The sequence below is a fragment of the Bacillus sp. SJZ110 genome (assembly GCF_006715455.1).
Lineage (GTDB): Bacteria > Bacillota > Bacilli > Bacillales > Bacillaceae > Bacillus > Bacillus subtilis.
The window spans coordinates 572,947-630,617 of sequence record NZ_VFNF01000002.1 but is presented as its reverse complement, the minus strand read 5'-3'; the positions used below and the strand labels follow the sequence as shown (position 1 = coordinate 630,617).

Sequence of the window (57,671 nt, the reverse complement as noted above, 5' to 3'; positions counted from 1 at the left end):
ATACTGTCCTCCGCAACATACACACCTTTTAAATCAAGCGCTTTGATTTCTTTCGCCTTCTCATTTGAAATTTTTCTCCCTTCAGGAGTGATCTTTTCGATTGACGCTTTTTTTGTCACATGTTTATATACTTTTTCTTCTGACATATTGAGCACCGCCGCAAGCTGCTTGCTCGTTTTCATCGGATTCTGAACTTGGCGCGGCACGACGAATACGGTCGGCGCACTTTTGTTTGTTGCGAGCTTCACACCATTCCGATCCAGTATCTCGCCTCTCTCCGGCTCAAACGGCAAGTTCCGGCTCCAGGAATCTTTCGCCAGCGAAGTCAGTTTTTCGCCCATCACAAACTGAACATACCCCAGCCTTGTATCAATGATCAGAAACACGATCACGCCAAAAAGCAAAACAAATAATAAACGTTTTCTAACCGTTACATTCGAGACGCGCAAGAGACCGTTCACTCCTTATTTAGGCTTGTTTCATTTTATGCCTGAAATTGGACAGGTAGAACGATGCTCCTCTGAAGGCATAAAAAAAGAAAGCCTGCATAACGCAAGCTTTCTTTTTAATCAGGATTTTTAAACTTAACCTTGATTACGGTTTTGTCTTTGATTTCTTTGTCTTTCTTAACACTTTGGCTGACAGCGTAGCCTTGCCCGTTTACTTCAATATGAATTCCCGCGAGCTCACCGTACTGAAGAACCTCTCTTCTCGACCAGCCAGTCATATCAGGCATTTTGATTTTGCCGCCCGTTTTCAGGAAGACCTTTTGATTGGTGAGAACTTCCTCATCCGCTTTCGGATACTGTTCTTTTACAGCGACATCACTGCCAATGACAATTGGTGTGAGATTCTCCTCTTTTGCTTTCTTTTGAGCAGCAGCTACCGTTTGATCTGTTAAATCAGGCATTGTCTGCGCTTTTGTTTCTTCCTTATCTGAGTCAGATTTTTCAGTTGGTTCAATATTCAGGTAGTGCAGGCTGTTTTTCATTGTTGGGTTGAAGATTTCAGATACTGGTTCTGAACTGCTCTGACCTGCTTTTAGCTGCGGCTGCTGTACAGCAACATAAATTAATAGCTCAGGATTATCTTTTGGAGCCATACCCATAAACGAAAAAATATAGTTATCTGTGCCGTCTAAATATCCGCCTTTACCGGCTATTTGCGCAGTACCTGTTTTCCCGGCAACATCAAAACCTTCGATTTTATAAGCTTGCCCTGTTCCGATCTTCGATGTAACGACTTCTCCCAATATATCCCGCACCTTTTTCGCTGTGCTTGCAGAAATTGGGGTTCCGGCTGATTCCGGCTTATTTTGATAAATAGTTTTATCTTTATCTGGGTCAACGATATGGTCAATGACATAAGGTTTCATCATTTTGCCGTCATTCGCAATTGCCGTCGCGGCCTGAAGCTGCTGAATTGGTGTGACCGCAGACGCTTGGCCGTATGCAGTTGACGCCTTATCAAATTCATATTTAAAGTTGATTTTACTGGAGACTTCTCCTGGCAAATCAATACCTGTTTTCTGGTAAAAATTGAATTTGTGCAAATATTGATTGAGGCGGTCATATCCCAGCTTTTCTTTCGCCAGTTTCGCAAAAGCGACATTCGACGATCTTAGGACGCCGTCATGATATGTTGTCGGACCCCAGCCTACACCGTTATTGTGATCCTTAACAGGTGCTCCGCCAACTTCAAATGTCCCTGACTTATATTGTTCGTTCGCATTAAACACGTTTTCCTGCATCGCAGCAGCGAGTGTAAAGATCTTCATCGTTGATCCGGGCTCATACGCATATGAAATCAAATCATTATAGTAGTTTGTCACATCGCGCTTGTTCGGATCAAAGCTTGGGCGCTGTCCCATAGCAAGGACTTTGCCCGTTTTCGGGTCGACAACTGCGGCCATGATTTTTTTCGGATTATACTTTTGCGCTACTTTTGTCATGCTGTCTTCTAAAAAGGTTTGAATTTTCTGGTCAATGGTTAAATATACATTGTCACCATTTTTTGGCGCTGTAATTTTATTTTTGCTGTTCGGGAGCTCCCAGCCGGATTTGTCGCTTTCATATGTCACATATCCGTCGCGCTCCTTCAAATACTTATCCAGCACTTTTTCTAACCCCATCGCGCCGGAAATTTCATTTGTGTCTTGATCAACCTCGGCATAGCCGATTAAATTGGATGCGAAAATACCATTTGGATAGTAGCGTTTTGTATCCCGCAAAAATGAAATGCCCGGGAGTTTCATTTTTTCAATTTTTTGCTTTTGTGAATACGTAATATCCCGGCCAGCTGAGCCAAACTCGACTTGTTTTGCATCTTTATTTAAGATATCAAGGATGTCGGCCTTGTCCAAGTTTATCACTTTAGACAATGCTTCCGCCGTTTTTTCTTTGTTTACAACATGCTGAGGATGCTTGACATCAGTGGTCATTTTTTTATCGAGAATCGCAATCAATTTATACGTCGCTGTGTCCTCTGCTATGACTTTTCCTTTTCGGTCTAAAATCGAGCCGCGGCTCGCTTCGATGGTCCGTTTCTTTTCATGCTGCTCTGTCGCTTTTGTCGCAAGCACTTCGCCGTTCGCTTTTCCGGTTATTTGAATATATGCCATTCTCCCCAGGATGACAAAGAAAAAGAGAGCGAAACAAATACTTAGAATCGCTGCTCCTCTATTCATAAATTTATTCTTTTTTGGCATTTGAATCATTCCTGTATGTTTTTCACTTTTTTATCTTTTAAATTCAAGCCGTTCTTTTTCGCAATGTCCATAATGCGCTGCGGTTTGCTTAAATCAGCAACGCTTTTTTCGAGGTCACCAATTTGCTTATTTTCGGATGAAATTTGCTCCTCAAGCTTTTGCACCTCAATATTGGTTTGATATGCCGCATACGCCTTCGATACGATCAAAAGCGATACGCTGAGCACCGCCGCAGCAAAGAGGACAAGAAGCACTTTTTCTCCGAGAGTAATGGAAGCCCTTTTCTTGACAATCACTTTTTTCTCAGGACTGATCGCATGCCGCTGCTGTTTCTCTGGTTGGTAAGCTAAATTGCTCATAGGCTGATGACCTCCTTTTAATTTTGCGTTCGCGTTTCGTTATTTTCTTTTTTCAGCAATCCGAAGCTTGGCAGAACGAGCCCGGTTGTTCTCTTCAAGCTCTTCTTGAGATGCCGTAATCGGTTTTCGTGTGATGAGCTTCAGCTCCGGTTCAAACTCTTCCGGTATAACAGGAAGCCCCGGAGGAAGTTCCGGAAGCGACGACTTTTCTTTAAAAGTGGTTTTGCAAATTCTGTCTTCTAGCGAGTGGAAGGTAATGACCGATACCCTGCCCCCTGGCTTCAGAACCTCAATTGCCTGCTCCAAAGCTTCTTCAAACACCCTAAGTTCATCGTTTACGGCAATTCTGATTGCCTGAAACACGCGTTTAGCGGGATGTCCGCCGCTCCTTCTCGCTGGAGCGGGAATCGCGTCTTTTATTAGATCGACCAGTTGGCCCGTAGTTTGAATAGGAGACTTCATTCTTGCCTCCTCAATTTTTCTGGCGATCTGTTTACTGAACTTCTCTTCTCCGTATTTAAAGAAAATACGGACGAGATCCTCATAGCGCCACTCATTAACGACTTCTTTCGCCGAAAGCGTAGCCGACTGGTCCATCCTCATGTCCAACGGTGCGTCATGATGGTAACTGAATCCGCGCTCCGGTGTATCCAGCTGCGGAGAGGACACCCCTAAATCAAATAAAATGCCGTCTACTTCTGTAATGCCTTGTTCATTCAAACATTCTTTTAAATACCTGAAATTGCTTTTAATCAGAATGAGCTGTCCTTTATAATCGGACAACACTTCTTTAGCATGCTGTAATGCCGTATCATCTTGGTCAAAAGCGATTAAACGCCCCTTCTCGGATAACTGCTGCAATAAGTATGTACTATGCCCAGCTCCGCCGAGTGTGCAGTCTACATATGTACCGTCTGGTTTAATATTAAGTCCGTCTACGGTTTCACGAAGAAGTACTGTCTTGTGTTGAAACATATTGTGTTGGTCCCACCTTTTATCAGGATGAATTGAAATTGTTTTTAGAGTGTTATACACGAAGAATCATTATATATCAAACCCAATCATGTTTTCAGCAATTTCAGCAAATGAATCTTCTTGCTCTTCTGTGTATTGTTCCCAAATTACTTTACTCCACAATTCAATTCGATTAGAAACCCCGATAACAACACATTCTTTTTCCAGTTTGGCGTAATTCAATAGAGATGATGCGATATTTACCCTGCCTTGCTTGTCCAGTTCGCATTCAGTCGCCCCTGAAAAGAAGAAACGGGTAAACGCGCGGGCATCTTTCTTTGTGAGAGGAAGAGCTTTTAGTTTTTCTTCAATTTGTTTCCATTCGTGCATAGGGTAGCCGAAGAGACATTGGTCAAGTCCTCTAGTCAGCACAAATTGCTCACCTAGGCCTTCTCTGAATTTAGCGGGTACGATCATGCGGCCTTTCGCATCGATGGTATGCTGATATTCACCCATAAACATGATCTCTTGCCCCACTTTCTCTCCTTAACTCACCACTATTCACCACTTCGCTCCACAACTTCATTTTACACTGTTTACCCATAAAAAAAAACCCTGAACTATTCAGGGTTCTTTAAAACTTTATTTCAAAGTTTGACAACTTGATGTTGATTTTGAAAAGAAAATGGCAGATTCTTGAATGTCGTGAAGAATTTTGGACCGTACCTGTTCAAATAATACATGATATTCCAAATCCGTTCTTGCGGCGCAAGAAGCGGCTTAATGCTATTTTGAATTCTTTCATAATCCTTCAAGACGTAGCCTTCTTTTTCTTCAATTCGCTTCGTCACCGTGCGCTCTAAGAATTGAAGCTGATCCTGAATAAAAGCGGCATTTTTCAGGAGTAAAGGTTCCAAGCTTTGATCAACCTTTAACGCCTCCTGCCGAACCGTTTTGTGAATCGCTTCAATTTGGCTTTTCGCCTGATCCATCACCGCCGTAAACTCTTCCGGAATCTGGCGCTCGAAGTATGTCTCTCTTTGATTCTCCGTTCCACGCTCAATCGCGTCTTGTAATGAGATATTCCGTTCAACCAGTTTTTTCTCAATATGCCGCTCAAGTATCGTAATGTTCAGCCTTGGCATGACAGGAGGCATTTTAAAGCCCATCACCGCAAAAGCCTGTTTGAGCTCGCCCCAATAATTGATTTCTCCAGGCCCTGCAATAAATGCTAAAGTCGGAATGAGAAATTCCTGCATTAACGGTCTCGTTACAACATTGTTGCTGAAACGCTCTGGATGTTCTTCCATATGTGTATGAAGTTCATCCATCGTCCATCCTAGATCAAGCTCTTTGATGACAAATCGGCCGTTATCTTTTTCAATTAAAAAACGCTCATCTTCGTATTCATAAAACAGATTCGCCTGCTCTTTTCCGGACTCGATAATCGGTTTGTAGCCTGCTTGACGCATGAAGGCCTGCTGATCTGATACAGCCCGGGCGAGTTCATCATTTTCTCGAAGAATCTTTTGGAACATGGCCGTTTCCAGCTTTTTAATCCCCGGATCTCCAGAATTTAATAAAACTAAGCCCTCTTCTTGGAACAAATCCGCGATCAGCAGTTCAAAGAAGTCAGTAAACGTAACAGATTCCCTTAAACATCGTTTCACATTGTCGAGAAGTGTATTCGTATGGTCTGTTTCTTCAAAAGCGGCAAAAACATCATCTATCCACGCGGCACACTTTTCCTGATCAAGCGATGTACTCGCTGCTGATGATTTCTTCCAATAAGACTGAGGCAACTTTTTTTTCACAGGCCCATTCTCTTCAGATGTGTGAACAAAATTAATCTCATCCAAATCGTGGTCTTCTCCAGCCACCCAGAAGATTGGTATGACAGGCACTTGCAGTTCCTTTTCTTGTTGCTTTGCTAAAACAATGATTGAAATGATTTTATGTATGGTGTAAAGCGGTCCTGTTAAAAGTCCTGCCTGCTGTCCGCCGACTACAGCGGCACTTGACGGGTCCTTCAGCTTCTCAATAGCAGACTGCATCGCACTTGAACCGAATTTATTATGGTAAGAGGTTAAGTACGCCGCCAATTCCTCTCTTGCGAAAAACCGGGAAGATAAGTCTTCCAGTCTTTCGCGCCACATGTCCTTATGATGAATACTGTAATCAAAAAAAGAAGACATTTCTTCTTTGCCATCTATATAGTGCTGTACAAACACATTCTGATTTTTGATGGAAAGTTCAGTTAGCTGCATCTTCTAGAACTTCCTTTCTCCAATAAATAGTTAGTGATCCGAAATGAGTATAGCATGTTACCGAAAAAGCTCAAAAGACTTTGTTTGTATTTCGCTCCAATGCTTTGATGCTGCCATATAAAAACTCTAGGTGGACGGCATCAAGACCTTGAAGACCTGCTTCCTTCAATAAGTATCCAATAATGGCGTCAGCTTCCGTCTGCCGGCCTCCAATGACGTCAACCAGCATTGATGAACGATTCTCTTTCGTTTGTCCACAAACAGCCTGAACCTGCTCCCAAGCCTTTTCTTCATTTTCAAGTTTTAAAATGCGGCATGCCTCCTGAAATACCAGCTTCATAAAAGCCAGATAAGCTGGCGTTGTCAGCAGTTCTCCATTTTTCACCTGCAATAACGCAGTTAAAGGATTAATACACGCATTTACAATCAGCTTGCCCGTCAGCAGACGGTACCAATCCGTCTCATAATAAATCGGAAAATCCGAATGGTTATGCTGAAACATGATGTTCAGCCGGTCTGGTTCAGCATCGTCGAACGCGCTCCATTTTATCGCACCTAGGCCTGTATGATCAACAGCTGTATCCGATTTTCTTACAGCTCCGTGCTCAACGATTCCAACATAAATGGAATGGCCAACGTGCCAGTCTTTTAGGTCGTGGATATGCCCCATGCCGTTTTGCAAAAATAATATATTCGTCTTCCCGATTCGTTCAAGCGACGAAAAAACAGATTGAAGCTGATGCTGCTTCACTGTCACGACAAGCAGGTCAAAGTCCGAATTGATACTCGTGTCCGCACTGCAATCAGCCCTGAATTCCTCCCCGCCTTTATAAAGCCGGATTCCTTCAGACTGAATGGCCGCAGCCTGTTCTTGCCGCCTCGTCACAACAGTCACGTCGTGATAAAGTGACAAATAATAGGCGCATAAAAGACCGACGGAGCCTCCGCCGATAATTCCAATTTTCATGATGTCACACCCAATTTAGCATTTACGTATTATCATAGCAGAAGTAAGAAGAAATTACTTCTCAAAGATCCCATGTGCTTAAAATTAAAGTTTAAATATTTGGATTTTTTAAATAAAGCGTTTACAATATATGTAGAAACAACAAAGGGGGAGATTTGTTTGACAAAGGTAGAACGTCTGCTTATCAACTATAAAACGCTGGAAGAATTCAAGAAATTCAAAGAATACGGCATTCAGGAGCTTTCAATGCTTGAAGAACTTCAGGATAATATTATTGAAAATGACAGCACCTCGCCTTTTTACGGGATTTATTTTGGCGATAAACTTGTAGCACGAATGAGTCTGTATCAAGTTAACGGCAAATCGAATCCCTATTTTGACAACCGCCAGGATTATTTGGAGCTGTGGAAGCTTGAGGTTCTTCCGGGCTACCAGAACAGGGGATACGGGAGAGCCTTGGTTGAATTTGCAAAATCATTCAAAATGCCGATCCGGACAAATCCGAGAATGAAATCAGCGGAATTTTGGAACAAAATGAACTTTAAAACTGTTAAGTATGATATGGCGCGGGACAAAGGGGAAAACCCGCACATCTGGCATCCTGATATGGATCATGAAATGACACCGGGAGAGTCTGCATAGAAATAAAAACAACCGGCCTATTCTTACTATAGGGCCGGTTCATTTCAGGCGTTTCTTTACGTTTCTTGAGCCGCTTTTTTCATTCTTCCGTCTTCCTTCGAAACAACCATTTTTCTGGCCCGATCCATGATATCGATCAGTGCCTTGTAATCCTCTTCTGTCATCTCTAGCTGATTCCGCAATGTCTGATTTTCACTCCGCAAATCCTCAAGCTCTTTTTGCAGCGATTGGATTTGCTCCTTCAATTTTTCCCTTTCAAGCTGAAATTCTTGTGCAGACGGTGCTTCTTTGAATTGTTCGAGAAATTGAATGACATCCTGAATGGACAAATCTCGTTTTCCTTCTGACGATGCCGAGGCAGTCTGCTTCATGGAATTCGGCATATTGACCGAATGAACGCCGATTTGCTTCCTCAGTTCTTTCCTTTGCTTTTTTGCAAGCTCTATACCTGACTGGTATTGTTTTCTCACATACGAGTTCCACCTGAAACCACAGGCTGCCGCGGTTCTGGTCAGCGCCCTTCCAACCTCCTCAAAGGCTGAAAGCTGTGTTCCTCCCTCTCGAATATGACGAAGCACCACTTCTGCCAGCAGCAAATCCTCATCCTGAGTCCAAGCATCTTGTCTTGTAATGGTCAAATTCAATCTCCCTCCATGTCAGCTTATTTATCTCATACATATGCCGGTAATAGATTAGATAGACTATTTGCACTCACAAATTTTCCGCAAGCTGACAGGAAGAGAAAAAGAAAAAGCGCAGGGCTTTCACCCCGCGCTTTTCTTATTAGTTACTTTTTACATTTATGTCTTTGCCGTTGTATGATCCGCATGCTTTGCATACACGGTGAGACAACTTCATCTCTCCGCATGACGGACATTCTGTCATACCAGGTACATTAAGTTTGAAATGTGTACGGCGCAATCTTTTCTTCATTTTAGAAGTTCTTCTAAAAGGTACAGCCATTATTCCCACCTCCTTAAAGAGTTAAGATTCATCATCTTGTTTTAAGAGCTTTTCAAGGGCTGCAAGTCTCGGATCAACTTGATTCTTCTTGTCTTCTTCCGAAATGACTTGCCAATCCTTTCCTTCTTGAGGAGCAGCTCCTTTTTCTTGTTCAGATTCACAAAAGATTTGCATAGGGATTTCTAAAAGAATTTCTTCTTTCACGATCGGAGTTAAGTCGATAGTATCGTCCTCAACAATATGAACGTCATCATCTTCTATATCATCCGTGTGATGAAATATAAACAGTTCTTTTGTTGAAATTTCAAATGGATACGGGACATCAACGAGTGTTCTTGAGCATGGCAAAATCATTTCGCCTGAAATTGTAAAATCAAACGAAACCTGTTTGGATTTGATATCCGCTCTGCCCTTCACCCGGACGGGAGAAATGCGGCGAATGTCAGAATTCAGCTTTGTCAGCTCATTTAACTCAACTGTTTCATCAAACTCAAAACTTTGTTTTGGCATTTGATGCAGCTGATAAATCGTCCATTTCATTTGTATCACCTCAGGAAAGCAACAAACATGATTATAGCTTTTAAGATTGTTTTTGTCAATATTTTTTCTTTACAGCATAATGCTGCCATTGAAGTATCGTTGACAGCGGAATATGCTATGCATACACTTAAAACAAAAATAAGGCGTAAGAGTTTTCATTTGCAAATGTACCATACGTTTTTAAACATAGCAAGAAAGGCGGAAAAAATATGAAAGCTGTCGGATTGGTGGTTGAATATAATCCCTTTCATAACGGTCACCTTTATCATGCCCAAACAGCAAAGCGGCAAACCGGATGTGACACGGCTGTGGCGGTGATGAGCGGGCATTTTTTACAGCGCGGGGAACCCGCTGTTGTATCAAAATGGGCCCGAACAAAAATGGCGCTGCAAAGCGGAGTTGATCTTGTCATTGAGCTGCCTTATCTTTATGCCGTGCAAAAAGCAGACATTTTTGCACGCGGCAGTGTTTCAATCCTGAACGAACTTGAATGTGAGGCGCTGTTTTTCGGGAGTGAAAATGGAGATATCAAGCCTTTTTTAGAAACAGCACAGCTTATTGATGAGCATAAACATATATTGAATGACCGAATTAAAGAAGAACTTAAAAAGGGGGCCAGTTACCCAGCAGCGGCGGCTAGCGCCTTCAGCTCCATTTTGCATACTGAAAGTGCACTTGACTTGTCAAAACCAAATAACATTTTGGGATATCAGTATGTGACCTCGATTCTAACCGGGGGATATCCTATGAAACCTTATACTACGGCACGCATCTCTTCGGACTATCATGATGCCGATCTCCCTGAAGGCGAAAACCATATCGCAAGCGCCACAAGCATCAGAAAAGCAATGACTGGCCAGAATCTCGAAGCCTGCTTTCGTTTTCTCCCTGCTGCATCTGCACGTGAATTAGCAGCTTACCGCAAATCTTTCGGATTGTGGCATACACCTGAGAGCTACTTTTCTTACTTAAAATACAGCCTTTCAACTGTAACAGCACAGGAATTACAACAAGTATACGAGGTGGAGGAAGGTTTAGAGCACAGAATTCTTCGTTCGATCAGAAAATCCAGCTCCTATCAAGAATTTATGGAGCTGCTGAAAACAAAACGCTATACGTGGACAAGGCTCCAGCGGATGAATACACACATTTTAACCAGAACAAAAAAACAGGATATGCAAAAGCTGCTTGACAACGATAAGGTGCCGTATATCAGGCTTCTCGGCATGACGAAAAAAGGACAGGCTTATTTATCCGAAAAGAAAAGAGCACTGTCTGTTCCGCTTGTCAGCAAACTGTCCTCTTTCTCCCATCCAGCTCTCGATCTGGACGTAAAAGCAAGCAGGATTTACAGCCTGCCGATAGAAGAGCCGCTGAGAACTGAGTTTGACCTGCAGGAATACGGACATGCACCGATTCGATATGATGAAGATGAACAACACTTTTTAAATGTATAGAAAAAGCACCTGAGAATCAGGTGCTTTTCGCTTTCAGCTTATTCAAATAATCAATCGCATCCTGCATGGTATCAACAGGCACAATCTTCATATTCGAATCAATATCTTTTGCTGTTTTTACTGCGTTCTTATAATCGGAATTGCTGGCGCCGTTTTGATTTGGTGCGAAGAAAATGTCTTTTCCGGCTTTGTCTGCGGCGACGACTTTTTGATCAATGCCGCCGATCGGGCCTACTTTCCCATCAACATCAATGGTACCTGTTCCCGCAATATCGTAGCCTTTTGTTTCGTCTGGTTTTGTCAGCTGATTATAGATTTCAAGGGACATCATTAACCCTGCTGACGGGCCGCCAATATTTTCAATTTCAAAATCAATATCAGGCTCTACCTTCACGTTTCTGTCTGTATAAAGCGAAACTCCGATTCCTGCCCGATCCGGCTCATCAGGAAATTGTTTTAACGTAAGGGTGACACGCTTTTCTTTTTCTTCTCTTTCGATCTTTAACGTGACTTTATCTCCCGCTTTTTTGCTACTGATATAATCAATCAGCTTTTCAGCAGACTGATAGTTTTTGCCGTCTGCGCTGATGATTTTATCACCGACTTCTATTTTCCCTTTTGCCGGCATGTTTTCTACAACAGAGCTTGCGTATATGCCGTTAAAGGAATAGCTGACTTTTTTTCCTGCCTTTTGATAGGCGGCTATAACCGCATTTTCTTGCGAGCTTTTCATCATTTGGAGCTGTCTTTTCATATACTCCTTATCTGACTCGCCTTCCTCCTTAATGCTCTCATCAGGAACAATTTCATAATAAGGGTGCATCTTTGCCCACACATATGTAAACGGATTAGCCGGTCCCACTTTAACAGTCATTAAGGACAGGCTTCCTTTTTCCGGGTAGCCTCCCTCCACTTTTATCAATGAAGCAAGCTCTGTCGCTTCTCCCGGTTTTGTAATATAGTATGGAAGTTTTATAAATGATAAAACGGCGATCAGTATGAGGATGACGAGCATCCAGCTAAAATGTTTTTTACGTAGCAAATTATGAGCCCTCCCAATTCTCTATTTCTTTTCTTATCTTGCTGATCATTCGGTTTGTCGCCTCTTCGCCTGCCGATATCATTTCTTCAATATTGGCAAACGAGCTTGAGCTGTATGTTTCAAGGGAAGGGCGAATCATGATATCTGCGGCAATTGTTTGATGCCGCACTAATTCATTTTGCAGTATATCCATACTTTGCATAATCACATCAAAAATATGCACTGCTGTTTCAGTTTTTCGAACCCTGGAAACATCCGAAGCGATGATAATATCAGCTCCCATGTCTTTCACAACAGAAACCGGAATTCGATCGACGACCGCGCCGTCTACAAGAAGGCGTCCGTCCAGCCGCTGCGGAATAAAGATACCCGGGATGCTGATGCTGGCCCTCACTGCATCTGACACTGATCCTTTTCGGAACACAACCTTTTCTCCCGTCTGTAAATCACACGCAACAATGCCCAGCGGGATTTGGAGCTCTTCAATCGGTTTTCCGAATGTATAAGCATGCACAAGCTGTCTGACGCGGTCACCTTTTAAAAAACCGAGTTTCGGAACCGTATAATCAGCATAAAGCCTTCGTTTAAAGGCTTTGGCTACTTTTTTCATCGTTGCCACGTCATGTCCGGCGGCATAAAAACTGCCCACCAAAGCGCCCATGCTGCTTCCTGCAATCATATCCACTTCAATTTGGTGCTTATGTAAACTGGAAAGCACACCGAGATGAGCGAGCCCTCTGGCCCCTCCCGATCCTAACGCTAACCCGATTTTAGGTTTGGCCAAAGCGTTAACCTCCTGCCTGAATTCCCTGTATACCGAATTCTATGGTCTAAACTGAACCCCTATGCTCGTATATTAGTACAAAGAATCAAGAGGACAGGTACTGCTTGGCCGTTTTACATCATACATTATTTTATCATGATATACATGTCATTGGGCATTTTTAGCATCGGGGAGGTAAGAATGAACTTGTCGAAGATTAATACACTTTTGATTGCCTCGTTTTTTCTTTTTTTAACAGCGACTGTCATCTCACATCCACAGGCCTCATTCGAAGCCTCTAAAACCGGGCTGTCTATGTGGTGGGAGGTTGTGTTTCCGTCATTGCTGCCATTTTTTATTCTGTCCGAACTCTTAATCGGCTTTGGCATTGTGCGGTTTGTCGGTGTTTTGCTTGAGCCTTTTATGCGGCCGATCTTTCGCGTGCCGGGTGTCGGCGGCTTCGTTCTTGCTATGGGAATGGCATCAGGAAACCCAGCGGGAGCAAAACTCACTGCCCGTCTGCGGCAGGAAAATCAGATTTCAAGAGTAGAGGCAGAACGGCTCGCGTCGTTTACCAATTCTTCAAACCCGCTCTTTATTTTCGGCGCTGTTGCCGTCGGTTTCTTTCAAAACGCGTCACTAGGCATTTTATTAGCTTCTGCACACTATTTGGGGAATCTTGCCGTCGGTTTAACAATGCGTTCCTATGGCCGCAAGGAAGAGCAGCAACTCAGAAGAAAGAAAACGATACCTTTCCCTTCAGTCAAAGATGCTTTACACGCTCTTCATACCGCCAGACTTGCAGAAAAACGGCCCTTGGGTAAAATTTTAGGCGACGCCGTTACGTCTTCTGTTCAAACGCTTCTTATGGTAGGCGGCTTTATTATTTTATTTTCTGTCTTCAATCGACTGTTGTCAGTGGTCCAGCTGACTGATGTTTTGTCTGTTTTCACAAAAGGAGCACTGACTTTGTTTCAGCTTCCGACTCAATTGGACATTCCGCTTTTATCAGGGATGTTTGAAATTACATTAGGCAGCAAGCTTGTCAGCGAGACAGATGTTTCTCTTCTGCAAAAAGCCATTATCGTCAGCTTTATTCTCGGGTTTAGCGGCTTTTCCGTACAAGCTCAGGTGGCAGGTATTTTATCGGAAACCGACATTAGATTTAAACCATTCTTTATCGCACGTTTGCTGCAGGGCGTTTATGCCGCTGTCTTCGTCATGCTTTTATGGAAACCTCTTTACACGGCATGGCATGATCCGTATCAGTATGTATTTAAATCTCTTAACAGCAGTGACATGCCAACTGCCTTTATAAACGGCTGGAATCTGCTTGTGCAGATCGGACCTGCTGTCACACTATGCGCGCTGTTTACGTACATTATCATTTTTTCTTACAGACTGACAAACGGAACAAAAAAAGGATGAGTCAAAACCCTCATCCTTGTCTGAATTTTTGCTGAAGCGCCAACTCTACTTCCGGCGGTACAAACTCTGATACCGAGCCGTTGTATCTTGCCACTTCTTTTACGATGCTTGAACTTAGAAACGAATATTGATTGTTTGTCATCATAAAAAACGTCTCAATAGATTCATCAAGCACCCGGTTTACTGATGTCCCCTGCATCTCGTATTCAAAATCAGATACAGCTCTCAAGCCTCTTAAAATCGCTTTCGCATTTTTTCTTTTTGCATAATCAATTAACAGGCCTTGCGATGTTTCAACTGTTATGTTCGGAATGTCTTTTGTGACTTCTCTCAGAAGCTCACACCGTTCTTCCACACTGAACAAAGGCTTTTTTGAAGAATTATTCAGCACACATACATACACTTGTTCAAAAATATGCGCCCCGCGTTTGATGATGTCCAGATGCCCGTAGGTCACAGGATCAAAACTGCCGGGACAGACAGCTATACTCGCCACCTCACTACCCCCTCTTTTTATAAATCGCCACACCTGTTAACCCATAGGTTTCTTTTCTTGTCATCACAAGTTCTCCTACGGTTTCGGGAAGCTCGACCTCTCTGTCATGCTCAGCGACGATAAAGCCGTCTTCTTCCAGCATTTGATATTCGTCAATCAGCGTTAAAAGTGCTTTCAGCTTTTGTTCCTTATACGGCGGATCGAGAAAAATTCCGCGAAAGCCGCTTTCTCTTTTAGCAGCAGCGTGCAAAGCACGTTCCGCATCATTGCGGTATACCTGTGCATGTTTTGTAAGCTCCAGCGTTTTCAAATTAGATTTTACCGTTTGAATCGCTTTAAAATCACGGTCAACGAATATACAATGCTCAAACCCGCGTGAAAGCGCTTCGATTCCAAGACCTCCGCTCCCTGCGAATAAGTCAAGTCCCCTGCCCCCGTCAAAATAAGGGCCGATCATATTGAAAATGGATTCCTTCACTTTGTCGGTTGTCGGTCTTGTTGATGTTCCGGGTACAGCCTTTAGTGAACGGCCTTTTTTTGATCCAGAAATTACTCTCATGTTCCACACCACTTTTTCTAAAAGCTATTTTGTTTCTTTATTCGGCCGGACGCCGCTATGTACATAGAAAAAAATCAATCCTATCTTAACATAAAGCATTCTTCCAAACAATGAACGCTAATCTTGATAAACAGGTGTATAGGCAGCATGATCCTTGTCCATACTATAAGCAACAGCATCTAGAGGATGTTGTTGCCAACCGCGGAGAAGACTTACGTTTCCCCATAAGTTCTTCCTCCGGTTTCTCCTCTCCCTTTGCCTTCTCCTTAACATATTAAGGAATAGAAGGACCCCGCAGATGCCTGCGGGGATTTTTTTATAGCTATATGCCGATTTTATAATCGTATTCTTTTGCCTTATCAAGCTTTGACTCGAATTCCAATTTTAAAAACGGTTTATAAGAAGGCTCCACTTTTTTCACAAATGAGTAAGACGCAATCTTGTCCATTGTTTTTTCAATTTGGTTCATATCACAGTATAGTACGACATATTTTAATCGTTTTGATACATAGTGCACATTCCCGAACTTCCTCAGCATTTTGCTCTGCTTTAGGGAGTGCAGATACACAACCATGCCCTGGCGCCTATTCTCCAATACAATCACCTGCCTGTTTTCTCTTATATGTAAAAGACGAGACGGCCAGTCTCGTCAGGACACTTTACATCCGCAGCTTCCGCCTGAACCGCAGCCGCCTCCGCATGAAGACAAACCGTCAAAATAAGGGTTCCCAGTCGGAACTTTCACATGCTCCGAAACAGCTGTCCCAATCTCAACGCTGACCTCATCAAGAATGGACTGGAGCTCATTTTCAGCTCTCTTGAAGTCAGCCACCTTGTCGTTCAGGTCCAGCTCACGTTTGATCTCCCTCATTTTCCGGGATATTTCTCTATAGTCAGGATGATATTTGCCAAAACGCTGTACATCCTCATACTGCTCTTTTATTTTGATAAAAGAACGAATAATCCGACCTGCCTCTTCATCTTCCTGGAGACGCTTGTAACAATTGCGGTAGTTCTCAGCCGTCTCCGACTGCAGAATCATCTCGGCAAGCTGCTGAGCTTCACTTTGAAGCCGCACGGATTCCATCGTCGCATACATAACATGCACCTCCAGTTGTTAGTTTACCATGAAACCAGCCAATTGGAAAATGCTTAACCGCAGCCGCCAACAAAACCTTATGACCGCATGAAAAAAGACCCTTTTTCAGGGTCTTTTAATCTTTTGTCCGCATCGCTTGAAACATTTGCATCATCATTTGCGCCATTTGAATCCCGTTCGTAAACTGATTCACCCGATGCGGAATGGTTTTTTCATAAAAATTCATCATTTCAAGCTGAAAGGAGGACAGATCATCCGGTTTTCTTGAAAGCCTGCGGTACCATATCGGCTGTTCTCTGATGAATCGTTTCCGTTCTTCGTTTGCTAAAATATATTCCTGAACCTCTTTGCGCATATGAGCTCCCCTTTTTTAATCCTTTCGAAAAGAAAAAGGATGCTGTCCAGAACCTGGCTGAGAATGCTTCTGTCCGCTTCCGGAAAATGTATTAAGAAGGCTTTGCAACGATGAGATCGACTGGCTCATTTTATTGATTTGTTCGTTCATTTGATTGACATCCATCTTTTTCACCGCTGTCACCATTTTCGAGACAAAATCATTTTTTTGCGGTGTTTCAGGCACAGCTTCAGAAGCTTCTTCCGGTTCCCGATACGGATCCCAAATCGGGTCGCTCTCCCCGAAGAGGACCCAATTTTCATATACGTCCTGCCAGCTTCTTTGTTCTTTGCGCACTTCTTTTATCAGCTTGGGATGCTTTTTGACGAATTGTTTAAAGTCATTGATTGAATGATTGGCATGTTGATTCGCCACAATCCTCACCCCCTCCGAAAATCGTTACCTACTACAATGTATCGTTTTGTCGGGCATTGTGTTCGCCTATATTCATTCCCAAATGAATTTTTACCGATATCCCTATACACTGGTGAAAAAGCCTGACTGAAGGAATTGGAAACGGCCTTATCTGTAAGCTATCAGCACATTCATTCAGACCAGTTTGTATGGAAATAGAAAAAGCCGGGACCATTCGTCCGCGGCTTTCATTACCATCGCTTAATAAAATTTTGGGTGTAATATTTCCGGTCTACTCCGACACCAAGATGCGTATAATCTGAATTCAGAAGCGCTTTTCGATGGCCTTCGCTATTCAGCCAGCCTTCTACAGCAGCCGGACCGTCCACATAATTGTATGCGATATTTTCCCCCGCTTGCTGAAAGTCAACATGCCCTTCTTCTAAGCGGTCTTTCAGCGAGCCGTATTTTTTAGAGACATGGGAGAAATAATTATTTTCCTTCATATCCTCACTATGTCCAAATGCCACCTCCGCCGTTGGCTGATCCCACTCAAGCTTCGCAAGTCCATGTTTAAAGCGTATGACATTCGTCAAATCAAGGATTTGCTTTTCGCTCGTTGTTTGGATCTTTTTCCATTTCTCATCTGAAACGGCTTTCGGTTTAATTAATTCCCCGCGGTACACTACCTCATAAGGTCTTTGCTTTACAAAGGTTTGCGCATCAAACGCCCTGATGCTGGATAGCTTCCCCTCAAATTTGTCCATATACAGCTGGACATACATCTTTCCTACCTTTACAGTCGGTCTTGTATTGATATCTTCTTCAGAAAATTCAAACCGATAGGAATTTCCTTTATACTCTACATTCACAAATGGTGCCACCTGGGTGGTCTTGAATACTTCGCCAGTTGATTCTCCAATTTTGAAAGGCTTGGCGTTAATATCATTCCCAGCAGCGAATAATGTGACCACTTTATTGTTTAATACCCCGATCTGGATATATTGGTCCTTACCTTGATTGTATACCCACCAATCGTAATCATAAGCTGAAGGGTCAATGCGTTCAGGTTCCCCAAGCTTTTTCGTTACTTCATCGGCGGACTTGCCCATGAAGGACAATAATCCTGAGGTCGGCATATGTATTCGTTTGCCGCTTTGTGCTTCCTCATTTGACACCTGAGGCTCGCTGTCATTTGATTTCTTTTCAGGAACAGATCCATATTGAATAAACAGAACATAAGTTCCGCAAATAATCAAGAGGATAACCATTGCTCTCAATATATTTTTCAATCTATCACCCCCGTGGCGATTCACAATCTCTTGTTTACATCCCATTACAATACAGCCTATTTAACATGTCAAAGATTTATGTGTTAATGAAAAAAGCCTTCTTCTCTATTATCGCCTTCGGAAATATCCGATAAGGCGCTGCCGGCACGTTCATTCGTTTGCTCAGATAAAGAAAGATCACCAAGCGTGACAATTCCAGTCAGTTTTTTATTTTTTGTAACTGGTATTCTTCTGAGCTGATGCGATGCCATCAAATGAAGAACCTCATCGACTGAAGCATCTTCCTCCACACTGACAGGTTTTTCAGTCATCGCGTCAGTGATTTTTTGCGAGTTCGGTTTTTTGATGGCGATTCCTCTTAATACGAGATCGCGGTCGGTTACGATGCCGACCAATGTTTCCCCGTCCTCATCAACTACCGGAATCGCTCCTACATTTGCGTCCTTCATCTTTACTGCAGCTTCATATACATTATCTAATACCGTGCAATATTGCAAGTCGGCTGTCATCAGATCTTTTATTTTTGTCATCCGTTTAACCTCCTTTAGTCTAGTGCTATTGTCGTCAAAATTTAATTTTTGCATACTTTCAAAAGAAGAAGATTCATTGAAAGTTTAACGCTTTCATACTATGATTGTCAGGAAAGGTAATTTTTATAAGGAGGGGTCAGTGTTGAAGTTTACTGAAAGCGGACTTGAAGGGGTTAAGGCTGAGCTCAGCTGGCTAGACGACTTAATGGAAAGCAAAGGTCTTATCAGAGCGGGTCAATGGGATTACGAGAGAGTCACCTATGACAAGAAGTTTTCGACGATTGAGGGTACGTTTTACCTGCGGATACAAGGTATTGCGGCAGAAGGCGATGTCGGAAGCGGGCGCGCCGTGATTCAATTAATGTCCCCTCTCCTAGGAAAGCATTACTACCCTCATGGAGTAGAATATGGAGAAACGGAAGAGTTTCCCGTACAGGTTGTGACAAAAAGCAAGGCACTGATTCAGGACATAGCCAACATGTTAAAAACAGTTCAAATGTAACGAAAAGGTACAGCATATTTCGCTGTACCTTTTATGATATCGTCTGCTGAATATACGGCGGCTCCTCCTGCCCGTCCTTTTCCCTTTCTTTCTTCACCCATTGGAAAAAAATAATGGCCAAAAAAGTACCGTACACAATTTCCTGAATGATTTTCATCATGACTGCTCCGAGCTGCTGATCCTCTAACAAAGGCAGTGTATTCAACATCTCTGGCCCTGTTAATGGGACCTGCCCCATCATATCCGCTGGCACACAAAGCCTCATTGCCTCAGCCCATAAAGCCGGATCTGTATAGGTGGCGTATAACGGTGCACCGCTGAACATGATCAAGGCGCAAGCAGGTGTGAGCAGCATACCGTCCGCCATAATATAACCCAGCTTCATCAAGCCGCTGAGCTGCCGTAGACGCTCAACCTTATGAACAAGCGGCCACCACATGAAGAACGCAAGCACAAAGATAAGCCAAGTGATTAATGTATGGTAAAACGGATCCGTTTTGACAGTATCAAATATAAGCGGTACATGATATAAAGAAAAAATGCCGTTAAACAAAAGCAAAGCAATTAAAGGCGTCGTAAAAAAGGAAAAAAACGGTTTGATTGAAGGCCTGAAAATGATTTTTTCCCAGAGCCATGCAGGAATTCCCGCGATTAACAGCGGCGGGACAACCAAATACAGGACGGCCATCTGCACCATATGTGCGCTGAACATAATATGTCCGAGCAGATCAACCGGGCTTCCCTCGGCTGCATATAAAAACAGCATCGCCGACAGAAAGCATACCATCTCTTTACCAGTTATTCGATTTGGCTTTGAAGACATTCGCCTGTAAAAATAGAGATAAAGCGCCGTAATGCCTAACAGGATACAAAAAAGATAAGGGCTCCACATCGCGCGAAACCCAAATATCTCCAACTGATTCATTTCTTCACCTCCGGCGGCTGTTCAAATTACCACCATATAATTGTCACAAACGCAAGCACAGTGATAAACGCGACAAACACCCCTGAATACAAAAACAGTGCCGGCGCCTCATGCCCTTTCTGATTCATATGCATGAAATAATACAGCTGAAAGATGACTTGAATTGCAGCTAGCAAAATAATGAAAGGAATCGTAAACCAGCTGCCGACACCGTCCGTGGCCACAGTCAGAAATGCAACAATCGTAAGACCGATCATTAAACCAAAAGACAGGACTTGATATTTCATCTCTCGGGCATGCTTTTTTTTCTTAAATTCAAGGTCGCTATTGATATGCCCTCTGCTTTTTTTATCGACCATGTTTATCCCACCATCCCCATTAAATATACAACGGTAAAGATGAAGACCCACACGACATCAATAAAGTGCCAATAAAGGCTGGCAACGTAAAACTTAGGCGCCGTATACAGATTCAGCCCTCTCTTGGCATTGCGGATCATAAGCGTGCTGATCCACATAAGCCCAAATGCCACGTGGGCGCCGTGTGTACCGACAAGCGTGTAAAACGCAGAACCAAGGGCAGAGCTTGTGATGGTAAAGCCAAATTCATGGGTGTAATGCTTGAACTCATAGATTTCCAGTCCTAAAAAGCCCGCCCCCAATAAAATCGTAATTCCCAGCCAAAGCTGCATCTTGCCGAAGGAAAAGTTCTTCATGTGGTACATCGCGTACACACTCGTTAAACTGCTCGTTAATAGAAGCATTGTGGCAATGAATACAAGTGTCACATCGAACATTTCCGTCGTAGGCGGATCACCGGCATTTGAATTCCGAAGCGCAAGAAACGTGGCGAAGAGAGACGCAAACAGAACAGTCTCTCCGCCAAGAAAAAGCCAAAAGCCTAAAAATTTATTTTTCCCTTCCAGTGTTACTTTTTCAGGAGAAGCCGGAAAGGTTTCTGCGGTGAATTTTTCTTGAACTTGCATTATGCCTTCACCCCTTTATCATCGTTCGGCAGTTCCTCTTTATGAATATGATAGCCGTGATCATCAATTACTGAACGAAGCAGCATCGTAATAAATGTGATGCCGAGCCCGATAAAGATCACCGGCAGGCCCCAAGCGTAATCACTTCTGTACAGCAGCCCGAACGCTGCGACAAAAAGGCCGAAGGAAATGACGAGCGGCAGGATTGAGCCGTTTGGCATATGAATATCATCAACCGGTTCCGCCGGCGTCATTGATTCGTGCCCTGCCTGCTTCTCAATCCAAAATGGATCAAGTCCTCTGACAAAAGGAAGCTGTTTAAAGTTATACTCCGGCGGCGGTGAAGAAACGGTCCATTCCAGCGTACGTCCGTCATGCCATGGATCAGCACCTACATATTCACCTTTTACCGATGTCCATATGACATTGACCAGCAGAAGAATAACAGCTGCCGCCATAAAAAACGCCCCGATTGTACTGATCAAGTTGCCGGTTTCCAGACCCTGTCCTGGCAAAAACGTATAAACCCGGCGCGGCATCCCCATTAAGCCGACAAAATGCTGAATGAAAAACGTGAGGTGAAAGCCGATAAAAAACAATACAAATGAAATTTTCCCCATCGTTTCATGCAGAATTTTACCGAACATTTTCGGCCACCAGAAATGAACACCGGCTAAAAGGCCGAATACAACGCCGCCAATAATGACGTAGTGGAAGTGCGCAACCACAAAATACGTATCATGGAACTGATAATCAGCCGCAGCAGCTGCCAGCATGACTCCCGTCACACCGCCGAGCACAAAGGATGGAATAAATGAGACAGCATACAGCATAGCGGTTGTATACTTCACATTTCCTCCCCAAATCGTCAACAGCCAGTTAAAAATCTTAATCCCGGTCGGAATCGCGATAGCCATTGTTGCAACCGCAAAAATCGCATTTGCAATCGGGCCGAGACCAGTCGTGAACATGTGGTGCACCCAAACCATAAAGCCCAGAAAGCCGATGAGCACGATTGCAAAAACCATTGAAGAATAGCCAAACAAACGCTTTCTGGCGAACACAGGGATGACCTCAGAAAAAATACCAAATGCAGGCAAAATTAGGATATAAACCTCCGGGTGGCCGAAGATCCAAAATAAATGTTCCCAAATGACCGTATTTCCGCCAAGCTCCGGATTAAAGAAATTGGTTCCGAACAGCCGATCCAGCATCATGAGAGCCAATCCAACCGTAAGCGGCGGAAACGCGAACAAAATCAATGCCGAGGCCACAAATGTCGTCCATGTAAACAAAGGCAGCCTCATATACGTCATGCCCGGAGCCCTCATGTTGATAATCGTGGCCAAAAAGTTAATCCCGGCTATCAGCGTCCCGAGCCCCGATATTTGGAGTCCGAGGACGAAAAAGTCTATGCCGTGCCCTTTAGAATGAAGCGAAAGTGAGGCATATGACGTCCAGCCCGCATCTGGCGCTCCGCCCAAAAACCAGCTTAGATTTAAGAAAATGCCCCCGAAAAAGAAGAGCCAAAAACCAAGCGCGTTTAAAAATGGAAACGAAACGTCCCGAGCCCCGATCTGCAAAGGCACAACCGCATTCATCAAGGCAAATAAGAGCGGCATCGCAGCCAGAAAGATCATCGTCGTTCCGTGCATAGTCATTACTTCATTGTACGCTTGAGCACTGAGAAACGCATTTTCCGGCTTTGCAAGCTGAATTCTGATAAACATCGCTTCAATTCCCCCGACAAGAAAGAAGAATCCCCCTGCTACTAAATAAAGAATCGCGATTTTTTTATGGTCCACCGTCGTCAAATAATCCCAAAGCATAGATCCGCGCGTCCGCTTTTCTGTAAGCGCATTCAACATATGTGACCTCCCCCAATATCTCCCTTTCTTCCCTACTTGCTTTCCGCTTTTAAGCCTTTTAAGTATTCATAAAGCGCATCTGTTTCGCTGTCTGAGAGCTTTGGATATGTGCCTGTCATTTTGTTCCCCGGCTTTATGCTGTCAGGGTCCTTCAGCCAAGCCTTCACATTTTCTTTGTTGGCCTCTTTCACCCCTGCCACTTTTGTCCTTTCACCGAAGGTCGCCAAGTTAGGTGCCGTTCTAGCGGCTTCTGCACGCTTATCATTCGGCTCTACCGCATGGCAGCTCAGGCAGTTTTTCTCTTTAAACAGTTCTTCACCCTGCTTAGCCAAATCGCTCTCTGCTGTAGATTTATAGTTTTTCATTTCTTTTGTCCAGCCCTGAAATTCCTTTGCAGACATCGTCTTCACCTTAAAATCCATCAGGGCATGTGAAGGGCCGCAAAGCTCTGCACACTTCCCAAAAAACATATCTCCTGCCTCTTTGCTTCGTTTTGAATCAAATGTCAGGAAGAACTTATTTTCATTATCCGTATTCGTATCAAGTTTTCCTCCAACTGAAGGAATCCAGAAGGAATGTTTTACATCAGAGGCTTTTAAATTAAAATATACACGCTGATCTGTCGGTACAATCAGCTCCTGGCTTGTGATAATGCCGTAATCAGGGTACTCAAACTCCCACCAGTATAAATTTGCCCTAACATTGACTACAAGAGCATCCTCAGCTTTGCGGCCTTTCTTATCCATTGGTGATGTGTCCGCTAGCTCCAGCGTATATAATACAACAGGAATCACAAGAATAATGAGCAGCAAAATCGGGATCACGGTCCATGTGATTTCTAAAAATTTATTCCCCTCTACCTGTTTCGGTATCGTGTTCTCACCGACCCGTGATCTTCTGAATCTCACAATCACATAAAAGAAGATAACAGATACTACTGCAACAACAACCACCATAATCAATGTGCTGAGCACTGTCAGGTCATACTGTTTATCAGCCACCTCGCCAGCAGGCTTGAGCGTGGATAAAAAAGGTTTTCCACATCCGCTTAATAGAAGCGGCACTAAGGCTAATAATAAAATAAGACGCCAATGCTTTACCATTTCACCCAACCCCTTTTCTGGTCAATACAAAGGCGGAAAGCGGATCGAAATCTATCGCCATCCAACCTATCACCAATAAAGCACTTACATTTCCTCTTCTCTTAAATTATGAGTTTTTTTACTCAAAATGCCATCTATGTATAAAAGTAAAGCCGCCTGATTAAACAAGAGGTCAAGGCGGCATTTACTAGTTGTCATCGTTTATTTTGAAGCGATAAAACAAGCATCATATCTATTTTTTAGAAAAGCGTCAAGACAACCATGGCAACGAAATAGATTGTCATGTAGTTGAGCGAGTAAACGAACATCTGCGTTGCCCACTTCATGATATTCTTGGAGCGGAATCCCATTAAGCCAAGAATCAGCCAGCCGATATTTAACAGCAAGCCGAGAATGACAATCGGAAGACCCAGGCTACCAAGGAAAAACGGAAGCGGCATCAGGCACGCAACCCACACAATAATTTGTCTTTTTGTCACTTCAAAACCATATACGACAGGAAGCATCGGAATATTTGCAGCTCTGTAATCCTCAGTTTTCTTGATAGCCAATGCTAAGAAGTGAGGAATCTGCCAAATAAATAAAATCATGAATAACACCCATGCTACGACACCGATATTCCCTTCCACTGCCGTCCATCCAATAAGCGGCGGCACTGCACCGGAAACGCTTCCTACTACTGTGTTAATCGTATAGCGGCGTTTCGTCCACATTGTGTACAATACAACATACGTAAAGACTCCGATAAAACCGATAACAGCAGCCATGACAGTTGTCATCAGCAGCATGATCAATCCTAAAGCAACCAGCAAAATTCCAGACCATAACGCCTGACTCGGCTGAATTTTACCCGTAACCGTCGGTCTTACTTTCGTACGCTCCATAAGATGGTCAATGTCCCGGTCATACCAGTTATTGATCGCACAGGAGCCCGCAATAATCAGTGAAGACCCGATTAACGTAAGAAGAACGGTGTTTATATTGCCTAAAAAACTTAAACCGGAAATATGCAGTGCAAGCCACATTCCAGTGAAAGTCGTGATGAGGTTAGAATTGACGATCCCTATTTTAATAAGGGACAGAAAATCTTTCCATGCCGTTGTTTCTTCAATTTGTCCGTCTATAGCTGTATCATTTAAGATTCTGGAGTTAGCCATAACGTAAACCTCCCTTACAAACCTAACGCAGGAGAATAAAATAACCTGCAACTCTATCATACAAGATAACATCTTGTAAAAAAACATCCTATTAAATATTAAACGACAAACAGGAATTTATTTGTGAACTTTTTATGAATTTTACCAAAGATGAAGGCAATCTCCAAATCGGCATTACGTTTACCTTATTTCTATCAGACCCGGCATGAATAATCAAGTGTACATTTTCCAGAAGCCGTCATTCTATTATATTTTTGTGAACAAAAGGCTCTGGGAATTGCCACAAAACACATATTCGCTTACACTTGGAACGTATATAAAATTGCAGCAGTATGTTGAGAAGGTGAATATTGTATGAATAAAGCATTAAAAGCTCTCGGTGTTCTGACGACATTTGTCATGCTAATTGTTTTAATCGGGGGTGCCCTCGTTACAAAAACAGGTTCCGGCCAAGGATGCGGCAGACAGTGGCCGCTGTGTCACGGCCGTTTTTTCCCTGAACTGAATCCGGCTTCAATTATTGAATGGAGCCACCGATTCGCAAGCGGAATCTCTATTGTCCTTGTGCTAAGCCTTGCGTTTTGGTCATGGAGAAAAATCACGCCGATTTTCCGTGAAACAACGTTTCTCGCGATCATGTCAATTATCTTTTTATTTCTTCAGGCATTGCTTGGCGCATTGGCTGTCGTATTCGGTTCGAACGCGCTGATTATGGCGCTTCACTTCGGCATCTCATTAATTTCTTTTGCTTCAGTGCTTATTTTGACATTGCTCATATTTGAAGCTGATAAATCAGTCAGAACACTGGTTAAGCCGCTTCAAATCGGCAAAAAGATGCAATTTCACATGATAGGAATTTTAATATATTCCTATATCGTTGTGTATACAGGCGCATATGTAAGACACACTGAATCAAGTCTGGCATGTCCTGATGTGCCGCTGTGCAGCCCGCTGAACAATGGACTTCCGACCCAATTCCATGAATGGGTGCAAATGGGCCACAGAGCAGCAGCCTTACTGTTATTTGTATGGATTATTGTTGCCGCTGTTCATGCTATTATCTCCTATAAAGATCAAAAACAGATCTTTTGGGGATGGATCTCATGTCTTATTTTCATTACATTACAGGCACTGTCCGGGATTATGATCGTATACTCTGAACTGGCTCTGGGCTTTGCACTTGCCCACTCGTTCTTTATTGCCTGTCTGTTTGGCGTTCTATGCTACTTCTTATTATTGATTGCTCGTTTCCGTTACGAATCCAGGCAATCATAAGGACTCAAGACCAAAGCCTTAGGCGGCTTTGGTCTTTTTTCATGTCTTGTTTTGGCGCTTTATTGTTTCAATGGCCAGCCTTCGCTGAACTTGATGATCAGTGAGCGGCTCACTTCGGCCTGTCCCCTTTCTCATCGTGATTATAGAAATTTCATATGCATCTATAGTCCGCGAACATAAGTATTAAAGCCTTTTGGCCATTGGAAAATCAGATAGTGCTTAAAGAAATATGCATGGACTACTACAAAGCATCTAAAAAATTGGTGGTATATAAGCCTCTTTTTATTTTGGGCTTGTGACAGTACTCTATAATCTCTGAAGTCCCCTTATATCTCTTCTAACCATCTGTTTCACTCCACATTTTCTATATAAAAAACAAGAGTGTATATCAAATGATATACACTCTTTGTTTTTTATGCTTTTTCAATTTCAAGGAGCAGATCTCCCGTTTGGATCGGCTCACCATTTTTCACATGAACCTGCTTGATTGTTCCTGAGAAAGGCGCCTGAACCGTTGTTTCCATTTTCATCGCTTCATTAATCATCAAATGATCACCTTTATTGACTTTTGTGCCTGCTTCAGCCAATACCTTAATAACTGTTCCAGGCATGGAAGCTGCGATGTGGCTTGGATTTGTCCGGTCTGCTTTCAGCCTTTCCTGAACGGAAGACTTAATGCTTTCATCTTTAATGACTACTTCACGCGGCTGCCCGTTGAGTTCGAAATAAACGACGCGGGTGGCATCAGGCTGAGGCTCACCGATTGAAATCAGCTTAACGATCAGCGTTTTGCCGCGCTCAATTTCAACTTCTATCTCTTCACCTAATGTCATACCGTAGAAGAATGTCGGTGTATCTAATACCGAGATGTCTCCATAGCTTTCTGTCGTTTTCACATAATCAGTGAAGACTTTAGGATAAAGGGCATATGCCACAGCATCCTGATCTGAAATTTCCAAGTTATGCTGCTCTTTAAATTCCTGTTTGATCGCTTCAAATGACACCGGCTCAAGCAGTTCGCCCGGTCTGACTGTAATCGGCTCCTGCCCTTTTAAGATCAGCTTTTGCAGTTTTTCTGGGAATCCGCCATGAGGCTGGCCGATATTTCCTTTAAAAAGCTCCACGACAGAATCAGGGAAATCTAAAGATTCACCTTTTTCGTAAACGTCTTTTTCAGTCAGATTGTTTTGCACCATGTAGAGTGCCATATCTCCGACTACTTTTGAGGAAGGCGTTACCTTGACGATGTCACCGAACATATCGTTCACGCGTCTGTACATTTCCTTGACTTCGTTCCAGCGGTCGCCAAGGCCTACTCCCTTGGCTTGCTGCTGCAGGTTGCTGTATTGGCCCCCTGGCATTTCGTGTTCATAAATTTCAGTATGCGGAGACTTCATTCCGCTTTCAAATTCACTATAATATTTACGCACCGACTCCCAATATTGGGACAGCAATTCAACGCCTTGGACATTCATTTCCGGACGGCGGTCGTTGCCTTCCATCGCATGATAAAATCCGCTCGCGCTAGGCTGTGACGTTAATCCCGCCATTGAGCTGACCGCCACGTCTATGATATCAACGCCGGCTTCAACAGCTTTCGCATACATATAAATACCGTTTCCGCTCGTATCATGCGTATGAAGGTGAACCGGAATGTCGATCGTTTCTTTCAACGCAGAAACGAGCTCATATGCAGCCTGCGGTTTTAACAGCCCTGCCATATCTTTAATCCCGAGAATATGGGCTCCGGCCGCCTCAAGCTCCTTCGCCATCGATGTATAATATGCAAGGTCGTACTTCGTCCGGTTCTTGTCAAGGATATCTCCCGTATAACAAATCGCAGCTTCTGCCACTTTGCCGGTATCCCTAACAGCATCAATGGCTAACGTCATCCCTTTTACCCAGTTTAAGCTGTCGAAAATACGAAACACATCAATACCGGATTGAGCTGATTGCTTCACAAATTCTTTAATCACATTGTCCGGATAATTCGTATAGCCGACCGCATTTGATGAGCGTAGCAGCATCTGGAATAAGGTATTCGGCACTTCTTTGCGAAGATCTTCCAAACGCTTCCACGGATCTTCTTTCAGGAATCGGTAGGCTACATCGAAGGTCGCGCCTCCCCACATTTCCATACTGAATAGTTCAGGCCATAACGCAGCCGTCGGATTTGCGATTTTTTTCAAATCATGCGATCTGATTCTAGTTGCCAATAACGATTGGTGGGCATCCCTGAATGTCGTATCAGTTAAAAGGACAGATTTCTGCTCCTTAACCCAATTTGCAAGCCCTTCTGCGCCTTTTTCATCGAGAATTTGCTTTGTTCCTTTGGCAGGCTGCTGATCAACGTCTACTTTTACGCTTAACGGTTTGTCAAACGCCGGTTTTTCTTTTTTCCCGATTCCGGGGAAACCGTTTACTGTCACATTGCCGATGTAAGTGAGCATTTTCGTTCCGCGGTCTTTTTGTTTAGGGAAATTAAATAATTCAGGCGTTGTATCAATGAAAGATGTATCATATTGCCCTGTCAGGAACTTCTCATGTTTTGCAACGTTCTCAAGGAATGGAATGTTCGTTTTTATGCCTCTGATTCTAAACTCCTGAAGGTTTCGCACCATTTTGGCAGCTGCCTGTTCAAACGTTAAAGCCCAAGTTGAAAGCTTAACGAGAAGTGAATCATAGTAAGGTGTGATCACGGCGCCCTGGAAGCTGTTTCCGGTATCAAGACGGACACCAAAACCGCCGCCTGAGCGGTAAGCCATGATTTTTCCTGTATCAGGCATGAAATCATTTTGCGGATCCTCAGTCGTAACCCGTGACTGAATGGCATAGCCGATTGTAAAAATGTCCTTTTGCTCAGGAATATTTACTTTTTTGCTGTGAAGGCTGTGCCCTTGGGCAACAAGGATCTGAGTTTGAACAATATCGACACCAGTAATCATTTCTGTTATCGTGTGTTCAACTTGTACGCGAGGGTTTACTTCAATAAAGTAGAACTCGTTGTTTGCAACAAGGAATTCGACCGTCCCCGCATTTATATAGTTTACATTTTTGGCAAGCGCAACTGCCGCCTCACAAATTTGGTCCCTTAATTCAGGTGACAGCGAGACACTCGGCGCCACTTCAATGACCTTTTGATGGCGTCTTTGAACGGAGCAATCCCTCTCAAAAAGATGGACGACATTTCCCTGCTTGTCTCCAATGACCTGAACCTCAATATGTTTCGGATTCTCAATTAATTTTTCTACATAAACTTCATCATTGCCAAAGGCTGCTTTCGCCTCTGATTTAGCACGCTCATATGCTTCTTTAACTTCACTTTCAGATCTGACAATCCGCATACCACGGCCGCCGCCGCCAAGCGAGGCTTTAATGATGATCGGATAACCGTTAGCTTGTCCAAATTGTTCGACGGCTTCAAGCGTTTCGGCAGGACCGTCGCTTCCCGGAATCACGGGGATTCCCGCTTTTTCTGCCTGCTCACGCGCTTTTACCTTGTCACCAAACATATCGAGATGCTCGGATTTTGGACCAATGAATACGATGCCTTCTTCTTCACATCGTCTCGCAAAATGAATATTTTCAGATAAGAAACCGTATCCCGGATGAATTGCATCGACTTTGTTTCTTTTCGCAATATCAATGATACCTTCAATATCCAGGTAAGCATCAATCGGTTTTTTCCCTTCACCGACCAAGTATGCTTCATCCGCTTTGTACCGATGGTAGGAACCGGAATCTTCTTTTGAATAGACCGCAACTGTTCGAATATTCAACTCGGTACACGCCCGGAATATTCGGATTGCAATTTCTCCCCTGTTTGCTACTAATACTTTTTGTATCGATTGCTGAGACAAACTTTTCTCCCCCTTACCCGAATGGAATATAATCTATCATAGCGGAATATCCTTCCCCTGTACACACTTGTTTTTTACAGATAAACAGTTTTTTTGAGCTGTTTCTTTTTCATTCCCTTCGGCGCCAAGGGCTCTTTCTTTTTCTTATTCTCTGAATATTTCACAAACATGCTGATATTCGCTAATATCCCCATACTCCCCAGCAGCAGCACCAAAGAAGAGCCCCCGTAACTGATAAATGGCAGCGTAACCCCTGTAATCGGAATTAATCCGCTGACACCGCCAAGGTTAATAAACGACTGGATGGCAATCATGCTTGAAATGCCGATCGCCAGAAGACTTCCAAACGGGTCCTCACATTTTCTGGCAATATAAAAACCTTTTATGACGACAAAACCCAATAAGAAAATCACAAACAATACCCCAAAAATGCCGAGCTCTTCAGCAATGACAGCCATAATAAAGTCAGTGTGTGATTCAGGCAGATATCCGTATTTTTGGATACTTTCACCGAGCCCCAGGCCGAAAATGCCGCCTGAGCTGATCGCATAATAAGAATTGATCACTTGCAAACCTGATGAATTTGCATACTTAAATGGGTCTTCAAGACTCTCAAAACGCGCCAAACGGCCTTTAGTTAAAATTTGATCCTGATTTAAATAGAGAATCGGGCTGACTAAAATGAAAACAATTCCGCCGAGCAAAAGCAGCCTCACCAGCGTCTTTCCGCTGAATCCGGAGCACAAGATCATGCACGTCGCAATTAACCCTATAATCATGGCTGTACCGAAATCTGGCTGCATGGCAATTAACCCGCAAATTATAAGCGTCATGACTACCGGAGGGGCTACTCCCGTTAACAGATGGTCGATATAACTTTGTTTTTTTGCATATACGGCTGCAAGGTATAAAATCACGACCAGTTTCACAAACTCCCCAGGCTGAATACTCATTCCGCCGATTTTAAACCAGCTCTGCGCGTTTCCGGCAACATGCCCGAAAACAAACAGTGAGATAAGCGCAAGAACAGATACAAGCAGTATCCCTTTCTGAAACTTTTGATGGGCCAGTGCCTTGTAAGGAAACAACGCCATGAGAATAAATAGAGCGCCACCCGCAATTAAAGCAAACAGCTGCCGCATGAAGAAAAAATTACTGCTTACTCCATACCGGGAGACAGCTGTAATCATGCTTGAGCTGTATACCATCACTAAACCGAATCCGCATAATAAAACGATTGCGAATATCAGTGAGTAATCATAAGATTTTAGCATTTTTTTTAACATAACATCCTCTTCCCTGCTTCTAACTTCCATTATCTATGGTTTTTATGTATTTATCTTTTTTATTTTACTACAATTTATCAAACGAGACGAAGAATCTCTATACGATTCGGAAGGAATGTGTAAAAAAAGTCCGTCTTTTATGAGATGAGAGAAAAATAGCGGTTATAAAAAAACCCAAACTGTTAATAAGTTTGAGTTTTATCATTTATTTAGCTGTAAACGCGTCATGTAAAGCAGACAATTCGCGTTCCAATGTGTATAAAAGGTCTTTACCGTCTTTTTCATCAACCAATCCCAGGCGGACAGCAAAATCGATTTCCCTCGAAAGCCCGAACATTTGAGTATCTAAAACCTCTTCATATAGAGGACATTGAGGCATCGTTAAGTTATCCATTTGTACTCGGATCAGCTTCAAAATCTTCTCAGCGTCCACTTTTAAGAGTTCAAAAGCTTTTTGCCGATGGTCAACTATCATCTCTGAAGCCAAAAGTATCCCTCCGTTCCCCAGGCGAGTACCTAATTCTTCTATTTATCATAAAGGGTATCAACAGAAAATGCAAGAGGATTTAAGCATATGACATAAATTAAAAAATACTCAGCCTGTACATCTCAGACATTATTTCCAAAAGCTTTACACCTGCAATGCTGTTCCCTTTTTCGTCTAATGCGGGGCCGAATATGCCGATCCCGAAATCGTAAGGCGAAATGCCCATAATCCCGCCGGATACGCCGCTTTTCGCAGGAATTCCGACCTTAATTGCGAATTCCCCGCTTGCATTGTACATTCCGCACGTCACCATAAACGTTTTGCAAATTCTAGCGACATCTTTTGAGATGACTTGCTCCCCAGTCTCTGGATGTCCGCCGTTCAATGCAAATACAGATCCGATTTTCGCTAAATCCAAGCTGTTCATCTCAATCGCGCATTGCTTCGTGTATAAATCCATTACTGCTTCTACATCATCTTCAAAAATGCCGTACTGCTTCATATAATAACACATCGCCCGATTAATCATTGAAGTGCTGTATTCAGATTCAGCCACTTCCCGGCAGTATGTAATCTCTTGGTTGTTTGTCAGCCTTCTGATAAAAGAAAGCAAATAATCAAGTCTCTCTTTCACCGTTCTTCCTCTTATCAGACTTGTCACTACCAATGCCCCGGCATTAATCATAGGGTTTAACGGCTTGCTCGGATTCACCGTTTCGAGCTTGATAATTGAATTAAACGGATCACCGGTCGGCTCCTGTCCAACATAACTGAAGACCTTATCTTTGCCGTATTCCATTAACACCAAAGCAAGGGAAAGGACTTTCGATATACTTTGAAGCGTAAATGTTTTTTCTACGTCACCTGCTGACAGACAAACATTATTGGAATAATAAATCGCCACTGACAGGTCGTGTTTATCAGCTTTTGCCAAGGCGGGAATATAGCTGGCTACCTCCCCCTTGTCCGTTACTTTTTTCGCCTTTTTCACTAAGGCTTCAAGCTCATCATTATGCCGGCATACCATGCAAACACCCTCGTTCCCTCAGCATTTCAATACACATAATTTGTACACAAAGTGACAATTCATGCGAAAACTTTTATAATTTTGAGAGAAGGGGGTCATATCATGAGCGTTATCCAAGTAAAAGGCAATGTTACATATCCAATTACCATTGATCCAAGCGTATGGATTTTTGATGATCGCAAATTTTCGTTTGACCGCAAAGGGGACAGTCAAGACACATATTTACAATCAGCCGGGGATGAATCAGACCTTGATCCGGAACGCGTCATCAGAGAGGGGCGAATCGCGCCGCCTACATTAAAGACGGAAAAGCAATATGAGAAGCAAAAACTGATGAACGGCAGTTTCGCAATGAGACTTGGGACTGTCCTGAAAAATGCTGAGCCGAACAGCTCTGCGACACAATGTGTATTTGTCACAAGTTCGGGAAAGGCCGCCGTTTCTCTGGAAACTGCTCTGAACAGTATTGTCCATTTCAGTGAGGCAGGCAAGCCGATTCAAGAAGGCGGCCCCGTGCATATTTACTTTGAAGACCCGGTCCATCACAAACAGCCGATTACCGATGTAAAAGAGATCGAAATCATTTAATGTTACAGCAAATCAGCTGCGAGCTGGGCGAGACCTGATCTCTCACCTTTTAACAGCTTCACGCTGCCTGAGATGGGTTGTCCTTTAAACCGCTCAACCACATAGGCCAAACCATTATTCAGACTGTCTAAATATGGGTGATCAATTTGTTCAGGGTCACCCATTAAGACAATTTTACTGCCTTCACCGACTCTCGTCAGCAAAGTTTTCACCTCATGCCTGGTCAAATTTTGCGCTTCATCAATGATAATAAATTGATCTGGAATGCTTCTCCCTCTGATATAAGTCAGCGCCTCTACCTGAATTGAGCCAATTCCCGCCAAAATAGCATCAAGCTCCCCTGGTTTTTTCGCATTAAACAGAAACTCTAAGTTGTCAAAAATCGGCTGCATCCAAGGCTTTAGCTTTTCCTCTTTTTCGCCTGGCAAATATCCGATGTCCTTGCCAACAGGAACAATCGGCCTTGCGACGACCAGCTTTTTGTATATTCCCAAGTCTTCTGTCTGTAATAGCCCTGCCGCCAAAGCTAAGAGCGTTTTGCCGGTTCCAGCTTTTCCGATCAGGGTGACAAGCGGAATATCTTCCCGCAGCAAAAGCTCTAATGCCATTGTCTGCTGTACATTTTTGGGCCTGATTCCCCATATATGTTCATCATCAAATACGAGTCTTTTTAATACCGTTCCGGTTTTGTCTGCAATTCCGACTGCCGAGGAGGATCCTCCTAGCTCATCCTTCATTAAAGCAAACTGATTCGGATAAAACGCATGCTGTTTCACATCGTTTACTGAAATTTGATTTTTCCCGTAAAAAGAGCTGAACAGCTGCTGGCTGATATATAAATCCTTATAGCCGCTGTACATTTCATCATTGTCCACAACCCGGTCATTCAAGAAATCTTCAGCAAGCAGTCCGATTGCGTCGGCTTTAACCCTGACCAGTACATCCTTACTGACGAGGATAACCGGCCTGCCATTTTCCTTGGTTTCTTCCTCGAGGCTCAAGTTTTTCGCAACGGCTAATATGCGATTATCGTTCGTCTTTTCAATAAAGATCTCTTGCAGCTGGTGAAACGAACGATGATTCAGTTCAATTCTCAGTGTGCCGCCGGTGTCAAGCGGTACATGCTCATGCAGCCTGCCCTTTTGTCTTAGCGCATCGATTAGCTTAGATACGTGCCTTGCATTCCTCCCAACTTCGTCCATATACCGTTTTTTTGAGTCAACCTCTTCTAAAACGACAGCAGGGATGACAACCTCATTTTCTTCAAAAGAAAATATCGCGTTAGGATCCTGTAATAACACATTCGTATCTAACACATAAATTTTACTCAAGTCTCAGCCTCCTGATATAAGGGTCAAAGTTCTTCCTGCTTCTCTTTTGATGAAAAAGATGAATGCCTGCTAAAATATATGTTTTTGTGCATAAAGATAGAAGGTTAATTCAACAATAAAATTAATGAAAGCATTTTAAGGAGGGAACCCGCAAGTGCGAATTCTTTTCATTATCATACAGCTGACACTTATCCTGTCCGCTTGTGCCTATCAACAAGGAAAACAGGGCCAGAATGTTGAAAAAGAATCAACAAGACAGCAGGAGACTAAACCGATTCACGTAAAGGACACAACTCAAGAAACAAAAGACAATGGAACAAGAACGGATATTGCCAAGCATCTTGTCAGCGTTGCTGAAAAAAACCCCGACGTCAAGGATGCAACAGCCGTTGTGCTGGGAGGCTATGCTGTTGTTGGGATTGATGTCGATGATACTTTGGACAGAAGCAAAGTGGAAACCATTAAATATTCTGTAGCTCAGGCGCTAAAGAATGATCGATATGGCGCCAACGCAGTAGTCATTGCTGATCCCGATACGGTCAGCCGCCTTCGCGAAATGAGCAGAGAAATCAGCGAGGGCCGTCCGGTAACAGGCATACTGGATGAATTAGCTGCAATTGTCGGCCGAGTGCTTCCCGAAGTGCCTAACGATGTGATTGACAATGAAGACGAACCGCAAACAAAGCAGCAAAATGACCAATTAAATAGAAAACAGCAGCAGGAAATGGAGAAGGAGCAAAACGATCAATCTGATCATCATATGAAAAAGAACAACAATGACTAAGCTATAGCCTTGCGCTTTAGCTTTTTCTTATTTTGGACAGCTTCTGATCCGTGCTATAATACATGTTAGTGAAAGAGGTGATATGATGAGGGTCAAATGTTCTATTTGCGATAAAATTGAAACAATTGATGATGATACCCTGATCGCGAAACGGCTTCGAAACCGCCCGATCCATACATATATGTGCCAAGACTGCCACGATCGGATTGCCAAAAAAACAGAGGAACGGCTGAAAACGGGAAAATTTACTTTTCACCCGGGACAGCAGAAAAAAGAAAAAGTCAAAAAATAAAGCGGCCGCTTAACCATACAGAACACAAAAAAAGACTCAGCTTTCAGCTGAGTCTTTTATGATTTTGCAGACTGTCCTTTTTTCGACTGATACAGCCGGATTTTGTAAATGATTAAAATCAGCGCAGCGACGACCAATCCTTCTGCCACGGGCAAAAACACCCCTAAAAAAGTCAAAACAGTGCAGCCCAACGCCAAAAATACATACACCACTGCAGATTTTAATACAGGAAGCCGTTTAGCAAATCCAAGCTTAAATACAATAACGGCCAACACAAAAATCGTGCCGTACAGCAGCCACATGCCTGCCGCAGGCTGCCGGTCTACTTGATATAGAGCGGCGAAGAACGACAGACGTTCGCTTACGTCATTCAAAAAGATTCCCTCCCCTGTAAACGTACGGGTTCTATCTTTTCAAATTCTGCACGAGATTAAGACAATCCTGCTGTTTTTTTCTTTTTAGCTGCTTTTTCACGTTCGTTCTTATTGAGGATCTTCTTTCTTAAACGGATGGATTCAGGCGTTACTTCACAATATTCATCTTCGTTTAAGTACTCTAGAGACTCCTCAAGAGACATGATGCGCGCTTTTTTAATTGTAGTTGTCTGATCCTTTGTCGCAGAACGGACGTTTGTTTGCTGTTTCATTTTGCTGACGTTAACAACAAGGTCATTGTCACGGTTATGCTCTCCAACGATCATTCCTTCGTATACTTCAGTCCCCGGCTCAACGAAGATGACACCGCGGTCTTCAATTCCTTGAATACCGTATGATGTTGCTTTTCCGTTTTCCATTGACACAAGTACACCTTGACGGCGTCCGCCGACTTGGCCTGCCTGCATCGGCTGGTAGCTGTCAAACGTATGGTTCAAAATACCGAATCCGCGTGTTAATGATAGGAATTCTGTAGAGTAACCGATCAATCCGCGGGAAGGAACTGTAAAGATGAGACGGACTTGGCCGTTTCCGTTGTTGATCATATCAACCATTTCGCCTTTGCGGGCACCCATTGATTCCATGACAGAGCCAGTATGCTCTTCAGGAACATCAATTTGCACACGTTCAACAGGCTCACAGCGTACGCCGTCGATTTCTTTGATAATAACTTCAGGTTTTGACACTTGAAGCTCATAGCCCTCACGACGCATATTTTCAATTAAAATTGACAAGTGCAGTTCACCGCGTCCTGAAACAACCCAAGCATCAGGAGAAGCTGTCGGCTCAACACGCAAGCTCACATCCGTCTGAAGCTGTGATTGAAGACGCTCTTCGATTTTGCGGGCCGTTACATATTTGCCTTCACGGCCTGCAAACGGACTGTTATTCACGACAAATGTCATTTGAAGTGTCGGCTCATCAATGCGAAGCACCGGAAGCGGATCTTGATGGTCTACAGGACATACCGTTTCACCAACGTTGATATCTTCCATCCCGGAAACCGCAACGAGGTCTCCCGCTTTTGCTTCTTCAATTTCCACACGCTTTAAGCCTTGGAAACCAAAAATCTTTGTAACACGGAATGACTTTGCCGTTCCGTCAAGCTTCATAAGAGAAACCTGCTGTCCGACTTTCATTGTGCCGCGGAATACGCGTCCGATTCCGATACGGCCTACATAGTCGTTGTAGTCAAGAAGGGCAACTTGGAATTGAAGCGGCTCCTCTGCATTATCAACAGGTGCCGGGACATGCTTAATAATGGTTTCATATAAAGCTTCCATGTTTTCATCCTGTTGTTTCGGATCAAGACTCGCTGTTCCATTAATCGCGGAAGCATATACCACTGGGAACTCGAGCTGCTCTTCATTAGCATCAAGCTCAATGAACAGATCCAGAACTTCATCGATAACTTCCTCTGGACGAGCAAAGTCACGGTCAATTTTGTTTACAACAACAACAGGGTTCAGGTTTTGCTCAAGAGCTTTTTTCAGAACAAAACGAGTTTGAGGCATACAGCCTTCATATGCGTCAACGACAAGCACTACGCCGTCAACCATTTTCATAATCCGTTCTACTTCTCCCCCAAAGTCTGCGTGTCCAGGGGTGTCCAAAATATTGATACGTGTATCTTTATAGTTAATCGCAGTATTTTTCGCCAATATTGTAATGCCGCGTTCGCGTTCAAGATCATTAGAGTCCATTGCGCGTTCAGCAACCTGTTCGTTGGCACGGAACGTACCAGCCTGATGTAAAAGCTGATCGACTAGAGTCGTTTTCCCATGGTCAACGTGGGCAATAATCGCGATGTTGCGAAGATCATTTCGAAGTTTCACTTTTTCATCTCCTAAAAAAATTAGATAACTTTCATATTATATCACACATCCTCTTTAAAAGCGTCACGTTTTTCTGTAAACTTAATATAAGACGTAAAAGGGGATGGAATTTATGAAAAAAATGAATTGGCTTTTACTATTATTTGCATTTGCAGCGGTTTTCAGCATTATGCTGATCGGCGTCTTTATCGCTGAAAAAAGCCCTGCAGGCATTATCGCCAGCATTGTACTTGTTTGCGCTGTCATGGGCGGCGGATTTACATTAAAAAAGAAAATGCGCGAACAAGGCTTGCTTGATTAAAAGCATTGCCCCGCCGGCGACATTGTAATCAAAAAACACCGCAAAGAAAGCGGTGTTTTTCATTTCTTAAGCCTTATCTCCCCTGTTTCTTAGTCAGGAAGATGCAAAACAGCCTTCATACATAGACAATCGTTCTAACGATCACACGTGCAGCCTTCAAAAAGTAGTTCGGCAACGATACACATAAAATACCATAGCGCCTATTCCTCCACCGGAAACTACTCCCTATAATGGAATTTGTAGCACAATTCATAAAAGGGAGAGAAGAAACATGAAGAAAACATTTGTAAAAAAAGCTATGTTAACGACTGCCGCAATGACATCAGCTGCTCTATTAACGTTCGGTCCTGATGCAGCCAGCGCAAAAACACTGGTTGATAACACTGCTGTTCAACTCCAGCATCAGGCGAGCACTAACGAAGATCTCAATACATTCATTGATATATTAAATCAATGTATATACGAACAAGACGGTGTATATTATTTTGACAGCGAAAAAGCTGTCGAGTTAGGAATGACAAAAGAAGAGGCTCAGGTAATTGCTACACTCTGGGAATCGACATCAGAATTTTTCAGCATTGTTTCACAATGTGTGTATCTCGAGGATGGAAATTACAAATTTGATACAGAAAAAGCAGTTGAACTTGGCTTCACAGAAAAAGAAGCACTTGCACTTGAACAATTTTTCTCCGCTGTTTCTCTCAAGATTCACATTCTTCAAGCAGCCATTGTGCTACAAGATGATGTGTACAGCTATGATAAAGACGCAGCGCTACAAGCAGGTGCAACGCCACTGCAAGCTGACGTTTATGAAAAACTCTTCAGTGCCATGTCACAAGAACAGCTTTCCGCTATTTACGATATGATTCATCCCCAGGCTTAATGTGAAAAAGCGCTTGCCGGAATCGGACAAGCGCTTTTTTTATATCAGCAATTTGATGATCAGCATCATGGCAACCGCCGCTCCAAACCAGCAGGCAGCTTTCATGATAAGTAATCCATAGTACCTCTGTTTAAAACGCAGTTCTTCTTCCGGCAGATAAGCCTCCTCAACGGCCTGTTCGCTTTCCAATTCAAATGGCTCAGCCATCGTGTCATACATGTCTCTGCAGCTGCTGCACATTTTTAAATGCTCTTCTATAACGTGTTCCGTTTCTCTTTTACAATCACCTTCAAGATACAGAGGAAGCAGGTCTCTTACTAGAAAGCAGGTCATATCCGCTCCTCCTCTCTACTTTTCGTCATGTTTTTCTTAAGTTCTAATCTAGCCCGGTGCAATGTGGTTTTCACCTTAGAAAGACTCCATCCTAATATCTCAGCGATTTCTTCATAAGAAAGCTCTTGGAATTCTCTTAAAATCAAAACGGATTGATGCTGATCTTTTAACTTCAGGAGCTCCTGCCGCAGTGTTTCGCTTTTCACCGTCCGTGACAGATACTGTTCAGGCTGCTCATAAGTTGTTTGCGTTACCCCTTCATTTTTGCTGATATCAGTAAATTGGTATTTGACATCCCTGCGGTACCAATTGATAAAGGTATGATGCGCAATGGTGTAGAGCCATGTTCTGATGGAAGAATGCCCCCTAAACGAAGCCAGACCGTTAAGAGCTTTCACAAACGTGTCCTGCGCTAAGTCCTTGGCTGTTTCAAGATGATGAGTCCTTCTGAATAAATAATTTAAAATTTCTTGATAATACTGCCGATACAAGTCCTCAATGGAATCCCTATGCTTCATTAAAAGTAAAACCACACCGTCATCCAAATGGCCAATAAAATGAAACAGATATACATGGAAGACAGGTATACTTTCATATATCTGATTTGGCTTTCTTCTTCAGCACCGGGACTTCTCTTTAAACAAGTTTTACTCTTTAAGTCTTCCGCATTCTTTTGAAATAGGGATTCATGCTGTTTCATCCATTCCATTGATTCATCCTCTAGCTCTCCTTCTTTATACAGGTCGTATAAGTCTACAAAAACAGATTCTTTTTCTTTATGATTCATAAAGACTTTTCACCTCTTGTGTTTCTCCATCCACTACATAGGCATCATGGCGATTTGAACCAAACGGCTGAATAATGATCAGCCATGCATAATGCCGTTCATCCTCTCTTTGAACGATAATCGGACGCATACGCTTTTTGTAAATAACATCCTGATATAGAGAAGCTACCTTTTCGTAAGCCAATGTTCCATTACGATACGTATAGGGGAATGACTGATCAGGTGTATCGCTGTATACATAAACGTTTAGCTGACCTTGATCTTCAAAAAACTCATATGTTTTAGAAGAATCAGTATACATCACCATGTCACTCTGACTGCTTTTTTTCTTCATTTCTGATACATCAGCATCGAAGACCGTTAATACCTGCCGCTGCAGCCGGCTGTTAGTCAGTGAAATTTCCTTTTTCATTGGAATCGAGAGACTGTGTAAACTACCGGATTCTCCATCAAACTCCAATACAATTCCATCTTTTGTTTCAACTCTCACCATGCTTCCGAGCAGGCTGTCGCTTTCAATATCAGTGATCTGATAAGGCTGTTTTGATATGTTCAGCGCTGTAAACATTTGTTCCACTTTGTCGTGAATGTTTTGTTCTGTTATATGAACATGCAGAAGAGAGTCAAGCTGATAAATCGAAGGATCTTCACTAAACCCCATTAAGGTTTCCTTTTCCCAATAAAATACCGCGCCATCATCAGCATGATCTTTTTTATGAAGTTGATTTTTCAGGTAAATACGTACGACTGTCTGGCCGTCTTCTTGAGATACCTTTGTTTCGATATGATCCTTATGTAACACACGTCCGTGTCGCTCAAGGAAAGCGATGGACTTTCGCTTGTACTCCTGATTCGTTAGCTTTTTCCCATGCGCTTTTTGTAAGTATTCATAATTACGAATCAGCTGCGATACTTCATCTACCTCAGCTTTATAACTCTTGCTTTCAAATGAGTAGAAATAATGCACATCCATGTTTGTATCGTGCAAATAAAGTGTTTCATCCGTAGGAAAAAATGACTTTAGTATCTGTTCCGCTTTTTCTGATGAAATGTGCTCCCCGACATAATTGAATGAATCATGGACATTTATCGGTTTTGATACAGCGAAAGCAGCCGTTCCTATGTTATATATCGGATTTAACAGCAGGACAAAAAACACCATGACAGCCATCGTCACCCACTTATTCACACGCACATAAACCTTTCCTGACTTTTGGAACAGATGATAGCTCATCAAAAATCCCGCCATTGCCAAATAAATCGTATATGGCATTACTGCACCATAATCTTTTGAGATTTGATTGGGATATGGCGCAAGCAGCAAGACAAGCAGTCCGATAATCAGCGTATAAAATAAGCCTAGTAAAATCTTATTTGTTCTCCAATACAGCTTGAAAAACACAACATTCAACACAATAGAAAGAGTAATAATGAAAAACAGAAACACGAATGCAACTGGCTCGACTCCATCCGGATTTTCCTTCCAATACGTAAAGAAACTGAATATCATTTGTACGATTGGCAAACTGACAACGGCAAGGTCGAACGTATAAAACTTACCCTTTCCGCCATGATCACGCGGCATCAACATATAGTGAAAAGCCGTCAGCAGCACATATCCGTATAACAAAAAATGCAGCAGCGGCAACAGTTCTTTTCCGTCCTCTCTTAAGTAAGCGCTGGTGAAGTTTGTTGATTGCACCTGGTGAATAAGTTCAACAGACACTCCCGCCAGCAGCACAATCCGCAACATAACACCCGCCAAGAACATTGTGCGCTGCAGGTTTATTTTGGGATGATGCACCAAAAGATATAAGCCCGCCAGAACAACAATTGACCATTGAATCAGCAGGGTGCTTTGTCTGCTTAATATAAAATAACGTTCGAAATGCAATACATAATGACTGAATAACTCCAACACGAACAACAATCCTTTACTTCTTATTAAGGCCTCATTCGGTTAGACAGCGGACTTTTCAAAAAGTTTCAAGTTGAAACAAAAATATCTCATCTTCCCCTTGATATGTAAAAAACATAACTCTTGAGTGAACCGTCACATGACACTTGACTCATCTTGATATTATTCAACAAAAACAAACACAGGACAATACTATCAATTTTGTCTAGTTATGTTAGTTTTTGTTGAGTATTCCAGAATGCTAGTTTAATATAACAATATAAAGTTTTCAGTATTTTCAAAAAGGGGGATTTATTGTGGGTTTAGGTAAGAAATTGTCTGTTGCTGTCGCTGCTTCGTTTATGAGTTTATCAATCAGCCTTCCTGGTGTTCAGGCTGCTGAAGGTCATCAGCTTAAAGAGAATCAAACAAATTTCCTCTCCAAAAACGCGATTGCGCAATCAGAACTCTCTGCACCAAATGACAAGGCTGTCAAGCAGTTTTTGAAAAAGAACAGCAACATTTTTAAAGGTGACCCTTCCAAAAGGCTGAAGCTTGTTGAAAGCACGACTGATGCCCTTGGATACAAGCACTTTCGATATGCGCCTGTCGTTAACGGAGTGCCAATTAAAGATTCGCAAGTGATCGTTCACGTCGATAAATCCGATAATGTCTATGCGGTCAATGGTGAATTACACAATCAATCTGCTGCAAAAACAGATAACAGCCAAAAAGTCTCTTCTGAAAAAGCTCTGGCACTCGCTTTCAAAGCTATCGGCAAATCACCAGACGCTGTTTCTAACGGAGCGGCCAAAAACAGCAATAAAGCCGAATTGAAAGCGATAGAAACAAAGGACGGCAGCTATCGTCTTGCTTACGACGTGACGATTCGCTATGTCGAGCCTGAACCTGCAAACTGGGAAGTCTTAGTTGACGCTGAAACAGGCAGCATTTTAAAACAGCAAAATAAAGTAGAACATGCCGCCGCCACTGGAAGCGGAACAACTCTAAAGGGCGCAACTGTTCCTTTGAACATCTCTTATGAAGGCGGAAAATATGTTCTAAGAGATCTTTCAAAACCAACAGGCACCCAAATCATCACATATGATTTGCAAAACAGACAAAGCCGCCTTCCGGGCACGCTTGTCTCAAGCACAACGAAAACATTTACATCTTCATCACAGCGGGCAGCCGTTGACGCACACTATAACCTCGGTAAAGTGTACGATTATTTTTATTCAAACTTTAAACGAAACAGCTATGATAACAGAGGCAGTAAAATCGTTTCTTCCGTTCACTACGGCACTCAATACAATAACGCTGCATGGACAGGAGACCAGATGATTTACGGTGATGGCGACGGTTCATTCTTCTCTCCGCTTTCCGGCTCATTAGATGTGACAGCGCATGAAATGACACATGGCGTCACCCAAGAAACAGCCAACTTGATTTATGAAAATCAGCCAGGTGCATTAAACGAGTCTTTCTCTGACGTATTCGGGTATTTTAACGATACAGAAGACTGGGACATCGGTGAAGACATTACGGTCAGCCAGCCTGCTCTTCGCAGCCTGTCCAACCCTACAAAATACAACCAGCCTGACAATTACGCCAATTACAGAAACCTTCCAAACACAGATGAAGGCGATTATGGCGGTGTACACACAAACAGCGGAATTCCAAACAAAGCCGCTTACAACACCATCACAAAACTTGGTGTATCTAAATCACAGCAAATCTATTACCGTGCGTTAACAACGTACCTCACGCCTTCTTCCACGTTCAAAGATGCCAAGGCAGCTCTCATTCAGTCTGCCCGTGACCTCTACGGCTCAACTGATGCCGCTAAAGTTGAAGCAGCCTGGAATGCTGTTGGATTGTAATATTAGGAAAAGCCTGAGATCCCTCAGGCTTTTTTGTTACATATCTTGATTTCTCTCTTCAGCAGAGACAACGAAAAGATGCTGTCATGAGACAGCAACCGCTTCTGATTTGCAAAAAGAGGGATGCAGCCGCAAGTGCGCATTTTATAAAAGCTAATGATTCAGTCCACATTATTGATAGACGAATTCTGCTACAGGTCACGTGGCTATGTGAAGGATCGCGCGTCCAGTTATGAGCAAAAACATTGACAAAAAAATTTATTTATGCTAAAATTTACTATTAATATATTTGTATGTATAATAAGATTCTCCTGGCCAGGGGAATCTTATTTTTTGTGGAGGATCATTTCATGAGGAAAAATGAGTCCAGCTTAACGTCTCTAATTTCAGCTTTTGCCCGTGCATATCACAGCCGATATGACACACCTCTTATTTTTGATGATTTTATCGCAAAAGATCTCATTAACGAAAAAGAGTTTATCGACATCAGTAAAAATATGATTCAAGGAATATCGTTTTTCAACAAAGAGATCGCCGAACGTCTTCAAAATGATCCTGAAAAAATATTAAAATGGGTTGCACAAATCCAGCTGTCTCCCACGCCCCTAGCACGTGCTTCTTATTGTGAAAAAGTCTTGCACAACGAATTAATGCTGGGAGCAAAACAGTATGTCATTCTTGGAGCGGGGCTGGATACTTTCTGCTTTCGGCATCCAGAATTAGAAAACAGCTTACAGGTTTTCGAGGTTGACCATCCGGCTACACAGCAATTCAAAAAAAATAAGCTGAAGGATGCAAATCTGACAATTCCGGGTCATCTTCATTTTGTTCCTATGGATTTCACCAAAACGTTTTCATATGATCCTCTTTTAGATGAAGGATTTAAGAACACAAAAACATTCTTCAGCCTTCTCGGAGTGTCTTATTATGTAACACAGGAAGAAAATGCAAGCTTGATAAGCAATTTATTTTCTCATGTCCCGCCTGGAAGCTCTATTGTTTTTGATTATGCGGACGAAACACTTTTTACAGCAAAAGGGACGTCGAATCGAGTTGAACATATGGTGAAGATGGCTGCCGCAAGCGGGGAACCGATGAAATCATGTTTCACTTATCAAGAAATTGAACATCTGTTAGAGTCATCTGGTTTACTGATCTATGAACATCTATCACCAGACGACATCAATGACCTTTTCTTTAGTAATCGAAAAGACAATTTGTCAGCGTTTGAAACGATTCATTATATTCATGCGGTAAAAAAATAATTTTCAAATCATCAGAAGCCTCTCAATGTTTGAGAGGCTTTTTATTGAACCCGCATGCAGCAAATAAGCTGCCGTTATCATACGGCAGCTTCTGCTAAAGGCTTCACCAAGATCATAAATGATTTGCCTTTCTCATCTTTTTCCGTTTTCAGCTGTTCAAAGCCGCATTGGCTTAAAAACAGTATCCATTCACTGCGCTCAATGGGAACTCCCGCAAACATCGCTTTGTGTTTGGCTCTAAGCAATTTGCTGATCTGTTCAATGATCATCTTCGCATGTCCCTTTTTTTCTTCAGCCGGGTCAATCAGGACCGTTCCGAGCCACGGCTTACCGTTTGAAGGAGACCACTCGAGATGGTAGCTGACGGCAACAGGCAGACCGTCTTTTTCCCATACAAGCCATGCCCCGTTGTACATGGAATAGGAGATGATATAGTCTTGTGCATCTTTATCTCCAAACTCCTCCTCTTTCCATACAGGATGAGCCTCCGCGAGCTTTTCTAACAAGCTGAGATCATCCTGCTCAAATGGCCTACTTCCCAGCATGAAGATACTCTTCAAATATCGTTTTATGTATAGATGGGTTTCCGGCTAGCACACTGTGGTTTTCTAAAAAGGTAAACGGCTCTCCTTCAATGGTCGTATAGATGCCTCCTACTTCATTTAACAGCACACAGCCGGCTGCGTAGTCCCATGGCGCAAGGCGCATCGTGATGTAAGCATCTATTCTTCCTGCCGCGACATTTGCCAGCTCTAAAGCGGCAGAACCGTATGAGCGTGTGCCTCTGACTCTTTTCACAAGTGGCGCTAACACACTTTGATCAATTCTTCTGTTTTCCGTTACCCATGTTGCATTAATGGCAAGAATCGCTTCTTCAATGACGGTTTCTTTTAAAGGAGCCAGCTTCGTTTCATCCATATAAGCCCCTCTGCCGCTAAATGCGTGATACAGCTCATCGTGCACCACATCATAAATTAAGCCGATTTTCCCTTCACCGTTTTCAAAAATCCCAATGGAAATCGCAAAATTTCTTTGCTGGTGCACAAAATTCATCGTCCCATCAATCGGATCAATAATCCATACGACTCCCTCAAGTGAGTGGATTTTGTCTCCTTGCCCCTCTTCACCGAGTATCCGATGTCCCGGAAATGTTTCTTGAATTCGATCAATGAAAAACTTTTCGGTTTCTTTGTCAATATTGGTGACTAAATCATTCGGATTTGATTTCGTTTCAATTGTCAGGCTTTCATGCATGGATTGTTTAATTCTCGCGCCTGCTTCTCTTATCCATTTCTTTGCAATCTCATCAATTTCCGTCCAATTTGTCATTCGTTCGTACCTCTCTTCTATGTAGACCTTTTATTTTATAGGATACTGATAACGACAATGAAAAAGCAAGGAAAATGAAAAATATCCCTTCTCACGTAAAAACGAACCATTCATGCGGTTCGTTTTCACTATCGCTTTTTTACCCGTTAAGACGAATCCATTCTTTTCTAAGTCGCTCAAGTTTGTTTTTGCTTTGTTCAATCTGCTCTTCATTTTCTTTCTGCATTGCTTCATATAGGGTTGCCAATTCATAATCAACCTCTAGTCTCCAGACAGCAACACGATTGTTTTTCTCTTCCTTAAATCCCTCTTTTACAACTTGCCTCATTGTCTTTCGCCCCTTCCAGAGATCATTTGTTTGTAAAAAAGCATCCCATTTTGCCATTCAACAATGATTACTTCTTATATCGTATGATTGTTCTATTTACGCGCAACATGATTCTGAAAATTGTGTGTTTACCTATTCGTTTATTACCACATTTCACCTTACTTCAAACGCACTCAATCTTTTTGAAGCTCGTATGAACTGTGATAAAATATGTATACTTAGCATGAAGGAGGAAAATCATGACACAAATGCGTTTCACTGAAGAGGACTTTAACACATTTACAATAGAAGGCTTAGACGCGCGCATGGAAGTATTAAAAGAGACGGTCCGTCCGAAGCTTACAGCTCTAGGCGAACATTTTGCCCCAACTTTATCAGCTTTAACCGGAGATGAAATGTTTCCGCATGTGGCAAAGCATGCAAGAAGATCCGTCAATCCCCCTGCTGACAGCTGGGTGGCGTTCGCAAACAGCAAAAGAGGCTATAAAAAACTGCCGCATTTCCAAATTGGTTTATGGGAAAGCCATGTCTTTGTGTGGTTTGCGATTATTTATGAATCCCCTATCAAAGAAGAATACGGCAAATTGCTTGAAATGAACCAAGAAACCATTACGAAAAATATCCCTGACAGCTTCGTTTGGTCTGCAGATCACACAAAACCGGGAGTACATAAACAGTCTGAAATGGACAAGGAACAGCTGAAGACACTGTTTGAGCGTTTGCAGACTGTAAAGAAAGCTGAGCTGTTATGCGGCATCCAGCTCCAAAAAGAAGAAGTGCTGAATATGAATAACCAGGAATTCCTTCAGCGTATCGACGATGCCTTTAAGCAGCTTGCTTTTCTGTACCGTCTCACCCAAAAAGTATCACAAGCATAAAAAAGAGCCGGGATATCCCCCGGCTCTTTTTCTTACATCTTAATCTTCGCGATATCAGATTCTCTCGCCTGTTTGACCGTGCGATAAGGAGAATATGTACTTTGTTCCTCAAACTCGCCGCATAGCTTTTTTTCCTCGGCCTTCCCCGGTACAATTTCCTTGAAACGGCGGTAAGCTTTAAGCAGTTCTTCACGATCCGCCCCTTTTTCATATGCAAGCTCAACCTGCTGGAAAAATGCAATCACATCCACTGCTTCTTCGGTTGTCCAATCTTCATTCATCGGATATTGATACTCCATTTTCTTCACTCCTTGTAGATTTACTTCCCTTAAGAGAAAGCATCTTCATTTGATCATAAATTGTTCTTTACATTCTTTCAAGTTCATAATATAATTCATTTGTTTTACGTCTAAAAAACGGTTGAGAAACTGATTTTAATACACACTATTATGCATAGGTATGATTACAAAGGTGGGAAAACAATTGTCGCAACATGAAACACCCTTATACACAGGACTGAAAAAGCATGCAAGCAGACAGCCTGTTCAATTCCACATTCCCGGCCATAAAAAAGGGGCAGGAATGGACCCAGAATTCAGACAATTTATCGGTGAAAACGCGTTAAGCATAGATTTAATTAATATTGAACCATTAGACGATCTGCACGCGCCAAAAGGCATTATTAAACAAGCACAAGATCTGGCTGCTGAAGCATTTGGAGCGGATCATACATTTTTTTCTGTTCAAGGAACAAGCGGCGCCATTATGACAATGGTAATGGCTGTTTGCGGACCTGGTGATAAAATTATTATTCCAAGAAATGTTCATAAATCAATTATGACAGCTATTGTATTTTCCGGAGCGGTTCCAATTTTTATTCATCCTGAAATTGACAATGAATTGGGCATCTCCCACGGCATTACACTTGAATCTGCTAAACGGGCGCTTACCGAACATCCGGATGCAAAAGGGCTTCTCGTCATCAACCCGACATATTTCGGTGTTGCAGCCGACTTAAAAAGCATCGTAGAACTCGCTCATTCGTTTGATGTGCCAGTGCTTGTCGATGAAGCACACGGCGTTCACATTCATTTTCACGACGAATTGCCGCTATCGGCTATGCAGGCAGGAGCGGACATAGCAGCGACAAGTGTACACAAGCTGGGCGGATCACTCACGCAAAGTTCGATTTTAAACATGAGAGAGGGCCTTGTATCAAAAGACAGAGTGCAATCAATACTGAGCATGCTGACAACTACGTCAACTTCTTACTTGCTTCTTGCTTCTTTGGATGTTGCCAGAAAACGCCTTGCAACAGAAGGCCACCAGCTTGCTGAGGAAACACTAAAGCTTGCCAATCAGACGAGAGATCGCCTCAACCAGATTGAAGGCATTTATTGTGTCGGTTCTGAGATTCTTGGGTCGAAAGCAGCTTACAGCTATGATCCGACAAAATTGATTATCTCTGTGAAAAGTCTTGGCCTGACAGGACATGACGTGGAAAAATGGCTTCGTGAATCCTTTAATATTGAGGTTGAGCTTTCTGATTTGTACAATATTTTGTGTATTTTCACTCCTGGTGACAGCCAAAATGATGCAGACCGGCTTGTAGAGGCTTTAACTGAGATCGCACAGCAAATGTCAGAACAAGATGTAACACATCAGCAAACTGAGGTTCTGCTTCCAGAAATACCTTTATTGGCAATGACTCCGCGTGATGCTTTCTATGCAAATACGGAAGTCATCCCATTAAAAGAAGCATCCGGACGGATTATTGCTGAATTTGTCATGGTATATCCGCCTGGTATTCCAATCTTCATCCCAGGAGAAATTATTACAGAAGAAAACATCAGCTACATTTTTAAAAACCTTGACGCAGGCCTCCCTGTTCAAGGACCTGAGGACTCGACTTTACATATGATCCGAGTCATCAAAGAACAAAAAGCAATTCAATAAAAAATAAAAAGCATGCGGCTTTAAGCCGCATGCTTTTTTTTACTCTTCATCAACAGGACATTGACATTGTCCGCAGCATGTTCCGTATAATGTTGTCACTTTCTCATCTTCAAAGTAATGAATGGCTTCGTTGCAATCTTGGCAAACAATCGTACCCATCTCTTATTCCCCATTTCTTTGAAATTTGAAAACGCTTAATTTCTTTTGTTGTTATTATATTAATATGTCACATTTAAAATGTCAACAACAAACTGTATAACACATTTTATTTCATCTCATCATATTCACCTTGTTTTTCCATTTTCCATCATACAATATCTTCTTCATACAGAAGCTTTACTCGATATATATGCCACAGCACATAATGTAATTGCACGTTTTCTTGAACTTTCATCCAAGAATGCAGCAAAAAATTCAATATACCCCAGGTTGCTATTTTAAACGATTGATATAATATGTAATCTCACTTTAAAAACGGTTTCAATTATATAACAATTAGGTAACAAGAAGCAGATTAAGCCGCCTCTCGTGATAAACTAAAGCTAGTTAACTACTGTTTATACAGAGGAGAAGATAGATGCGATATCGCGCGGTATTCCCCATGCTGATAATAGTATTTGCTTTATCGGGCTGTACGCTTTCCACCATCAATCCGATGAAAAAAAGCCGGATTGACAACATTCATCATACACAAATCCTGTTTTTTTCTGATGAGAACCAAATAGACCAGGAAGCGCCTTATTACGATGCACTGCTTGATTTAGAAAAAGATTATCCCGAGCAAATAGATAAAATGAAGGTCTATGATAAAAAAGAAGGCTGGGAAGATGAGATTGAAACTGTCCCTACCCTTATGGTTGTTGATCAGCGCCATGTCGTGGTGAAAATCGAGGGATGTGTGAAAAAGAAAGAAGACATCATTAAACCATTACAGCATGTGCTGTCAAAATAAAAAAACAGCCCTCGCTCAAAGCGGGGCTGTTTTTGATATGAAAATTATTTTACGATGTGAATCGGACTTCCGATTGCCACTTCAGCAGCTTCCATTGTGATTTCGCCCAATGTTGGGTGAGCGTGAATTGTCATTGCGATATCTTCAGCAGTCATGCCGCCTTCAATCGCTAAGCTTAATTCAGAAATCATATCAGAAGCACTTGCTCCGGCGATTTGCGCACCGATCACAAGACCGTCCTCTTTACGAGTGATCAGCTTCATGAAGCCGTCTGTTTCGTTAAGAGAAAGCGCGCGGCCGTTTGCTGCAAATGGGAATTTAGCAGCAACAATGTCAAGACCTTCTTCTTTCGCCTGTGCTTCAGTGTAACCAACTGATGCAAGTTCAGGCTCAGAGAAAACAACCGCAGGAATACCAAGGTAATCGATTTCTGCAGGCTCTCCAGCGATAGCTTCTGCAGCGATTTTACCTTCGTAAGATGCTTTATGAGCAAGCGGCGGTCCTTCGATGATATCACCGATTGCATAAATGTTAGGTACGTTTGTGCGGCACTGTTTGTCAGTTTTCACGATACCGCGGTCCGTCATTTCGATACCGACTTGCTCAAGACCAAGCTCATCAGTGTTTGGACGGCGTCCTACTGTAATCAATACGTAATCAGCATCAACAGTTTTTTCTTCGCCTTTTACTTCGAAAGTAACTGTTACGCCGTCTGGTCTTTCTTCAACGCCTTTAGCCATCGCGTTTGTATGGATTTCAACGTTGCCTTTTTTCTTCAGTCTGCGTGTAACGAGAGAACTCATTTGTTTTTCGAAGCCAGGAAGAATTTCATCTCCGCCTTCAAGAATAACAAGTTCAGTACCGAAGTTAGCATACGCAGTTCCAAGTTCAGTTCCGATGTATCCGCCGCCGATAACAACGAGCTTTTTAGGAATTTCTTTAAGAGCCAAAGCGCCAGTTGAATTCAGGACACGCTCACTATATTTGAAGTTTGGCAATTCGATAGGACGAGATCCAGTAGCGATGATTGCATTTTTGAACGTGTATGTTTGAGCAGAGTTCTCATCCATAACACGAACTGAATTGCTGTCTACAAAGTAAGCTTCACCTTTTACAACATCTACTTTGTTGCCTTTAAGAAGACCTGCTACACCGCCAGTAAGCTTGTTGACAACAGAAGCTTTCCATTCTTGAACTTTTGTGAAATCAACTGTTACATTTTCAGCAGTGATTCCCATGTCATCAGAATGTTTTGCATTCTCATAACGGTGACCTGCATTGATCAGCGCTTTTGAAGGGATACATCCAACGTTCAGACAAACGCCTCCAAGAGTTGCCTTTTCAACGACTGTTACTTTTTGTCCAAGCTGTGCAGCGCGGATGGCAGCTACATAGCCGCCAGGTCCCGCACCAATTACAAGAGTATCTGTTTCAATAGGGAAATCTCCTACTACCATAACATTACGCCTCCATTAAAATTAATTGTGGATCGTTCAGTAAACGCTTGATGTGATTTAATGCATTTTGCGCAGTTGCTCCGTCGATCATACGGTGGTCGAAGCTGAGAGAAAGAGCTAAGACTGGAGCTGCTACGATTTCGCCATCACGAACAATCGCTTTTTCTGCAATGCGTCCGATACCAAGAATCGCAACTTCTGGATGGTTGATAACCGGAGTGAACCATTGTCCGCCGGCAGAACCGATGTTTGTAATTGTGCAAGATGCGCCTTTCATTTCAGCTGGAGCAAGCTTGCCTTCACGAGCTTTTGTTGCAAGGCCATTGATCTCATCAGAAATTTCAAAGACAGATTTACGATCTGCATTTTTCACAACCGGTACAAGCAAGCCTTTTTCAGTGTCAGCAGCGATACCGATGTTGAAGTAATGTTTTTGAATAACTTCATCTGTTTTATCGTCAATTGACGTGTTTAAAACAGGGAATTTTTTCAGTGCAGATGTAAGAGCTTTTACAACGTAAGGCAAGTAAGTCAGCTTGATTCCTTGATCAGCAGCAACTTGTTTGAACTGTTTACGATGTGCAACAAGGTTTGTTACGTCCACTTCGTCCATTAACGTTACGTGAGGAGCAGTGTGTTTAGAGTTAACCATCGCTTTTGCAATTGCTTTACGGATACCGCTCATTTTTTCGCGTGTTTCTGGGAATTCGCCCTCTGGAGCTGGTGCAGCAGCCGGTTTAGCAGCTGCTTCTTGTGGTGCAGCTGTTTCTTGCGGTGCAGCTTCTTGCGCTCCTCCGTTTACAAAGCTGTCGATATCTTCTTTTACAACACGTCCGTTGTTGCCTGAACCAGTAACCTTACGGATGTCTACGCCTTTTTCACGAGCATATTTACGTACGGAAGGCATAGCGATCACGCGTTTGTTCGGGTCAACTTCAGCTTGATCCTGCTGCCCTGCGCCAGTAGCTTTTGCAGGCTCTTGAGCTTGCTCTTCTTTCGCAACGTCTTGTCCAGCTTCTGCAGTTGACTGAACTTGTGCTTCAGTTTTCGCATCGTCAGACTCGTCGCTGCCTTTAAATTGAAGATCTTCGTAACCAGGTGCATCAAACGTAATAATCGTTTGTCCAACAGTTGCAACCGTTCCCTCTTCAACTTTTAATTCTAATACTTTTCCTTTAACAGGTGAAGGAATTTCTACTACTGCTTTATCATTTTGGACTTCAGCCAGTACATCATCTTCGTCTACCTCGTCGTTAGGCTTGACAAACCATTTTACGATTTCGCCTTCGTGGATACCTTCCCCGATATCTGGAAGTTTAAATTCAAATGCCACAGTTCTCGACCTCCTAGTTTGATTAAGCAATTTTAAAGTTTACATCGTAAGCATTGAAAACAGATATATAATAGAGGGAAAACGTTCATCTTCCCTCTCGATTATGCAGTTTGATTAAAATTCAAGTACTTTTCTTGCTGTTTCAAGAACGTCTTTATGGTTTGGAAGCCATACGCTCTCCGCTTGAGAGAAAGGAAATACTGTATCTGGCGCTGCAACGCGAAGTACAGGTGCTTCCAAGCTCAGGATCGCACGGTCATTAATTTCTGCTACTACGTTTGCAGCAATACCGGCTTGTTTTTGTGCCTCTTGAACGACAATCGCGCGTCCTGTTTTTTCTACAGAAGCGATAATTGTATCGATATCAAGTGGGCTTACTGTACGAAGGTCGACAACTTCAGCAGAAATGCCGTCTTTTTCAAGCTCCTCAGCAGCTTTTAATGATTCATGAACCATTGCGCCGTAAGTGATGATTGAAAGATCAGTACCTTCACGTTTCACGTCAGCTTTTCCAAGCTCAATTGTGTATTCTTCTTCAGGAACTTCCTGACGGAAAGAACGGTAAAGCTTCATGTGTTCTAAGAAGACAACAGGATCATTATCTCTGATCGCAGAAATTAAAAGTCCTTTGGCATCGTAAGGAGTTGATGGAATCACAACTTTGATACCAGGCTGTTGTGCAACAAGACCTTCCAAGCTGTCAGCGTGAAGTTCAGGAGTATGAACACCGCCGCCGAATGGAGAACGAATTGTTACAGGTGAAGTCCAGCGTCCGCCAGAACGGTAGCGCATACGAGCCATTTGGCCAGAAACTGAATCCATTACTTCATAAACAAATCCGAAGAATTGGATTTCCATTACCGGACGGAAGCCGTTTAAGCCTAAACCAAGGGCAAGACCGCCGATACCAGATTCAGCAAGTGGCGTGTCAAACACACGGTCTTCACCGAATTCTTTTTGCAATCCTTCTGTCGCACGGAATACGCCGCCGTTTACACCAACGTCTTCTCCGAAAACTAAGACATTTTCGTCATTTTTCAGTTCTGTGCGTAACGCATCCGTGATTGCTTGAATCATTGTCATTTGCGCCATGGCTTACTTCGACTCCTTCTGTGTATAAATTTCAAATTGCTCCTCAAGGTTGTGAGGCATTTTTTCGTACATGATTTTCATTAAATCAGTTACTTTTTGCTTCGGTTCAGCATCAGCTTTTTTGATCGCTTGCTTAATTTCTTCTTTCGCATCCTCAATTACTTTGGCTTCTTCTTCTTCAGACCATAAGCCTTTGTTTTCAAGGAACGCACGGAAACGTACAAGCGGATCTTTTTGTTCCCACTCATTTTCGATTTCTTTTGTACGATATTTAGTAGGATCGTCACCAGCCATTGTGTGCGGGCCATAACGGAATGTAAGTGTTTCAATTAGTGTTGGACCTTCGCCGTTGATTGCACGCTCGCGTGCTTCAGCAGTTGCTGCGTATACAGCAAGCGGATCCATTCCGTCTACTTGTACGCCGACAATACCGGCAGCTACAGCTTTTTGTGCAATTGTTTCAGCTGCAGATTGTTTTTCAACAGGAGTTGAAATCGCGTAACGGTTGTTTTGCACCACGAAGATTGCAGGTGCTTTATAAGCTCCGGCAAAGTTAATTCCTTCGTAGAAGTCCCCTTGAGAAGCTCCGCCGTCACCAGTGTAAGTGATTGCGACAGCTTTCTTACCGCGTTTTTTAAGACCTAGCGCAACACCGGCAGTTTGAATGTATTGAGCACCGATAATGATTTGTGGAGAAAGGGCATTCACATCATCAGGCATTTGGTTTCCTCTGAAATGTCCGCGAGAGAAAAGAAACGCTTGATATAATGGAAGGCCGTGCCAAATTAACTGAGGCACATCACGGTATCCAGGAAGAACAAAGTCTTCTTTTTCAAGCGCGAAATGCGTTGCAATCTGAGAAGCTTCTTGACCCGCAGTAGGAGCGTAAAATCCGAGACGTCCTTGACGGTTTAATGAGATAGAGCGTTGGTCAAGCACACGCGTAAATACCATGCGGCGCATTAGCTCTTTTAATTGATCATCAGTTAAATCAGGCATCGCCGCTTCATTCACGACTTCTCCCTTTTCATTTAAAATTTGGAACGTTTCGAACTGCTTTTTAATGGCATCAAATTGCTTCTTACTGTCAACGATAGCTTTTTTCGTTTTTGCAGCCATACTAAGTCACCTCTTCCTTTCTTTTAAACAGTCATTAGACGTGCATTCCTTTTATACATACAAACTTAGGGTACCCTAAAGTATCAGCAGTAAGTCGTATTATATTTTAGCCGATCCCCAGTTTGCCAAAACCTTTTATGTAGGATAGTTACACTCTGCTTTGAACTGTATTATTTCGAAGTTGTAAAAAACTAATACAACACCGCTTAACATGGATTAGTTTACACCAAATAAAGAAGAACCGTCAATCGTTTTCATCGCTGATTTTCAATAAATGTATTCGCTTTACATTTTCAACAAAAAAACAGATGCCAACCGCACCCAAAACTGTACTAGTATACCTTACTATGCTGTACTACAATAGAAATGAAAATTTTGAACGAAATCCGAATCGCATTTCATTCAAAAAAAGAGCTGATCGAATCAGCTCTTTTTCACACGATAGCCTGCAGCATCATATAAATCTTCCCGGGCTTTATTATATTTTTCGGTTTGTTCATTAAATTCTCCGCTATATTTAAGGATCTTTTCATAAGAAGCATTGACTTTATCGATCTGCTGATCCAGATCATCTCTTGTCAAATCTTTGTCTTTCAGCTGCATATACAGTTTTTTATTAAGCTCAAGCGCTTTTTTATACTCTTTATACATAGTGCCATATGATGTATATCTTTTCTCCATATGGTTTGCTGCGGCATCGGCCTTTTCTTTTATGTCTTTTTCCTTAATATGTTCCGCTGACGTTTTTGCTTCCTCAAATTCCGTTTCCGATTTTTTCATGCTGTCATTTTCAAGCTTTAGGTGTTCTTCGCGCTTGCTGACATTTTCAAGCGCCTTATCAGATAAAGCAACAATTTTTTTATAATCATCCATATTGAGCTTCATAACACTATCGTAAAGCTGATTTTCTTTGGCCTCTAATTCTTTGAGTGTTTTTTGTTCTTCTTGAAACGGCTTTTCCGATTCCGCGGCTTTTTCTAATGAATGATGAAGTGAATCAACCGGGTCCTGTCCCATGCATCCTGTTAATATCAGTGCCATGGCACAAAAAGCTCCGATCTTCATTCCAGGCCGCCGTTTTATTGCGTCTTTCACGTTAAATCCCCCAATCTTGACAATTTCTACTATAGAATCCATGGGGACATTTGGCAATAGTCGTGCTGTATTAATGCAATACTGAAATTAAATCAAAAAAGTGAAAAATCAGGACAGATGACCATACAACTTTTTTGTTTTTACATAGGTTATATTAGACGCTATGCCTACTTATAAAGGCTCTGGCGTAATTAAAAGAGGAGGTTATGTAATATGTATGGATATGGTTAC

64 protein-coding genes (2 of these 64 only partly in view) are annotated in these 57,671 nt (G+C 42.6%); 17 read left to right on the top strand and 47 right to left on the bottom strand.

The genetic code is table 11. The features are described 5' to 3' along the window. The 7 genes from FB592_RS08900 to FB592_RS08870 all read right to left on the bottom strand — a co-directional run. A protein-coding gene (locus tag FB592_RS08900; protein WP_003245048.1) for a stage V sporulation protein D crosses the window boundary here: on the bottom strand, positions 1–449 show its start. The gene continues 1,492 nt to the left of window position 1, outside the view; the window shows 449 of its 1,941 coding nt (coding positions 1–449); its start codon is at positions 447–449; the stop codon falls past the left edge of the window. Positions 450–565: 116 nt separating this feature from the next. Next, positions 566–2,707 (bottom strand): penicillin-binding protein 2B, encoded by a 2,142-nt coding sequence (gene pbpB / locus FB592_RS08895; protein ID WP_434736277.1) that lies wholly within the window; start codon positions 2,705–2,707, stop codon positions 566–568. 5 nt (positions 2,708–2,712) lie between these two features. Continuing rightward, positions 2,713–3,066, bottom strand: a complete 354-nt coding sequence (ftsL, locus tag FB592_RS08890) for a cell division protein FtsL (protein ID WP_003232200.1) — start codon at positions 3,064–3,066, stop codon at positions 2,713–2,715. A gap of 39 nt (positions 3,067–3,105) precedes the next feature. Then, positions 3,106–4,041: a 16S rRNA (cytosine(1402)-N(4))-methyltransferase RsmH gene (gene rsmH / locus FB592_RS08885; protein WP_014479723.1), complete on the bottom strand. Its 936-nt coding sequence runs from the start codon at positions 4,039–4,041 to the stop codon at positions 3,106–3,108. Positions 4,042–4,110: 69 nt separating this feature from the next. Continuing rightward, positions 4,111–4,542, bottom strand: a complete 432-nt coding sequence (gene mraZ, locus FB592_RS08880; RefSeq protein ID WP_003221402.1) for a division/cell wall cluster transcriptional repressor MraZ — start codon at positions 4,540–4,542, stop codon at positions 4,111–4,113. Positions 4,543–4,667: 125 nt separating this feature from the next. After that, positions 4,668–6,287, bottom strand: coding sequence for a bacillithiol biosynthesis cysteine-adding enzyme BshC (gene bshC, locus FB592_RS08875; RefSeq protein ID WP_085186110.1), 1,620 nt, complete (start codon positions 6,285–6,287; stop codon positions 4,668–4,670). A gap of 70 nt (positions 6,288–6,357) precedes the next feature. Next, complete coding sequence (locus tag FB592_RS08870; protein ID WP_072174074.1) at positions 6,358–7,254, bottom strand: 2-dehydropantoate 2-reductase; 897 nt, start codon at positions 7,252–7,254, stop codon at positions 6,358–6,360. A gap of 159 nt (positions 7,255–7,413) precedes the next feature. Between FB592_RS08870 and FB592_RS08865 the strand changes: the two genes are divergently transcribed. Further along, positions 7,414–7,896 (top strand): N-acetyltransferase, encoded by a 483-nt coding sequence (locus tag FB592_RS08865; RefSeq protein ID WP_141949443.1) that lies wholly within the window; start codon positions 7,414–7,416, stop codon positions 7,894–7,896. A gap of 56 nt (positions 7,897–7,952) precedes the next feature. On the opposite strand, the gene gerR is transcribed toward FB592_RS08865, so the two are convergent. The 3 genes from gerR to FB592_RS08850 form a co-directional block, all read right to left on the bottom strand. Then, positions 7,953–8,534 (bottom strand): sporulation-specific transcriptional regulator GerR, encoded by a 582-nt coding sequence (gerR, locus tag FB592_RS08860; protein WP_015383592.1) that lies wholly within the window; start codon positions 8,532–8,534, stop codon positions 7,953–7,955. Between the two features lie 145 nt (positions 8,535–8,679). Next, on the bottom strand, positions 8,680–8,859 hold the full coding sequence (gene rpmF, locus FB592_RS08855; RefSeq protein ID WP_003154457.1) for a 50S ribosomal protein L32: 180 nt from the start codon (positions 8,857–8,859) through the stop codon (positions 8,680–8,682). Positions 8,860–8,880: 21 nt separating this feature from the next. After that, positions 8,881–9,399 (bottom strand): YceD family protein, encoded by a 519-nt coding sequence (locus FB592_RS08850; RefSeq protein ID WP_014479718.1) that lies wholly within the window; start codon positions 9,397–9,399, stop codon positions 8,881–8,883. 27 nt (positions 9,400–9,426) lie between these two features. On the opposite strand from FB592_RS08850, the gene FB592_RS08845 reads away from it, so the two are divergent. After that, positions 9,427–9,612 carry a hypothetical protein gene (locus FB592_RS08845; protein ID WP_003232215.1) on the top strand — a complete coding sequence of 62 codons (186 nt, stop codon included), beginning with the start codon at positions 9,427–9,429 and terminating at the stop codon, positions 9,610–9,612. After that, positions 9,609–10,856, top strand: a complete 1,248-nt coding sequence (locus FB592_RS08840; RefSeq protein ID WP_124073198.1) for a nucleotidyltransferase — start codon at positions 9,609–9,611, stop codon at positions 10,854–10,856. The genes FB592_RS08845 and FB592_RS08840 overlap by 4 nt, the downstream gene beginning before the upstream one ends. A gap of 16 nt (positions 10,857–10,872) precedes the next feature. Here the strand turns inward: FB592_RS08840 and ddcP are convergent, their stop codons facing one another. Continuing rightward, positions 10,873–11,898, bottom strand: a complete 1,026-nt coding sequence (gene ddcP / locus FB592_RS08835; protein WP_003245451.1) for a protease DdcP — start codon at positions 11,896–11,898, stop codon at positions 10,873–10,875. 1 nt (position 11,899) lies between these two features. After that, complete coding sequence (locus tag FB592_RS08830; RefSeq protein ID WP_021479345.1) at positions 11,900–12,682, bottom strand: patatin family protein; 783 nt, start codon at positions 12,680–12,682, stop codon at positions 11,900–11,902. Positions 12,683–12,862: 180 nt separating this feature from the next. Here FB592_RS08830 and spoVV point away from each other — a divergent pair, with 180 nt between their 5' ends. Further along, entirely contained in the window at positions 12,863–14,089 is a 1,227-nt protein-coding gene (gene spoVV / locus FB592_RS08825) for a dipicolinic acid transporter SpoVV (RefSeq protein ID WP_014479716.1), read from the top strand. Between the two features lie 10 nt (positions 14,090–14,099). Here the strand turns inward: spoVV and coaD are convergent, their stop codons facing one another. The 8 genes from coaD to FB592_RS08785 all read right to left on the bottom strand — a co-directional run bounded on the left by coaD (position 14,100) and on the right by FB592_RS08785 (position 18,813). Beyond that, a complete protein-coding gene (gene coaD, locus FB592_RS08820) occupies positions 14,100–14,585 on the bottom strand; it encodes a pantetheine-phosphate adenylyltransferase (RefSeq protein WP_003245283.1) in 486 nt (161 codons plus the stop codon). 4 nt (positions 14,586–14,589) lie between these two features. Further along, entirely contained in the window at positions 14,590–15,144 is a 555-nt protein-coding gene (rsmD, locus tag FB592_RS08815) for a 16S rRNA (guanine(966)-N(2))-methyltransferase RsmD (protein WP_021479346.1), read from the bottom strand. Between the two features lie 322 nt (positions 15,145–15,466). Beyond that, positions 15,467–15,739 carry a YlbG family protein gene (locus FB592_RS08810; RefSeq protein WP_015715839.1) on the bottom strand — a complete coding sequence of 91 codons (273 nt, stop codon included), beginning with the start codon at positions 15,737–15,739 and terminating at the stop codon, positions 15,467–15,469. 54 nt (positions 15,740–15,793) lie between these two features. Next, complete coding sequence (gene ricF / locus FB592_RS08805) at positions 15,794–16,243, bottom strand: regulatory iron-sulfur-containing complex subunit RicF (protein ID WP_003221370.1); 450 nt, start codon at positions 16,241–16,243, stop codon at positions 15,794–15,796. 115 nt (positions 16,244–16,358) lie between these two features. Further along, complete coding sequence (locus FB592_RS08800) at positions 16,359–16,598, bottom strand: YlbE-like family protein (RefSeq protein WP_003232231.1); 240 nt, start codon at positions 16,596–16,598, stop codon at positions 16,359–16,361. A gap of 15 nt (positions 16,599–16,613) precedes the next feature. Further along, the gene (gene ylbD, locus FB592_RS08795; protein ID WP_003232233.1) at positions 16,614–17,012 is read right to left on the bottom strand and encodes a YlbD family protein; all 399 of its coding nucleotides are present in this window, start codon (positions 17,010–17,012) and stop codon (positions 16,614–16,616) included. Positions 17,013–17,242: 230 nt separating this feature from the next. Then, positions 17,243–18,283, bottom strand: a complete 1,041-nt coding sequence (locus tag FB592_RS08790; RefSeq protein WP_032725641.1) for a CAP domain-containing protein — start codon at positions 18,281–18,283, stop codon at positions 17,243–17,245. Between the two features lie 83 nt (positions 18,284–18,366). Next, on the bottom strand, positions 18,367–18,813 hold the full coding sequence (locus FB592_RS08785) for a CBS domain-containing protein (RefSeq protein ID WP_003221362.1): 447 nt from the start codon (positions 18,811–18,813) through the stop codon (positions 18,367–18,369). Positions 18,814–18,952: 139 nt separating this feature from the next. Between FB592_RS08785 and FB592_RS08780 the strand changes: the two genes are divergently transcribed. Continuing rightward, positions 18,953–19,315 (top strand): YugN family protein, encoded by a 363-nt coding sequence (locus tag FB592_RS08780; protein WP_003232238.1) that lies wholly within the window; start codon positions 18,953–18,955, stop codon positions 19,313–19,315. Between the two features lie 31 nt (positions 19,316–19,346). Here FB592_RS08780 and ctaG read toward each other — a convergent pair whose 3' ends face one another. The 6 genes from ctaG to cyoE all read right to left on the bottom strand — a co-directional run bounded on the left by ctaG (position 19,347) and on the right by cyoE (position 25,353). Next, the gene (gene ctaG, locus FB592_RS08775; RefSeq protein WP_015715837.1) at positions 19,347–20,240 is read right to left on the bottom strand and encodes a cytochrome c oxidase assembly factor CtaG; all 894 of its coding nucleotides are present in this window, start codon (positions 20,238–20,240) and stop codon (positions 19,347–19,349) included. A 26-nt stretch (positions 20,241–20,266) separates the two neighbouring features. After that, on the bottom strand, positions 20,267–20,599 hold the full coding sequence (gene ctaF / locus FB592_RS08770; RefSeq protein ID WP_003232242.1) for a cytochrome c oxidase subunit IVB: 333 nt from the start codon (positions 20,597–20,599) through the stop codon (positions 20,267–20,269). 2 nt (positions 20,600–20,601) lie between these two features. Continuing rightward, the gene (ctaE, locus tag FB592_RS08765) at positions 20,602–21,225 is read right to left on the bottom strand and encodes a cytochrome c oxidase subunit III (RefSeq protein WP_003232244.1); all 624 of its coding nucleotides are present in this window, start codon (positions 21,223–21,225) and stop codon (positions 20,602–20,604) included. Next, on the bottom strand, positions 21,225–23,093 hold the full coding sequence (ctaD, locus tag FB592_RS08760; RefSeq protein ID WP_021479350.1) for a cytochrome c oxidase subunit I: 1,869 nt from the start codon (positions 23,091–23,093) through the stop codon (positions 21,225–21,227). The genes ctaE and ctaD overlap by 1 nt, the downstream gene beginning before the upstream one ends. Positions 23,094–23,125: 32 nt before the next feature. Continuing rightward, positions 23,126–24,196: a cytochrome c oxidase subunit II gene (gene coxB, locus FB592_RS08755; RefSeq protein ID WP_014663859.1), complete on the bottom strand. Its 1,071-nt coding sequence runs from the start codon at positions 24,194–24,196 to the stop codon at positions 23,126–23,128. A gap of 239 nt (positions 24,197–24,435) precedes the next feature. Beyond that, complete coding sequence (gene cyoE, locus FB592_RS08750) at positions 24,436–25,353, bottom strand: heme o synthase (RefSeq protein ID WP_003232250.1); 918 nt, start codon at positions 25,351–25,353, stop codon at positions 24,436–24,438. 354 nt (positions 25,354–25,707) lie between these two features. Between cyoE and ctaA the strand changes: the two genes are divergently transcribed. After that, positions 25,708–26,628, top strand: a complete 921-nt coding sequence (gene ctaA, locus FB592_RS08745; protein WP_021479351.1) for a heme A synthase CtaA — start codon at positions 25,708–25,710, stop codon at positions 26,626–26,628. 413 nt (positions 26,629–27,041) lie between these two features. Here ctaA and pyc read toward each other — a convergent pair whose 3' ends face one another. The 4 genes from pyc to glsA form a co-directional block, all read right to left on the bottom strand. Continuing rightward, positions 27,042–30,488: a pyruvate carboxylase gene (gene pyc / locus FB592_RS08740; protein WP_032725637.1), complete on the bottom strand. Its 3,447-nt coding sequence runs from the start codon at positions 30,486–30,488 to the stop codon at positions 27,042–27,044. A gap of 74 nt (positions 30,489–30,562) precedes the next feature. Further along, positions 30,563–31,774, bottom strand: coding sequence for a cell division protein FtsW (gene ftsW / locus FB592_RS08735; RefSeq protein ID WP_021479353.1), 1,212 nt, complete (start codon positions 31,772–31,774; stop codon positions 30,563–30,565). Between the two features lie 205 nt (positions 31,775–31,979). After that, positions 31,980–32,261 (bottom strand): Fpa/YlaN family protein, encoded by a 282-nt coding sequence (locus FB592_RS08730; protein WP_003245286.1) that lies wholly within the window; start codon positions 32,259–32,261, stop codon positions 31,980–31,982. Between the two features lie 97 nt (positions 32,262–32,358). Beyond that, positions 32,359–33,288, bottom strand: coding sequence for a glutaminase A (gene glsA, locus FB592_RS08725; protein WP_141949442.1), 930 nt, complete (start codon positions 33,286–33,288; stop codon positions 32,359–32,361). Between the two features lie 102 nt (positions 33,289–33,390). On the opposite strand from glsA, the gene FB592_RS08720 reads away from it, so the two are divergent. Continuing rightward, positions 33,391–33,876, top strand: a complete 486-nt coding sequence (locus tag FB592_RS08720) for a hypothetical protein (RefSeq protein ID WP_003245279.1) — start codon at positions 33,391–33,393, stop codon at positions 33,874–33,876. A 2-nt stretch (positions 33,877–33,878) separates the two neighbouring features. Here FB592_RS08720 and FB592_RS08715 read toward each other — a convergent pair whose 3' ends face one another. Next, complete coding sequence (locus tag FB592_RS08715; protein WP_003245272.1) at positions 33,879–35,207, bottom strand: PhoH family protein; 1,329 nt, start codon at positions 35,205–35,207, stop codon at positions 33,879–33,881. A gap of 154 nt (positions 35,208–35,361) precedes the next feature. On the opposite strand from FB592_RS08715, the gene FB592_RS08710 reads away from it, so the two are divergent. Further along, positions 35,362–35,991 carry a YhcN/YlaJ family sporulation lipoprotein gene (locus tag FB592_RS08710; protein WP_021479356.1) on the top strand — a complete coding sequence of 210 codons (630 nt, stop codon included), beginning with the start codon at positions 35,362–35,364 and terminating at the stop codon, positions 35,989–35,991. An 82-nt stretch (positions 35,992–36,073) separates the two neighbouring features. Continuing rightward, positions 36,074–36,283, top strand: coding sequence for a YlaI family protein (locus FB592_RS08705; RefSeq protein WP_080351412.1), 210 nt, complete (start codon positions 36,074–36,076; stop codon positions 36,281–36,283). A 56-nt stretch (positions 36,284–36,339) separates the two neighbouring features. Here FB592_RS08705 and FB592_RS08700 read toward each other — a convergent pair whose 3' ends face one another. Next, positions 36,340–36,657, bottom strand: coding sequence for a YlaH-like family protein (locus tag FB592_RS08700; protein WP_003232274.1), 318 nt, complete (start codon positions 36,655–36,657; stop codon positions 36,340–36,342). A gap of 56 nt (positions 36,658–36,713) precedes the next feature. After that, positions 36,714–38,552: a translational GTPase TypA gene (gene typA / locus FB592_RS08695; RefSeq protein WP_003232278.1), complete on the bottom strand. Its 1,839-nt coding sequence runs from the start codon at positions 38,550–38,552 to the stop codon at positions 36,714–36,716. 112 nt (positions 38,553–38,664) lie between these two features. On the opposite strand from typA, the gene FB592_RS08690 reads away from it, so the two are divergent. Together FB592_RS08690 and FB592_RS08685 are read left to right on the top strand one after the other, a co-directional pair. Further along, positions 38,665–38,853: a YlaF family protein gene (locus FB592_RS08690; protein ID WP_003245500.1), complete on the top strand. Its 189-nt coding sequence runs from the start codon at positions 38,665–38,667 to the stop codon at positions 38,851–38,853. Positions 38,854–39,124: 271 nt separating this feature from the next. After that, positions 39,125–39,736 carry a hypothetical protein gene (locus FB592_RS08685; protein WP_049139912.1) on the top strand — a complete coding sequence of 204 codons (612 nt, stop codon included), beginning with the start codon at positions 39,125–39,127 and terminating at the stop codon, positions 39,734–39,736. A 39-nt stretch (positions 39,737–39,775) separates the two neighbouring features. Here FB592_RS08685 and ylaD read toward each other — a convergent pair whose 3' ends face one another. Genes ylaD through FB592_RS08665 form a run of 4 tightly spaced genes read right to left on the bottom strand, consistent with a single transcriptional unit; the run spans position 39,776 to position 42,786 of the window. Next, positions 39,776–40,069 carry an anti-YlaC sigma factor ylaD gene (gene ylaD / locus FB592_RS08680; RefSeq protein WP_003232283.1) on the bottom strand — a complete coding sequence of 98 codons (294 nt, stop codon included), beginning with the start codon at positions 40,067–40,069 and terminating at the stop codon, positions 39,776–39,778. Further along, positions 40,066–40,587 carry an RNA polymerase sigma factor YlaC gene (ylaC, locus tag FB592_RS08675; protein ID WP_032725760.1) on the bottom strand — a complete coding sequence of 174 codons (522 nt, stop codon included), beginning with the start codon at positions 40,585–40,587 and terminating at the stop codon, positions 40,066–40,068. The genes ylaD and ylaC overlap by 4 nt, the downstream gene beginning before the upstream one ends. Continuing rightward, positions 40,587–40,856, bottom strand: coding sequence for a hypothetical protein (locus FB592_RS08670; protein ID WP_003232287.1), 270 nt, complete (start codon positions 40,854–40,856; stop codon positions 40,587–40,589). Before FB592_RS08670 ends, ylaC begins: the two co-directional genes overlap by 1 nt. After that, positions 40,846–42,786, bottom strand: a complete 1,941-nt coding sequence (locus tag FB592_RS08665; RefSeq protein WP_103803450.1) for a hypothetical protein — start codon at positions 42,784–42,786, stop codon at positions 40,846–40,848. Before FB592_RS08665 ends, FB592_RS08670 begins: the two co-directional genes overlap by 11 nt. A 284-nt stretch (positions 42,787–43,070) precedes the next feature. On the opposite strand from FB592_RS08665, the gene nprE reads away from it, so the two are divergent. Next, entirely contained in the window at positions 43,071–44,636 is a 1,566-nt protein-coding gene (gene nprE, locus FB592_RS08660; protein WP_014479700.1) for a neutral metalloprotease NprE, read from the top strand. A gap of 350 nt (positions 44,637–44,986) precedes the next feature. Further along, entirely contained in the window at positions 44,987–45,901 is a 915-nt protein-coding gene (locus FB592_RS08655) for a class I SAM-dependent methyltransferase (protein ID WP_049139907.1), read from the top strand. A 77-nt stretch (positions 45,902–45,978) separates the two neighbouring features. Here FB592_RS08655 and FB592_RS08650 read toward each other — a convergent pair whose 3' ends face one another. The 3 genes from FB592_RS08650 to FB592_RS08640 form a co-directional block, all read right to left on the bottom strand. After that, positions 45,979–46,407, bottom strand: a complete 429-nt coding sequence (locus tag FB592_RS08650) for a GNAT family protein (protein WP_076457950.1) — start codon at positions 46,405–46,407, stop codon at positions 45,979–45,981. 25 nt (positions 46,408–46,432) lie between these two features. Beyond that, complete coding sequence (suhB, locus tag FB592_RS08645; protein ID WP_032725627.1) at positions 46,433–47,230, bottom strand: inositol-1-monophosphatase; 798 nt, start codon at positions 47,228–47,230, stop codon at positions 46,433–46,435. A gap of 139 nt (positions 47,231–47,369) precedes the next feature. Next, positions 47,370–47,558: a hypothetical protein gene (locus FB592_RS08640; RefSeq protein WP_009967148.1), complete on the bottom strand. Its 189-nt coding sequence runs from the start codon at positions 47,556–47,558 to the stop codon at positions 47,370–47,372. A 239-nt stretch (positions 47,559–47,797) separates the two neighbouring features. On the opposite strand from FB592_RS08640, the gene FB592_RS08635 reads away from it, so the two are divergent. After that, on the top strand, positions 47,798–48,436 hold the full coding sequence (locus tag FB592_RS08635; RefSeq protein WP_014479697.1) for a YktB family protein: 639 nt from the start codon (positions 47,798–47,800) through the stop codon (positions 48,434–48,436). 32 nt (positions 48,437–48,468) lie between these two features. On the opposite strand, the gene FB592_RS08630 is transcribed toward FB592_RS08635, so the two are convergent. Continuing rightward, on the bottom strand, positions 48,469–48,735 hold the full coding sequence (locus FB592_RS08630; protein WP_014479696.1) for a UPF0223 family protein: 267 nt from the start codon (positions 48,733–48,735) through the stop codon (positions 48,469–48,471). A gap of 184 nt (positions 48,736–48,919) precedes the next feature. Between FB592_RS08630 and speA the strand changes: the two genes are divergently transcribed. Beyond that, positions 48,920–50,392, top strand: coding sequence for an arginine decarboxylase (gene speA / locus FB592_RS08625; RefSeq protein ID WP_014479695.1), 1,473 nt, complete (start codon positions 48,920–48,922; stop codon positions 50,390–50,392). A 39-nt stretch (positions 50,393–50,431) separates the two neighbouring features. On the opposite strand, the gene FB592_RS08620 is transcribed toward speA, so the two are convergent. Continuing rightward, the gene (locus tag FB592_RS08620; RefSeq protein ID WP_003232305.1) at positions 50,432–50,551 is read right to left on the bottom strand and encodes a GapA-binding peptide SR1P; all 120 of its coding nucleotides are present in this window, start codon (positions 50,549–50,551) and stop codon (positions 50,432–50,434) included. Between the two features lie 418 nt (positions 50,552–50,969). Here FB592_RS08620 and slp point away from each other — a divergent pair, with 418 nt between their 5' ends. Then, entirely contained in the window at positions 50,970–51,344 is a 375-nt protein-coding gene (slp, locus tag FB592_RS08615; protein ID WP_003245672.1) for a peptidoglycan-associated lipoprotein Slp, read from the top strand. A 44-nt stretch (positions 51,345–51,388) separates the two neighbouring features. Here slp and lpdA read toward each other — a convergent pair whose 3' ends face one another. From lpdA to FB592_RS08590, 5 genes are all read right to left on the bottom strand, one after another. Next, positions 51,389–52,801, bottom strand: coding sequence for a dihydrolipoyl dehydrogenase (lpdA, locus tag FB592_RS08610; protein WP_003232309.1), 1,413 nt, complete (start codon positions 52,799–52,801; stop codon positions 51,389–51,391). 4 nt (positions 52,802–52,805) lie between these two features. Further along, positions 52,806–54,134, bottom strand: a complete 1,329-nt coding sequence (pdhC, locus tag FB592_RS08605) for a pyruvate dehydrogenase complex dihydrolipoyllysine-residue acetyltransferase (RefSeq protein WP_103803449.1) — start codon at positions 54,132–54,134, stop codon at positions 52,806–52,808. 114 nt (positions 54,135–54,248) lie between these two features. After that, complete coding sequence (gene pdhB, locus FB592_RS08600) at positions 54,249–55,226, bottom strand: pyruvate dehydrogenase complex E1 component subunit beta (RefSeq protein WP_014113660.1); 978 nt, start codon at positions 55,224–55,226, stop codon at positions 54,249–54,251. Positions 55,227–55,229: 3 nt separating this feature from the next. Continuing rightward, positions 55,230–56,345 (bottom strand): pyruvate dehydrogenase (acetyl-transferring) E1 component subunit alpha, encoded by a 1,116-nt coding sequence (gene pdhA / locus FB592_RS08595; RefSeq protein ID WP_003222294.1) that lies wholly within the window; start codon positions 56,343–56,345, stop codon positions 55,230–55,232. A gap of 423 nt (positions 56,346–56,768) precedes the next feature. Continuing rightward, positions 56,769–57,440, bottom strand: coding sequence for a YkyA family protein (locus FB592_RS08590; RefSeq protein WP_021479365.1), 672 nt, complete (start codon positions 57,438–57,440; stop codon positions 56,769–56,771). 213 nt (positions 57,441–57,653) lie between these two features. On the opposite strand from FB592_RS08590, the gene FB592_RS08585 reads away from it, so the two are divergent. Next, on the top strand, positions 57,654–57,671 hold the beginning of the coding sequence (locus FB592_RS08585; RefSeq protein WP_014476697.1) for a YjcZ family sporulation protein. It continues 141 nt past the right edge of the window; the window shows 18 of its 159 coding nt (coding positions 1–18); it begins with the start codon at positions 57,654–57,656; its stop codon lies beyond the right edge, outside the window.

Coding starts and splice junctions, on each gene's coding strand:
- pbpB (WP_434736277.1), bottom strand. CDS start 2,707: ATGCCAAAAAAGAATAAATTTATGAATAGAGGAGCAGCGATTCTAAGT.
- ftsL (WP_003232200.1), bottom strand. CDS start 3,066: ATGAGCAATTTAGCTTACCAACCAGAGAAACAGCAGCGGCATGCGATC.
- rsmH (WP_014479723.1), bottom strand. CDS start 4,041: ATGTTTCAACACAAGACAGTACTTCTTCGTGAAACCGTAGACGGACTT.
- mraZ (WP_003221402.1), bottom strand. CDS start 4,542: ATGTTTATGGGTGAATATCAGCATACCATCGATGCGAAAGGCCGCATG.
- bshC (WP_085186110.1), bottom strand. CDS start 6,287: ATGCAGCTAACTGAACTTTCCATCAAAAATCAGAATGTGTTTGTACAG.
- FB592_RS08870 (WP_072174074.1), bottom strand. CDS start 7,254: ATGAAAATTGGAATTATCGGCGGAGGCTCCGTCGGTCTTTTATGCGCC.
- rpmF (WP_003154457.1), bottom strand. CDS start 8,859: ATGGCTGTACCTTTTAGAAGAACTTCTAAAATGAAGAAAAGATTGCGC.
- FB592_RS08850 (WP_014479718.1), bottom strand. CDS start 9,399: ATGAAATGGACGATTTATCAGCTGCATCAAATGCCAAAACAAAGTTTT.
- FB592_RS08845 (WP_003232215.1), top strand. CDS start 9,427: ATGATTATAGCTTTTAAGATTGTTTTTGTCAATATTTTTTCTTTACAG.
- FB592_RS08840 (WP_124073198.1), top strand. CDS start 9,609: ATGAAAGCTGTCGGATTGGTGGTTGAATATAATCCCTTTCATAACGGT.
- spoVV (WP_014479716.1), top strand. CDS start 12,863: ATGAACTTGTCGAAGATTAATACACTTTTGATTGCCTCGTTTTTTCTT.
- rsmD (WP_021479346.1), bottom strand. CDS start 15,144: ATGAGAGTAATTTCTGGATCAAAAAAAGGCCGTTCACTAAAGGCTGTA.
- ricF (WP_003221370.1), bottom strand. CDS start 16,243: ATGTATGCGACGATGGAATCCGTGCGGCTTCAAAGTGAAGCTCAGCAG.
- FB592_RS08800 (WP_003232231.1), bottom strand. CDS start 16,598: ATGCGCAAAGAGGTTCAGGAATATATTTTAGCAAACGAAGAACGGAAA.
- FB592_RS08785 (WP_003221362.1), bottom strand. CDS start 18,813: ATGACAAAAATAAAAGATCTGATGACAGCCGACTTGCAATATTGCACG.
- ctaG (WP_015715837.1), bottom strand. CDS start 20,240: ATGAATCAGTTGGAGATATTTGGGTTTCGCGCGATGTGGAGCCCTTAT.
- ctaF (WP_003232242.1), bottom strand. CDS start 20,599: ATGGTCGATAAAAAAAGCAGAGGGCATATCAATAGCGACCTTGAATTT.
- ctaE (WP_003232244.1), bottom strand. CDS start 21,225: ATGCAAGTTCAAGAAAAATTCACCGCAGAAACCTTTCCGGCTTCTCCT.
- ctaD (WP_021479350.1), bottom strand. CDS start 23,093: ATGTTGAATGCGCTTACAGAAAAGCGGACGCGCGGATCTATGCTTTGG.
- coxB (WP_014663859.1), bottom strand. CDS start 24,196: ATGGTAAAGCATTGGCGTCTTATTTTATTATTAGCCTTAGTGCCGCTT.
- cyoE (WP_003232250.1), bottom strand. CDS start 25,353: ATGGCTAACTCCAGAATCTTAAATGATACAGCTATAGACGGACAAATT.
- ctaA (WP_021479351.1), top strand. CDS start 25,708: ATGAATAAAGCATTAAAAGCTCTCGGTGTTCTGACGACATTTGTCATG.
- ftsW (WP_021479353.1), bottom strand. CDS start 31,774: ATGTTAAAAAAAATGCTAAAATCTTATGATTACTCACTGATATTCGCA.
- glsA (WP_141949442.1), bottom strand. CDS start 33,288: ATGGTATGCCGGCATAATGATGAGCTTGAAGCCTTAGTGAAAAAGGCG.
- FB592_RS08720 (WP_003245279.1), top strand. CDS start 33,391: ATGAGCGTTATCCAAGTAAAAGGCAATGTTACATATCCAATTACCATT.
- FB592_RS08705 (WP_080351412.1), top strand. CDS start 36,074: ATGATGAGGGTCAAATGTTCTATTTGCGATAAAATTGAAACAATTGAT.
- FB592_RS08690 (WP_003245500.1), top strand. CDS start 38,665: ATGAAAAAAATGAATTGGCTTTTACTATTATTTGCATTTGCAGCGGTT.
- FB592_RS08685 (WP_049139912.1), top strand. CDS start 39,125: ATGAAGAAAACATTTGTAAAAAAAGCTATGTTAACGACTGCCGCAATG.
- ylaD (WP_003232283.1), bottom strand. CDS start 40,069: ATGACCTGCTTTCTAGTAAGAGACCTGCTTCCTCTGTATCTTGAAGGT.
- ylaC (WP_032725760.1), bottom strand. CDS start 40,587: ATGAAGCATAGGGATTCCATTGAGGACTTGTATCGGCAGTATTATCAA.
- FB592_RS08670 (WP_003232287.1), bottom strand. CDS start 40,856: ATGAATCATAAAGAAAAAGAATCTGTTTTTGTAGACTTATACGACCTG.
- FB592_RS08655 (WP_049139907.1), top strand. CDS start 44,987: ATGAGGAAAAATGAGTCCAGCTTAACGTCTCTAATTTCAGCTTTTGCC.
- suhB (WP_032725627.1), bottom strand. CDS start 47,230: ATGACAAATTGGACGGAAATTGATGAGATTGCAAAGAAATGGATAAGA.
- FB592_RS08640 (WP_009967148.1), bottom strand. CDS start 47,558: ATGAGGCAAGTTGTAAAAGAGGGATTTAAGGAAGAGAAAAACAATCGT.
- FB592_RS08635 (WP_014479697.1), top strand. CDS start 47,798: ATGACACAAATGCGTTTCACTGAAGAGGACTTTAACACATTTACAATA.
- FB592_RS08630 (WP_014479696.1), bottom strand. CDS start 48,735: ATGGAGTATCAATATCCGATGAATGAAGATTGGACAACCGAAGAAGCA.
- FB592_RS08620 (WP_003232305.1), bottom strand. CDS start 50,551: ATGGGTACGATTGTTTGCCAAGATTGCAACGAAGCCATTCATTACTTT.
- slp (WP_003245672.1), top strand. CDS start 50,970: ATGCGATATCGCGCGGTATTCCCCATGCTGATAATAGTATTTGCTTTA.
- lpdA (WP_003232309.1), bottom strand. CDS start 52,801: ATGGTAGTAGGAGATTTCCCTATTGAAACAGATACTCTTGTAATTGGT.
- pdhB (WP_014113660.1), bottom strand. CDS start 55,226: ATGGCGCAAATGACAATGATTCAAGCAATCACGGATGCGTTACGCACA.
- pdhA (WP_003222294.1), bottom strand. CDS start 56,345: ATGGCTGCAAAAACGAAAAAAGCTATCGTTGACAGTAAGAAGCAATTT.